The 57,671-nt window shown below is 46.9% G+C and carries 40 protein-coding genes and 1 pseudogene (1 of these 41 running past the window's edge); 23 read left to right on the forward strand and 18 right to left on the reverse strand.

From position 1 onward, the window contains the following. Positions 1-543 precede the first annotated feature (543 nt). From DWW90_RS11955 to DWW90_RS12000, 10 genes and pseudogenes are all read right to left on the reverse strand, one after another. The gene (locus DWW90_RS11955; RefSeq protein ID WP_122345128.1) at positions 544-1,611 is read right to left on the reverse strand and encodes a nitronate monooxygenase family protein; all 1,068 of its coding nucleotides are present in this window, start codon (positions 1,609-1,611) and stop codon (positions 544-546) included. A 177-nt stretch (positions 1,612-1,788) separates the two neighbouring features. After that, on the reverse strand, positions 1,789-2,607 hold the full coding sequence (locus DWW90_RS11960; RefSeq protein ID WP_115500401.1) for a phosphate ABC transporter substrate-binding protein: 819 nt from the start codon (positions 2,605-2,607) through the stop codon (positions 1,789-1,791). An 82-nt stretch (positions 2,608-2,689) separates the two neighbouring features. Further along, positions 2,690-3,985 (reverse strand): hypothetical protein, encoded by a 1,296-nt coding sequence (locus DWW90_RS11965; protein ID WP_122345129.1) that lies wholly within the window; start codon positions 3,983-3,985, stop codon positions 2,690-2,692. 435 nt (positions 3,986-4,420) lie between these two features. Beyond that, the gene (locus tag DWW90_RS11970; protein ID WP_122345130.1) at positions 4,421-6,328 is read right to left on the reverse strand and encodes a beta-N-acetylhexosaminidase; all 1,908 of its coding nucleotides are present in this window, start codon (positions 6,326-6,328) and stop codon (positions 4,421-4,423) included. Between the two features lie 41 nt (positions 6,329-6,369). After that, positions 6,370-6,933 (reverse strand): ORF6N domain-containing protein, encoded by a 564-nt coding sequence (locus tag DWW90_RS11975; RefSeq protein WP_122345131.1) that lies wholly within the window; start codon positions 6,931-6,933, stop codon positions 6,370-6,372. Between the two features lie 50 nt (positions 6,934-6,983). Continuing rightward, on the reverse strand, positions 6,984-7,556 hold the full coding sequence (locus DWW90_RS11980) for an ORF6N domain-containing protein (RefSeq protein WP_122345132.1): 573 nt from the start codon (positions 7,554-7,556) through the stop codon (positions 6,984-6,986). Positions 7,557-7,608: 52 nt separating this feature from the next. Next, positions 7,609-7,920, reverse strand: a pseudogene (locus tag DWW90_RS11985) (ORF6N domain-containing protein); the annotation flags it as partial. Between the two features lie 130 nt (positions 7,921-8,050). Continuing rightward, positions 8,051-11,740: a phosphoribosylformylglycinamidine synthase gene (gene purL / locus DWW90_RS11990; RefSeq protein ID WP_122345133.1), complete on the reverse strand. Its 3,690-nt coding sequence runs from the start codon at positions 11,738-11,740 to the stop codon at positions 8,051-8,053. Positions 11,741-11,845: 105 nt separating this feature from the next. Continuing rightward, complete coding sequence (locus DWW90_RS11995; protein WP_122331807.1) at positions 11,846-12,160, reverse strand: helix-turn-helix domain-containing protein; 315 nt, start codon at positions 12,158-12,160, stop codon at positions 11,846-11,848. Between the two features lie 13 nt (positions 12,161-12,173). Then, a complete protein-coding gene (locus DWW90_RS12000) occupies positions 12,174-12,512 on the reverse strand; it encodes a type II toxin-antitoxin system RelE/ParE family toxin (protein WP_122345190.1) in 339 nt (112 codons plus the stop codon). A 1,048-nt stretch (positions 12,513-13,560) separates the two neighbouring features. Between DWW90_RS12000 and DWW90_RS12010 the strand changes: the two genes are divergently transcribed. Together DWW90_RS12010 and DWW90_RS12015 are read left to right on the forward strand one after the other, a co-directional pair. After that, complete coding sequence (locus tag DWW90_RS12010; RefSeq protein WP_147382427.1) at positions 13,561-17,172, forward strand: DUF6383 domain-containing protein; 3,612 nt, start codon at positions 13,561-13,563, stop codon at positions 17,170-17,172. A 412-nt stretch (positions 17,173-17,584) separates the two neighbouring features. Then, entirely contained in the window at positions 17,585-18,910 is a 1,326-nt protein-coding gene (locus DWW90_RS12015) for an ATP-binding protein (protein WP_122345136.1), read from the forward strand. A gap of 10 nt (positions 18,911-18,920) precedes the next feature. On the opposite strand, the gene DWW90_RS12020 is transcribed toward DWW90_RS12015, so the two are convergent. Beyond that, positions 18,921-19,520, reverse strand: coding sequence for an RNA polymerase sigma-70 factor (locus tag DWW90_RS12020; protein ID WP_122345137.1), 600 nt, complete (start codon positions 19,518-19,520; stop codon positions 18,921-18,923). A 122-nt stretch (positions 19,521-19,642) separates the two neighbouring features. On the opposite strand from DWW90_RS12020, the gene DWW90_RS12025 reads away from it, so the two are divergent. The 6 genes from DWW90_RS12025 to DWW90_RS12050 all read left to right on the forward strand — a co-directional run bounded on the left by DWW90_RS12025 (position 19,643) and on the right by DWW90_RS12050 (position 28,803). Then, positions 19,643-20,635: a FecR family protein gene (locus DWW90_RS12025; protein WP_122345138.1), complete on the forward strand. Its 993-nt coding sequence runs from the start codon at positions 19,643-19,645 to the stop codon at positions 20,633-20,635. A gap of 218 nt (positions 20,636-20,853) precedes the next feature. Continuing rightward, the gene (locus DWW90_RS12030) at positions 20,854-24,165 is read left to right on the forward strand and encodes a TonB-dependent receptor (RefSeq protein WP_233547732.1); all 3,312 of its coding nucleotides are present in this window, start codon (positions 20,854-20,856) and stop codon (positions 24,163-24,165) included. A 5-nt stretch (positions 24,166-24,170) separates the two neighbouring features. Next, a complete protein-coding gene (locus tag DWW90_RS12035) occupies positions 24,171-25,796 on the forward strand; it encodes a RagB/SusD family nutrient uptake outer membrane protein (RefSeq protein WP_122345140.1) in 1,626 nt (541 codons plus the stop codon). 43 nt (positions 25,797-25,839) lie between these two features. Next, complete coding sequence (locus tag DWW90_RS12040; protein ID WP_122345141.1) at positions 25,840-27,375, forward strand: arylsulfatase; 1,536 nt, start codon at positions 25,840-25,842, stop codon at positions 27,373-27,375. A 125-nt stretch (positions 27,376-27,500) separates the two neighbouring features. Next, positions 27,501-28,160 carry a LysE family translocator gene (locus DWW90_RS12045; protein ID WP_115501210.1) on the forward strand — a complete coding sequence of 220 codons (660 nt, stop codon included), beginning with the start codon at positions 27,501-27,503 and terminating at the stop codon, positions 28,158-28,160. A 1-nt stretch (position 28,161) separates the two neighbouring features. Continuing rightward, a complete protein-coding gene (locus tag DWW90_RS12050; RefSeq protein ID WP_115501211.1) occupies positions 28,162-28,803 on the forward strand; it encodes a carbohydrate-binding family 9-like protein in 642 nt (213 codons plus the stop codon). Positions 28,804-29,027: 224 nt separating this feature from the next. On the opposite strand, the gene DWW90_RS12055 is transcribed toward DWW90_RS12050, so the two are convergent. From DWW90_RS12055 to DWW90_RS12065, 3 genes are read right to left on the reverse strand one after another with little or no spacing between them, the layout of a single operon-like run. After that, positions 29,028-31,880 (reverse strand): beta-glucosidase, encoded by a 2,853-nt coding sequence (locus DWW90_RS12055; RefSeq protein WP_122345142.1) that lies wholly within the window; start codon positions 31,878-31,880, stop codon positions 29,028-29,030. A gap of 3 nt (positions 31,881-31,883) precedes the next feature. Continuing rightward, positions 31,884-32,486 (reverse strand): response regulator transcription factor, encoded by a 603-nt coding sequence (locus DWW90_RS12060; RefSeq protein ID WP_122345143.1) that lies wholly within the window; start codon positions 32,484-32,486, stop codon positions 31,884-31,886. 4 nt (positions 32,487-32,490) lie between these two features. Continuing rightward, positions 32,491-33,183: a hemerythrin domain-containing protein gene (locus DWW90_RS12065; protein ID WP_187574952.1), complete on the reverse strand. Its 693-nt coding sequence runs from the start codon at positions 33,181-33,183 to the stop codon at positions 32,491-32,493. Between the two features lie 945 nt (positions 33,184-34,128). Here DWW90_RS12065 and DWW90_RS12070 point away from each other — a divergent pair. From DWW90_RS12070 to DWW90_RS12120, 10 genes are all read left to right on the forward strand, one after another. Next, a complete protein-coding gene (locus DWW90_RS12070) occupies positions 34,129-34,377 on the forward strand; it encodes a hypothetical protein (protein ID WP_122345144.1) in 249 nt (82 codons plus the stop codon). Between the two features lie 628 nt (positions 34,378-35,005). Beyond that, positions 35,006-36,337 (forward strand): hypothetical protein, encoded by a 1,332-nt coding sequence (locus DWW90_RS12080; protein ID WP_115499638.1) that lies wholly within the window; start codon positions 35,006-35,008, stop codon positions 36,335-36,337. A gap of 30 nt (positions 36,338-36,367) precedes the next feature. Beyond that, entirely contained in the window at positions 36,368-37,621 is a 1,254-nt protein-coding gene (locus DWW90_RS12085) for an imelysin family protein (protein ID WP_122345146.1), read from the forward strand. A gap of 15 nt (positions 37,622-37,636) precedes the next feature. Beyond that, positions 37,637-39,073 (forward strand): di-heme oxidoredictase family protein, encoded by a 1,437-nt coding sequence (locus DWW90_RS12090; RefSeq protein ID WP_122345147.1) that lies wholly within the window; start codon positions 37,637-37,639, stop codon positions 39,071-39,073. Positions 39,074-39,098: 25 nt separating this feature from the next. Further along, a complete protein-coding gene (locus tag DWW90_RS12095) occupies positions 39,099-40,340 on the forward strand; it encodes a porin (protein WP_115499635.1) in 1,242 nt (413 codons plus the stop codon). A gap of 4 nt (positions 40,341-40,344) precedes the next feature. Beyond that, positions 40,345-41,064, forward strand: a complete 720-nt coding sequence (locus DWW90_RS12100) for a hypothetical protein (RefSeq protein WP_122345148.1) — start codon at positions 40,345-40,347, stop codon at positions 41,062-41,064. A 12-nt stretch (positions 41,065-41,076) separates the two neighbouring features. After that, positions 41,077-42,231 carry a Rid family hydrolase gene (locus DWW90_RS12105; protein ID WP_122345149.1) on the forward strand — a complete coding sequence of 385 codons (1,155 nt, stop codon included), beginning with the start codon at positions 41,077-41,079 and terminating at the stop codon, positions 42,229-42,231. A gap of 9 nt (positions 42,232-42,240) precedes the next feature. After that, positions 42,241-42,945, forward strand: coding sequence for a hemerythrin domain-containing protein (locus tag DWW90_RS12110; RefSeq protein WP_122345150.1), 705 nt, complete (start codon positions 42,241-42,243; stop codon positions 42,943-42,945). A gap of 12 nt (positions 42,946-42,957) precedes the next feature. Then, complete coding sequence (locus DWW90_RS12115; RefSeq protein ID WP_122345151.1) at positions 42,958-43,566, forward strand: response regulator transcription factor; 609 nt, start codon at positions 42,958-42,960, stop codon at positions 43,564-43,566. A gap of 43 nt (positions 43,567-43,609) precedes the next feature. Next, positions 43,610-44,755 carry a Rid family hydrolase gene (locus DWW90_RS12120; protein ID WP_122345152.1) on the forward strand — a complete coding sequence of 382 codons (1,146 nt, stop codon included), beginning with the start codon at positions 43,610-43,612 and terminating at the stop codon, positions 44,753-44,755. Positions 44,756-44,767: 12 nt separating this feature from the next. On the opposite strand, the gene DWW90_RS12125 is transcribed toward DWW90_RS12120, so the two are convergent. The 3 genes from DWW90_RS12125 to DWW90_RS12135 form a co-directional block, all read right to left on the reverse strand. After that, positions 44,768-45,115, reverse strand: a complete 348-nt coding sequence (locus DWW90_RS12125) for a DUF86 domain-containing protein (protein WP_122331752.1) — start codon at positions 45,113-45,115, stop codon at positions 44,768-44,770. After that, on the reverse strand, positions 45,105-45,413 hold the full coding sequence (locus tag DWW90_RS12130) for a nucleotidyltransferase family protein (protein WP_122331828.1): 309 nt from the start codon (positions 45,411-45,413) through the stop codon (positions 45,105-45,107). The genes DWW90_RS12125 and DWW90_RS12130 overlap by 11 nt, the downstream gene beginning before the upstream one ends. Positions 45,414-45,664: 251 nt before the next feature. Beyond that, positions 45,665-48,979 carry a DUF6383 domain-containing protein gene (locus tag DWW90_RS12135; RefSeq protein WP_122345153.1) on the reverse strand — a complete coding sequence of 1,105 codons (3,315 nt, stop codon included), beginning with the start codon at positions 48,977-48,979 and terminating at the stop codon, positions 45,665-45,667. A gap of 208 nt (positions 48,980-49,187) precedes the next feature. Here DWW90_RS12135 and DWW90_RS20990 point away from each other — a divergent pair, with 208 nt between their 5' ends. Beyond that, the gene (locus DWW90_RS20990) at positions 49,188-52,511 is read left to right on the forward strand and encodes a DUF6383 domain-containing protein (protein WP_147382428.1); all 3,324 of its coding nucleotides are present in this window, start codon (positions 49,188-49,190) and stop codon (positions 52,509-52,511) included. Between the two features lie 274 nt (positions 52,512-52,785). Here DWW90_RS20990 and DWW90_RS20810 read toward each other — a convergent pair whose 3' ends face one another. Then, a complete protein-coding gene (locus DWW90_RS20810; protein ID WP_122333208.1) occupies positions 52,786-53,031 on the reverse strand; it encodes a hypothetical protein in 246 nt (81 codons plus the stop codon). A 321-nt stretch (positions 53,032-53,352) separates the two neighbouring features. Here DWW90_RS20810 and pflB point away from each other — a divergent pair, with 321 nt between their 5' ends. The 4 genes from pflB to ahpC form a co-directional block, all read left to right on the forward strand. Further along, positions 53,353-55,593, forward strand: a complete 2,241-nt coding sequence (gene pflB, locus DWW90_RS12150; protein ID WP_122345155.1) for a formate C-acetyltransferase — start codon at positions 53,353-53,355, stop codon at positions 55,591-55,593. Next, entirely contained in the window at positions 55,590-56,330 is a 741-nt protein-coding gene (pflA, locus tag DWW90_RS12155; protein ID WP_233547738.1) for a pyruvate formate-lyase-activating protein, read from the forward strand. The genes pflB and pflA overlap by 4 nt, the downstream gene beginning before the upstream one ends. A gap of 90 nt (positions 56,331-56,420) precedes the next feature. Next, entirely contained in the window at positions 56,421-57,326 is a 906-nt protein-coding gene (locus tag DWW90_RS12160; RefSeq protein ID WP_122345157.1) for a cation diffusion facilitator family transporter, read from the forward strand. A 221-nt stretch (positions 57,327-57,547) separates the two neighbouring features. Beyond that, positions 57,548-57,671 carry the beginning of an alkyl hydroperoxide reductase subunit C gene (gene ahpC, locus DWW90_RS12165; RefSeq protein WP_115499644.1) on the forward strand. 443 nt of this gene lie beyond the right edge of the window, so only the first 124 of its 567 coding nucleotides appear in the window; it begins with the start codon at positions 57,548-57,550; the stop codon falls past the right edge of the window.

Genomic DNA, 57,671 nt, shown 5'->3' on the forward strand with positions numbered 1-57,671 from the left:
TTTTGTTTGCTTTTTATCATAGTATCTGTAAGGGCGATACCTTGTGACACAGGCCGTTAACGGTGCCGCCCTTACAGGGCTAAGAAGGGGGGAGAGACGTCCCCTTAACCCAAGGCTCACGCCTTGGGCTGAGATCTGCCGGGCTTACAGCCCTAAGACAACGTCGCTATTTTGGCGGTTCGCGAACCGCCCCTACGAGGCCGTTACAAACACACCCATAAATCATCATTTATGATTCAGGATACGGCAGGCTATTTTGCGATCCCGCGTCGGAGCGCGGGAAGGGGATGACTCATTATTTCTTATGTTTTGAGCTATTTGCCAAGTTGTGTATCATCTCGCATAATGCGCTGAAGACAGCTTCCGAAACAGTTGAAACGAACAGTCTGAAACTGACTATTTATGACTACATCATGTTTAACAATATGAACTATAAGTATCAGTTGCACAAAGATTCGCCTGAGCGGTGGCGGCACCTATAGATAACGCAAAAAGGGCATCCATCACGGGACGCCCTTTTTACATTGTAAGGAATATCAGATATTACTCTTTTGCTTTCCAGTCATTGATCAGCTCGTTGATCGTTTCTTTTACCGACATGATCCGGGTCGTTCGCCAGGCGTTGCTGCCGGCAAACGCGTAACCGTTTTCGAAATTGCCTTTGAATGCGTTATACAAAGCGGCAATGATGCAATAGGGGCTTCTCGAAATATCGCAAGTCTTGATGCAGTTGAAAGGGCAGCTCTTCGGTTGTTTCAAGCCATCTTTCACCTTCTGCAAGAATGTGCTGTGTATCGCTCTTCCAGGCATGCCGACCGGACTTTTGATGATCTCGATGTCCTTTTCTTCCGCTTTTACATAGCTTTCCTTGAAAGCCTCGGAAGCGTCGCACTCGGTGGTGGGAACGAAACGGGTACCTAACTGAACGCCTGATGCTCCAAGGTCCATCACACGTTTGATATCTTCACCCGTATAAATGCCTCCTGCTGCAATTACCGGGATTCTCTTGTTATATTTTTCTTCGAAGTGGGATACTTCTTCTACTACTTGGGGCAGCAGTTCTTCCAACGAGAAGTGCTCGTCTTCCAACTGGTTTTCCTTATAGCCTAAGTGTCCGCCTGCTTTCGGGCCTTCCAGCACGATCGCATCGGGGAGATAGTCGTAGTTGTTTTTCCATTTCTCGCAGATGATGCGGGTGGCACGTGCGCTCGATACGATGGGTACCAGCTTCGTCACGCTGTCTTTCTTCAGGAATGAAGGTAAGTCCAGGGGCAAGCCTGCTCCACTGAAGATAATGTCTACCTTTTCTGCGATACTGGTTTTAACCAGTTCGGCAAAATCAGAGAGGGCAACCATCACGTTCACACCGATGATGCCTTTTGCTTTTTCGCGGGCTTTCCGTATTTCAGCTGCAAGACCGAGATTTCCGGCTTCTGTGTAGTTGGGAGAAAGCTTTTTATATAAGAGTCCGAGACCGGCGGCGGAGATAACGCCAATCCCACCTTCATTTGCAACGGCTGAGGCTAAGCCGGAAAGAGAGATTCCTACGCCCATTCCACCTTGGATGATTGGAATGCGGGCCTTAAGATCCCCAATTGTTAATGTCTTCATGTGACTAAAAAATATGTTTATAAAAGATATTGGGACAAAGGTAGCATATTTAACCAAAGAATGTGCAAAAAGCACCAATAATATTGCACAAATCTGTAAATTATGTGCACCAAGGCTTCGCGGGAATAAAAAAGGACAGAGTGTCGCTCTGTCCTGGGTTAACTTGCATTATTTAACTTATTTGACCGGGATGTAACCGACTTGTTTCACTGTTGCCTGCCCTTCTGAAGAAAGAATATAATCGATAAATGGCTTTACTTTTCCCTCGTTTTTTACTTCATAGTAGTAGAAAAGCGGACGGACGATCGGATAAGTTTTGTTCTTTGCGTTCTCGAAAGACGGTTCGGTAAATGATTTGCCTGCATCATACGATACATGGATCGGTTTTACCTCTTTATTTACGTAGGCCAGGCCGACATAGCCGATTGCTCCTTTTGTCTGGCTGACAGACTGGATGATAGCTCCGGTTGCGGGCATACTGAGGATGCCGTTCATATAGTTCTTGTTCTTCAGAACGCTTTCCTTGAAGAACTCGTAAGTTCCGGAAGAGGTTTCACGCGAATAGGCAACGATTTTCATGTCGGCGCCGCCCACTTCTTTCCAGTTTTTGATCTTTCCGGTGAAGATTCCTTCCAGTTGCTCGCGGGTCAGGTTGGACACTTTATTGGACGGGTGTACGACTACAGCCAACGCGTCGTAAGCGATAACCACTTCTTTCGTGTTCTTCTTTGCTTCCTGAAGTTTGACTTTCTCGTCGAACTTCATTTTACGGGAAGACATGGCAATATCGGTTGTCCCTTCCATTAATGCTGAAATACCGACACCGGAACCACCGCCGGTTACCGTTATTTTAGCTGATTTATTTTTGTTCATGAAGTTCTCTGCTTCTGTCTGACTGAGCGGCAGGCAGGTGTCACTTCCTTTGATTTTCTGTGCAAATACATTTGATGTAAACAAACAGGCGGCCATAGCTGCCAGGATAATCGTCTTTTTCATTTCGCTAAATATGAATTAAATTTCTGTATGCAAAGTAACTACAGAGGTGTTGCAAGGGTGTGAAACAGATGTTACGTTTGTATTAAAACTTATATTGCAGGCGAAGCGTGAAGACATTATCCTTCCGGTCTTTTTCATAGCCTTTTACGAAGTCGCTCTTTTCATTAAAGTTAAATTCGTAGTAAGCTTGTACGCGGATGTGTTTGTTGAAACGATAGAGAGCCCCGATACCCAGGGTACTTTGGGCAAGGTCTGTCTTTGAGGTGAAACTGTTTTCGACACCGATCTCGTTCCCTTTCAGTTTGGTGTTGGGATCATAAGTGTCATATTTCAATACGGCTGAGAAAGGAGATGCTCCGATGTCCTGTACCAGATAGAAGAAATAGCCGATGAAGGGACGTTTGAACAGCGAGTTTTCCGGCAGGTTTTCGGGGCGTGTCCCGGTGTTCGGACTTTTGCTGCTGCCGGCGATGCCGGGTTGTGTTCCTAATAATCCTTCACCCCGGAGGGTTGTGATACCCCAGGAACTATGGAAGGAGAATTGTGCATCCATGCCGATGTATTCACGTTTCATATAGGTACCGGTTTCGCCTTTGTCGATTTCGACGAATTGTTTACCTTGAAGCTCGTAAGCAGTCGTAGTCGGATTGTAGACACCGCCGTTGTAGTAGGAGAGGCCTAATCCCCATTTCGCCCAGTTGCCGATTTCTTTCTCTGCTCCGAGGCGGCCGATGAAGTCTTTCCGGCTGTCAGTCTCACGGTTAATACTGTTACCGGCGAAGAGACCTGCGTCCAGGCGGAGGAAGGCAAGAGGGCTTGTCTTATTTGCGCGGAGTGTCAGCATGGCACCTAAGTCGCGTTCGTCGGGGAAGAAATACTGGATGATTGTTGCACGTTCGGGCGATTCGAGGCCGCTGGTAGAGTAACCGATTTCATGACCGAAAGGGCGGTTGAACACACCGGCCATCAATTGGCTGCGTTTGGTCCAGGGATCTTTGATTCCGATATACAGATCGCGGAAGCTGACGCCTTTATCGTTAGCTTCGAGCTGCACGGCGCCGGTTCCGATACCGTCATTATATTCAAATTTCAATCGTCCGCGCCGGATGCCGAAGCGGTTGAAGCCTTTATCTGTATGCTCGTTTTTGTCGCCCACCTTCAAGGTTGCATCTTCCTGTCCATATTGGAATTGTCCTTGTATATACGCGGATACTTTGAATTTATTGAGTTTTTGGACCAGGTTGCCCAGTGTCGTTGTCTCTTCTGCCAATGAATCTACACGGGCATTTAGTTTTTCCATCTCCGGCGCTTCCTGTGCCAGCAGGGCAAACGGAAGCAGGGCCAACAGGCAGAATGCGATAATTGTTCTTAATTTCATTCCTGAGTTTTTAGGGATTAAATGATGATTTACGATGATACGATAACCGCCGTCGTAGGGGCGGTTCGCGAACCGCCCAAAGCCCTGTAAGGGCGACAGATCATAGCCCAAGGCGTGAGCCTTGGGTTTAAATAGGTCCATCTCCCGTCTTCGAGCCCTGTAAGGGCGATACCTTGTGACACAGGATGTTACCGGTGCCGCCCTTACAGGGCTAAGAGGGGGGAGAGAGACGTCCCCTTAACCCAAGGCTCACGCCTTGGGCTGAGATCTGCCGGGCTTACAGCCCTAAGACAACGTCGCTATTCGGGCGGTTTGCAAACCGCCCCTACGAGGTCGTTATCCGCTCACCCATAAATCATCATTTATCGTTATAATTTACACTGCAAAGGAATAGAAATATTGTTTCACATTTACGACATACATATTACATTTCTGTTACAGGTTGCCGATGACGCGGCGGGTATCTTCCGCCCGTTTCTCCAATTCCTTAATCGTTAATGTAATAACTTTGCCTATCGGGCGATTGTCCCGGTAGGTGACGACACGCAGCCAGGTTGCGTTCTTGGGAACGCGGAGCGGAGCTTCATACTTGGGTGTGAAGTTGTCTGGGTCTGTATTGTCGAATGTATAGTAGATGTCAAGATTGCCCGGTTCGCTGTCCAGTGCGATTTCCAATGAACCGTCCTCCGTATAGCGGGGTGTAACAATAGCGTTATACATGCTACGGGCATATTTAATTTGTGCTTTATCCGCACGCAGGAAATGCTGTTCGACACGTGGCCAGAACTGGTCCCAGTTTGCCTTCTCCGGTCCGGTCCAGAGCACTTCGGCAAGGGCCCATCCGCGTGGCCAGGTCATATATTCGGCATGGCGGAAAGTCGGGACCGATTCAGCCCAGAGGTTGCCTTGTCCGCCTAATATCATTTCTGCCGGTACGCCGTCGGGAACCGGATTGAAACTGTAGGAGTCTTTCAGGCGGCACATGGAGTAGGTGTCCGGCTCTACGGACGGTTCTCCCTGCCAAAGGTCGATGTAGCAATGTTCGGCCGGTGTCATAATCACATGATGGCCGGCTTTGGCCGATTTGATACCGCCTTCCATGCCACGCCAACTCATGACAGTGGCATCGGGAGCCAGTCCGCCTTCGATGATTTCATCCCAGCCGATCAGCTTTTTCCCTTTCTCTTTCAACAGGCTTTCCATGCGGTGGATAAAATAGCTCTGCAATTCGTTTTCGTCTTTCAGGTTCTCCGCTTTCATACGGGCCTGACAGCGCGGGCATTTGTGCCAGAAACCTTTGAAACATTCATCCCCGCCGATATGGACATATTCGTCCGGGAAGAGGGCGGCGACTTCCGTTAACACCTTGTCCATAAACTCGAAGGTCGTCTCTTTGCCGATGCAAAGCGTGTTCTCGTCTTCTCCGTAAAATTTATTTCCTACGCCGACAGTCTCAGGCGCTTTTATACAGGCCAGCTCGGGATAGGCGACAAGAGCCGCGAGGCTATGGCCCGGAACATCTATTTCAGGAATGACGCGCACATACCGCTCTGCCGCGTAGGCCAGCACTTCTTTCACGTCATCTTGCGTGTAGAAGCCTCCGTAAGTCGCCTCTTCGCCGGGCAGCTGCTTTTCGCGTTGCCACCATTGTCCGACACGGGGCGCACGCCAGGCGCCGACCTCCGTCAGGCGGGGCAGTGATTTTATTTCCAGGCGCCAGCCCTGGTCGTCGGTCAGATGCCAGTGGAAGACATTCATCTTGTATTCGGCCAGTTGGTCGATATATTTCTTCACTTCCTCTTTGGTGAACCAGTGCCGGCTGACGTCCAGCATTAGTCCGCGCCAGGCAAACTGCGGTTTGTCGGTGATGTCGGCGCATGGGATCGTCCAGTCGAAGCCTTCCTGTTTCCGGTCGCTCTTTATCTGTGGGGGAAGCATTTGCAACAAGGTTTGCACACCGTAGAAGATCCCGGCAGGCTGGTGTGCGGTAATGATGACGTCGCCGTGTTTGACCAACAGGTGATAGCCTTCTGCTCCGAGTGTTGTATCGTCTGCCAGCTCGAATTTGATGTTCCCGTGTTTCTCAACCGGTATTTCGAAACCGGTAGCGGGAGCTGTCTTGCTATTCAGGTAATGCACAATCTTCAGCAGTTCCGGATTGGATGAGTCGAGCGTGATTGCGGCACGGCGTGTAAGGCTGAAAAAATCATTCTTTACTGTAATCTCTTGCGGAGCGGGAATCAGAGCCGGTTTATCCTGATTTGTTATTCCTTGTTTGTCGGAACAGGAAATGAAGCCTGACAGCAGGCTTGCAACAGCAAGTATGAATAGCGACTTTTTCATTCTTATATGTGTTTTATGATTTGAGCGCGAAGATAGAGATTCTATTTCACAAAGCCAATTTTTGGTCTTGGTTTGTCATTCAAGCTCTTTTTACTTTGCAATTCAGCCAGTGTTTGGTTAATCAGTTCCAACTGCATACGGGTGTCGTCGTTGATGTCGTTGTAATCGGCAAAAGCTTCTTCGACATACGTTTTCAATTCTTTTATTTCTTGCTGGAGTTCCGTAACCTTGTCCGTTGGAGGATTTAATATTAATTCCCGAATAGCAACGAAAGCACGAGTTATTAAAATACTGGTCTGTACTGCTATATCACTTCTTAGCACACTTGCGAGCATTATAACTCCATGTTCCGTGAAAGCATATGGATTTCTTCGAACTCCCATCTTTATAGAATTGGAGGTCACAATTTGTGACTTCCAAATTTGGGTTTCATTATCGGTTAACTGAAACATAAAGTCTTCAGGAAAACGATCGGGGTTCCGTTTGACTGCTTGGTTCAATACTTTAGTCTGAACTCCATACATTTCAGCCAGATCACGATCCAGCATAACTTTATACCCTCTAATCTCATAAATCTTGTTCTGGATAACTTGTAATTCTTCCATTTGTCGTAAATTTAGTAAAGGTTTATATTTACGTTACTAAGATAGATATTCTATTTCACAAAGCCAATCTTTGGCCGGGGTTTATCAATTAAGTTCTTTTTACTTTGCAATTCAGCCAGCGTTTGGTTTATCAGTTCCAATTGCATACGGGTGTCGTCGTTGATATCGTTGTAATCGGCAAAGACTTCTTCGATATATTCTTTGAGTTCTTTTACTTCATTTTGGAGTAGGGTGAATTTATCTATGGGCGGACTAATCATAAGTTGTCGCATGGCAACAAAAGCACGAATGATACTCCGATTGGTTTCAATTGCTAATTTAGAATTAAGGACACCGCTCAGCATGGCAACTCCAAATTCGGTGAAAGCAAAAGGAGCATATTTGAAATTGTAGCCTCTTCCTTTGTTCAAGGTCGCAAATTGCGACCTTGAAAGTTCTATGACTTCCTCTTTACTGAGTTCAAACATAAAATCTTCTCCTTCAAAACGTTCCATGTTTCGCCTGACAGCTTCTTTCAATCGTTTAGTTTCTACTTGGTACATTTCAGCCAGATCAAAATCCAGCATAACTTTGTACCCTCTGATTTCATAAATCTTGCTTTGGATAACTTGTAATTCTTCCATCTATTGTGAATTTTAGTAAAGGTTTATATTTACGTTACTAAGATAGAGATTCGATTTCAATGGCAATATCGGATTTAAGAACACTACTAAGCATCGCTACACCTAATTCTGTAAAAGCAAAAGGCAAATACTTAATGTTAAAACCTCTTCCTTTGTTCAAGATGCCAAAATGGCATCTTGAAAGTTCCTCCCGAGTTAACTCAAACATAAAATCATCCCCTTCAAATCGTTTCATATTACGTCGAACAGAACGTTTTAATTGGGCTGTTTCAACTCCATAGAGCTCAGCCAGATCGAAATCTAACATGACTTTATATCCTCTGATCTCATAAATCTTGTTCTGGATAACTTGTAATTCTTCCATTTTTAGTAAAGGTTTATATTTACGTTGCGAAGATAGACATTAAAGTGAAGGGAACAAATTAATAGCCGGATATAATAAACAAGAGGTGCATCGGAAATCCGGTGCACCTCTCTTCATGTGATATGTCTGTTTATTTATGGCCTTCAATCCACTTCCGTGCATTCACGAAACCTTCGATCCAGGGAGTGACTTCGTCGTTGTTGCGGCGATCTTCCGGATAGTAACCGCACTGCCAGGGGAACATGGCGCGTTCCAAGTGAGGCATCATAGCCATGTGGCGACCGTCGTGCGAGCAAACACCGGCAACCGACCAGGGCGAACCGTTCGGGTTGGCGGGATAGCCTTCGTAGTTGTACTTCAGCGCAATGTGATATTCCTTTTCTTCGTACGGGAAAGAGAACTTGCCTTCTCCGTGCGTGATCCAGATACCCAACTTCAAACCGCTCATCGAGCCGAACATAACCGAATGGTTCTTCGGAATCTCGACCGTGATGAAGTTCGATTCGAGCTTGTGCGAATCGTTGTGCAACATCTTATGTTTCTTTTCATGCTCCGGATAAACCACGCCTAATTCGGCCATCAGCTGACAACCGTTACAGATACCCAAACTCAGCGTGTCGGGACGTGCATAGAAGTTATCCAATGCCTTCTTCGCTTTCTCGTTATATAAGAAACCGCCGGCCCATCCTTTGGCAGAGCCCAGGACATCGGAGTTGGAGAAACCGCCGCAGAAGACGATCATGTTTACATCTTCCAACGTCTCGCGTCCGGAAGCCAGGTCGGTCATGTGAACGTCTTTCACATCGAAACCGGCCAGATACAGGGCGTAAGAAGTCTCGCGTTCGCACTGGCAACCCTTTTCACGGATGACAGCGGCACGGATTCCGCTCTGGCCTTTGCGGTCGGCTGTCAGGCCGTAAGCAGACAGCTTGCCGGTGAAGCCTTTCGGATATTTGAATTCCAGCGGCTGCATCTTATAGTTTTCGAAGCGGTTGCCTGCACATACGCTGCCGCTCTGCTTGATATCCAGCTTGTAAGACGATTCGTACCAAACGTCACGCATATAGTCGATGCCGAAATGATACTGGATGCCTTCTTTGGAAATTAGGATATGACGTTCGCTGGTCGGCTTGGCGATAGCGGCAAAGCCTACGCCTGCTTCTTCCATCAGCTTCTCGAATGCTTTCTTGTCTTTCACCTGAACCAGGATACCTGGGTTTTCGGCAAACAGGATCTTGACGATATCCTGTTCGGACAGCTTGTCCAAATTTACTTCCAGACCGCCTTCCACGTTGGCGAAACACATCTCGAGCAATGTCGTGATCATACCGCCGGCCGAGATATCGTGTCCGGCCAGGATCAGGCCTTTTTCGATTGCATCCTGGACTGCGTTGAACGCGTCGGCGAAATATTCGCTGTCCTTTACGGTCGGCACTTCGTTGCCTAACTTGTTCAGCACCTGTGCAAGAGCCGAACCACCTAACTTCATCGTGTCGAACGAGAAGTCTATATAATATATGTAAGAATTCTTTTCATGCGCCAATACCGGAGAAACGATCTTGCGGATGTCGCTCACCTCAGCACCTGCCGAAATGATAACCGTACCCGGAGCGATCACCTTGTCGTCTCCATACTTCTGCGTCATCGACAAAGAGTCTTTACCTGTCGGGATATTGATGCCTAAGGCACAGGCAAAGTCAGATGCCGCCTGAACAGCCGTATAGAGGCGGGCGTCTTCACCTTCGTTGCGGCACGGCCACATCCAGTTGGCACTCAAGGAAACACCAGCCAGCTTGTCGGCCAGCGGAGCAAAGACGATGTTCGTCAATGATTCTGCGATCGCCATAACCGAACCGGCAGCCGGATCGACCATTGCCACCTGCGGAGCGTGACCGATAGAAGTGGCGATACCCGCTTTCCCGCGATAGTCCAACGCTACGGCACCTAAGTCGCTCAACGGCAACTGCAATTCACCCTGGCACTGCTGGCGGGCGATCTTGCCTGTCACGGAACGGTCCACCTTGTTGGTCAACCAGTCCTTACATGCCACAGCTTCTAATTGAAGCACGTTTTCCAGATAATGGTGCAGTTCGGATTCTTTATAAACCACCGGAGCGTAGGTCTCTTCAACCGTATGGTCCTTCATGATTGTTCTCGGCGGCTTGCCGAACATATATTCGAGTTTGATGTCGATCGGTTTCACGCCGTCGGCCTGTTCAAAGACAAACTTCATGTCGTTGGTCGTTTCACCTACGACATACATCGGAGAGCGTTCGCGGTCGGCAATGCGTCGTACGCGGGCAACATCCTCTTCCTTCATCAGCAAGCCCATACGTTCCTGGCTCTCGTTACCCACAATTTCCTTGGCGGAAAGTGTCGGGTCGCCAACAGGCAACTGGCTCATGTCGATATGTCCTCCGGTAGCTTCCACCAGCTCGGAGAGGCAGTTCAGGTGGCCGCCTGCGCCGTGGTCGTGGATAGAGATGACCGGATTGTTGTCCGACTCGGCAATGGCACGGATTACGTTGGAAACACGTTTCTGCATTTCCGGGTTGGCACGCTGTACGGCGTTCAGCTCGATACCGCTGGTGTACTGGCCTGTGTTCACCGATGAAACGGCGCCGCCGCCCATACCGATGCGGTAGTTGTCACCACCTAACAGCACGACCTTTTCGCCCGGTTCGGGATCGCCCTTCAGCGCGTCGCGCATATTGGCATAACCCACACCACCGGCAAGCATGATCACCTTGTCGTAAGCATATTTCTTGTTGTTCTCTTCATGTTCGAATGTCAGCACCGAACCGCAGATCAGCGGTTGTCCGAACTTGTTACCGAAATCGGAAGCACCGTTCGACGCCTTGATCAGAATCTGTTCCGGAGTCTGGTACAACCAGGGACGCGGGTCGAGGATCTTTTCCCATTCGCGTGCACCTTCGGTACGCGGGTAAGCAGTCATGTAGACAGCCGTTCCGGCAATCGGAAGCGAAGCCTTACCACCGCCCAGACGGTCGCGTATCTCACCGCCCGAACCCGTTGCAGCGCCGTTGAACGGCTCGACTGTTGTCGGGAAGTTGTGCGTTTCGGCTTTCAGTGAGATAACCGATTTGATTTCCTTCACTTCATAGAAATCAGGTTTGTCGCCGCTTGCCGGGGCAAACTGTTCGATCACCGGGCCTTCGTTGAACGCCACGTTATCTTTATAGGCGGAAACCAACTTGTTCGGGTTCTCCGCCGAAGTTTTCTTAATCAGGTTAAAGAGGGAGCTTTCTTTCTCTTCTCCGTCGATGATGAACGTACCGCCGAAGATCTTGTGGCGGCAGTGTTCCGAGTTTACCTGTGCAAAGCCGTACACTTCGCTGTCGGTCAGCCGGCGTTCCAGCTTCTGGCTTACTTCGTTGAGGTAAGCTACTTCTTCGTCGCTCAACGCCAGTCCTTCCTGCTTGTTGTAGGCGGCGATATCTTCGATATAGACAATCGGGTCCGGTTGTTTACTGATCGTGAAGATGTCCTGGTTCAGACCGTTGTAGATGCGTTGCAACATCGGGTCGTGTTCGGCTTCGCCCGATGAAACGGGGAAGTATTCCTCGATGCGTGCGATGCCTGTGAGCCCCATATTCTGGGTGATTTCCACAGCATTCGTACTCCAGGGGGTGATCATTTCCCGGCGCGGTCCCACGTACCAGCCTTCCAGCGTTTCAGCCTGGAGAGGTTTTGCCTCGCTAAACGCCCAAACTAATTTTTCTACATCTTCAGGAGAGAAAGCGTGTGCAGCCTCCACAGCCAGCACCGTCTTTGTAGGAGATTGAAAGAATAGAATCATATCGTCGATTTATTAATGGTATTCGTTCGTACAAGGGATAACAAAGGATATCCCTCGCTTACAGGGTGCAAAGATAGTAATTTACTATATTAACCATACGTTTTTTTAGCACAAAGCGATTTTATTTAAGTTGCTTATTTCCAACTGGGCACTTAATCCCATCGCTTTTAATAACTTTATTACAGTAGAAAATGTCAGATTCTTACCATTTTCTATCCTGGATATTTGAGCTTTTTGCACACCGACTAACCGCCCTAATTCTTCCTGGGTGAGTCTCTGTGCTTGCCTTGCTTGTTTGATAGCTTCACCTATCCGGAACATTTCCAAGTCTTCTTCATATTTATCACGTCTTGGAGTCCCTTTTTTCCCAATCAGCATATCCTCGACTTCTTCTTGTGTATAAAATTTCTTTTTATCCATTGTCCCTTATTTTTTATTCGAAATATTCTTTCATTATCTCATTTGCTTTTTCGATCTCTTTTAATGGAGTCTTTTGGGTTTTCTTTATAAAACCATGAGTTGCAATGACCAAAGTGTCCACATTCTGTGTTTTATCCCAAAATGCTAATAAGCGATATTGAGTTCCATTATATAAGGTCCTAAATTCCCAAATGTCTGTATTGTCTAATTTTTTAAATAACTTAGGATCTATAACATAGCTTGCTTTTCTAATATTGTAAACAATCTTTTCCTGTGCCCGGATTTCTATCTTTTGTAGAAATTCTATGGCGTTAGGCAAATATATCACTTTAAACTTCTCTCTTGCTTCCATGTGCTTATCATCCAACATGACAAAGATACAAAAGTTTCTATAAATAGAAACAATCCTGAAGGAAAAGACTTTTGTCGAAAAGTTTTGTCTCTTTCTCCCTGTCCGCGGTCTTCTTTTTGGCCATGAAGGAGTAAATAAGCATAGACCCTTATCCTAATTGGTATGGACTCCCATGCAATCCTTGTTCGACCCGGGTCGGACAGTTGTTTGACCTTCGTCGGACAGCTGTCCCACCCGGGTCGAACAGCTGTCTGACGAGGGTCGAACAAGAATTGCGTGGGAGTCGAATGGAATAAGGATGGGGCTGAAGGAAATTAGCTCCCTTGTGGCGCTTTTTATCCGGGAGGTGAATAGAGCTCTTGATTGGCGGCATTGGAGGAAAGACCAAGCGTGTTTCTGTTACAAAAGGTGGAAGTCTGTGAAGTATGCCTGCCGCTCTGAAAAAGTCAGGCTGCGCGTAAAAGGGCAACGGGTTCTTGAAGATTGTGTCTTAAAATAATTAAACCGAGATGCTTGCCGTTAACAAAAATAGACAAGGCTGCCCGTATTTCTCAAAAAACGCCCGGAAACGGCCTTAATCTTGAAGAATCTTTAAAAATATAAAGTATTGACAAACAAGCTGATAAAAGAAAGTCGAGGAGCGGAAGATTCGTCGGATTTTCGCGTGAAAAACGGGTGAAAATCAGTTGTAAATAATTGATGTATAGTGAATTATTGATGGCGGGGAGAATGACTAACGAAAACGTACGTTTAGATTCGTCATATTTCAGGTACAAAAATAGGCATAAGTTTTAAACCTGCAACTATATCCTCAAAGAAATTTCTTATTTCTATGTCCTTTCTTATCAACAGAATAGCTTAACGAGTACGAAAAACCGTGTTCTCAACACGAAGTGCAAAGATCGCAAAAATAAATGACTAAAAAAAACGTACGTTTTCTCTCGTCATTTTACAACGATTAAGAAAAGTCGTGATTGAACACGAAGTATAAGGACGATATAGAAATTCAATATACTATACATTATTATTAATTAAACATTTTAGAATTATGAACAAAAGATTTTCTACTCTTTTGGCTGCCGTAATGGTGGCAGGTGGATTGTCTTCGACTGCAATGGCAGCTGGTAAGATCTTGGATACTACCAAGTATTATCATGTGGCATTGTCGGGAGAAGCAAACAGCCGTGTAATTATTGGTCATAGTGAAGATGGCAAGAGAGATTCTGTTGCTATTGTTAAGGCTGATGATATTAAACTCTATGAAGATTTTAATGCAACATTGTGGAAACCGACTGTAGAACAGAAGGTCAATGCCGCCGGTGGAGTCTATTACGAAATCAAGTTGGTGAACAAAGAAGGACAGGAATTATCTGTTTCAAAGAAGGATGTTAAAGCTTCTCAAACTTCGTTCTACAAGGCTCAGTATGCCTATATCGCATCAGATGGCATTGGTGCTATGACTGTAAACAGCGATGTAGTTTCTATTGATGAAGACGGCGTTATTACTTTTGCAAAAGGCCCGGATGCTCGTACTAACTTCTATGATGCGACTGCAGGCAAAATGTATCAGTATGCATTAGTCGTAAAAGATGGCGCTGTTAAAGTGATGATGGCAGAAGGAACTCCTACGGATGTTCCGGAGGTAGAACCAAAAAGTGGTGATTGTGAAATCATGGGATTATGGTTGAAAGACGTGGAAGAAAATCCTTTTACATTGGCTACTGTAGACTTGAGTGCAGATGTAAATGATTCTTTCGAGCTGAAGTTTTCAAATGACGTAAAGAATAGCGAAATTGGTAACTTATTCTCGGAAAAGAAACTGCATGCGGTTCCCTTTAGTAGTATGTATTCAACTGCGGTTTATACAACTGAATATGCTGAAGCTTCTGCAAAAGCGAAAGAATCGTTAGCAAAGGCATTTGCTGCAATCAAACCGGCTTATGCTTCGTATAAAGCAGAACAGACAACTGCTATTTCTGCAGCAAAAGCTAATAAGGCTACTACTGATGGTAAATTGATAGATCTTGCTGCAAATAAACGCGATTTAGATGATGCATTAACTGATTTTTCAACAGAAGCATTGAAATATTTAAGATCATTGTCCAGTACAGAACATCCTGCTTTATGGAATAAATTAGATTCAGTTCGCCTTTCGTTTGAAGAAATTATGCTTACAAGTGGTCAGGCTTTAAAAGCTGATGACGAAAAGTTGAAAGAATATCAGGCTGTCGTAAAAAGAGCTGATAAGATGTTGAGTGATATTGAGGCTGATGCAAAATTGGCTTTCCAAGTAGTGGACTCTGTTATGAATGTGTTCACGAACAATCCATATCAGACAAATGCCAGTGCTACAGCAACATTTAAGACTGGTCGTGAGCAGACTAATTTGGATAAATTTGCTACTAGTGGATTGACATCTTTACAGAGAAACTTCTTGAGTACAGGGTTAGGTGTTTCTGGAGTTGATAAAGTGATGGTTGGTGATGATTTAATGGCTGTTGGAACAGCTGCCATTGCCGATTGTGTAGAAACAGAATCAAAAGATATTCTTACTGCAGATGCTAACGGCTATTATGCAATCGCAATCGTCGACTCTTTAATCGATGGAAAGCAAGCCTATCTGTGTGTTGATACAAACTATGTAGCAGAAAAAGAACAGTATTTCATGTTTAAAGCTGATACATTGAGCTCTACTGGCACTAAGAATGAGGTTGTGGCTGCATTTGGCAAATGTATTAATCTGTTTGCTTATCAGCTGACTGTTAATCCTGAAAAGCTTGCTGGTGACGAAGTAACAATCAATACATTTATGCCGACAGCAACAACTGCTGGCGAATGGTATTCAAAAGGTATTACTCCGACAAAGGCCGTTGTTGTAATCCGTTCTTTGGCAAACAACTCTCATCGTGAAGTATCTGTGGCTGCTGATGTTAATGATCCTTCTTATAAAAATACGACTATCACTTTCAAATCCTTGGAAGGTCCTAAACCCGCCTTTGAAGTAGGTGATGTTTATTTCATCAAGAGCCTGAAGAAAGCTGATGCAAGAAAACCGTATCAGGTAATGACTTCTACAACGGGTGATAATATTGTTGGTGCAACTGCCGTATATAATAATGTTCCGGCAACTCAGTGGATCGTAACAACGGCTAACAAGTTGGAAGGAACTTATCAATTGGCAAACCGTGATGCTAATAAGAACTACTTTACTGGTGCTGCAACTAAGATCATCGTTAAGGATGCAGAAAACAACATTTATGTAACTGCAGGCAAAGACACTTTGGAAATCACTGCTGTTCCTGACATGAAAGATGAATACTTAGGTTACAAACACATCAATGATGCAGACAAAGATCATCTGACATTCAAACTGACTGCTACTAATTTCGTAAATCCGGAAGCTAAATATTATCTGACAATGGGCAAAGACTCTTCTGTAGTGGCTACTGCAGATGCAGATAAGGCATTGGAACTGAAAGCTAAGAATGACGGAACTTTGGTAGAACTGAACGATGCTAACTTGAGCGCTGCTTCTTATGGCTTCGAAATGTACCTGGGTGAAGATACTTTGTATTTCAGAAATGTCACAGCTGATGGCAACGATTTAATGTTGACAAAACTTGAAACAAAAGATGTTATGAAGCTGCGTCGTGTAAACGATAATGCAAGCCAGTATGAATTATTGTGGAATGTTGAGGATAATGGCAATTTGGAATCTGAAAAGATTGCAGTAGATCAGAATGGCAATGTTGTCGTTGTTGCTCCGACAGAAATCACTAACTGGGCATTCAACCTGGAATCATCTGTAACAGAATCTTATCTGAACGTAACAGACGCTCCGAAGAATGTTACTATCTCCCTGATGGGTGACGAGGCTTCTAAGGTAACAGCAGTTAAGCCGTTCGCCGTAATCAAACGTACAGGTCTGGAACTGAAAGCCGCTGCAACGGATAACGACTTCGTTCTTGGTTTGGATACTGCTTATGTAAACCGTCCGAATAACTACCGTTATGCATATTATATCACTAAACCGGTTGATACTGCAAAGGTTGGTTCATTCGATACAAAGGCTTATATGGTAAGCTATGCGGATTCTACTTCTAATGAGACTGTTAAATATACTCAGGATGGTCTGACTCGTATCGGTTTCGTTCACGCTAACCGCGTAGAATTTGGTAACAACGATTCTCTGGCAATTGCTAAACCGAAGGCTGTTGCTAAAGATACGATCAATATTGCAGATAAGGAGGGTATTACTAATGCAACATGGGCATTTGCAATCGACGAAGATAACGAAGGTTATTACAGAATCGAATCCATTCCTGCAGCCAATACAACAGCTAAGACTTATGTAAGTTATCTGAACGGTGTATTGGTATTGGGTAACAAAGGACAAGCACAACTGTTCGCAATCAACGATACTGATATGAAACCGACAGGCAATGAAGTTATCTCAACTTCAGATGTAACAGTTATCGCTGCCGAAGGTAGTGTTCAGATCATCGGTGCTGCCGGCAAGAAAGTTGTTATCACTAACATCTTAGGCCAGACAGTAGCTAACACAGTTCTTTCTTCTGACAATGCAACCATTGCTGCTCCTGCCGGTGTAGTAGTTGTAGCTATCGAAGGCGAAGAAGCTGTAAAAGCCATCGTAAAATAAGAATGAATTTATAATCAAATAATTCGATCGCGCGGGATTGTGCGGGATGCGCGTAGAGACGGACGGCCGTCCGTCTCTACATTACGGATGAATATCCGTTTATCCCAATCAACACCAATTATCCTGTGACAGGTGAACAAGCGGTCAGATTTAATATTAATAATACTAAAGTAATGAAATTAAAAGTTCATCTGCTTTTCCCTCTGTGAAGACCGAATGCAGACAAAAAACAAGCCCCGACAGTTAGATGCTGCCGGGGCTTCGTTTTGTTATAGAAGTGAGTTCGGTTTGGATTTTCTGTGAAAACGGGCCAAATTTGGTTTGGATTTTCTATAGTTTTGCCGTTTTTTCGGTTTGGATTTTCTTGGGGAAGTCGTATATTTGTACTGTCAAACAATTAAATAGCGATGTGATGAAGAAATATTTCAAAAGACATATTGACCTGTATCTGGAAGAGTGGAAAGATGGTCCTAACAGAAAACCCTTATTGGTAAGGGGAGCCAGACAAGTGGGTAAATCATCGGCTGTGCGTCATCTGGGTGAGGGCTTTAAATATTTTGTTGAAATCAATCTGGAGCGTCAAAGGAATGTAAAGGAATTGTTTGGCGAGAACCTTGATGTAAAGAAATTGTGCAGCCAGTTGGGGGCTATCTATAATACTCCGATTATTCCCGGAGAAACGTTGCTTTTTATTGATGAGATACAAGAATCCCAGCGAGCCATATCGTCTTTGCGTTATTTTTATGAGGACTATCCCGAACTTCATGTAGTAGCTGCCGGCTCTTTGTTAGAGTTTGCATTGAACGAATTGCCCTCGTTTGGTGTCGGAAGAATCCGTTCTATGTATATGTATCCATTTTCTTTCGATGAGTTTCTTGAAGCACAAGGCCTTAGTATGCAGGTCGACTATAAACGGGATGAAGCGGATTGCGAACATCCCCTTCCGCTATCTTTGCATGAAGAGATGATTTCGCAGCTACGTTCTTTTTATTTGGTAGGAGGGATGCCGGAAGCGGTAAGGGTTTGGGTAGAAACATCTGATTACAGAGAATGTGCCACCGTGCATAATGATATACTGGATACCTACCAGGATGATTTTAAGAAGTATAAATCACGGATATCCCCTTTGATTCTTTCACAGACATTGAAATCGGTCGCCCTGCAAGCCGGAGAAAAGTTTGTTTATGCGCAAGTGGGTGAAAATCTGGGAGGAACAGTTGTGAAAGAGGCCTTGTCCCTGCTCGCACTGGCAGGTTTGGTGATTCCTGTTACGCACACTGCTGCAAACGGTATTCCGTTAGGAGCCGAAATCAATCCGAAATACCGTAAGTATCTCTTTCTTGATATCGGGCTGATGCAATCCTTGCTGGGCGTACAACCGGCGGATATTCTTATTGCCGGTGAAGCGGATTTTGTGAACAAAGGCGGATTATCGGAAATGTTTGCCGGGCTTGAATTGGTCAAGTATGCCGATTATTTGAAAAAGGCGGAATTGTATTACTGGCAACGTATGGAACGGAATGCACAGGCGGAAGTCGATTATGTAATCAGCCGGAAAGGCAAAATCTACCCGATAGAGGTGAAAGCCAATAATTCAGGTTCCATGCAGAGTATGTATAAATTCATAGAGTTGAAAGGATGTGAATATGGAATACGTACCAGCCTTGAACCATTTTCCTCTTATGAAAAAGTGAAAGTCGTGCCCTTGTATGCTCTTTCTAATAAGCTGGTCGAATAATTATTAAGTATTACATCGATTTCCCAATCAAGCAGACAAGCATTGACAGAATATCGAGGCGCACCAAGTGGTTGCGTATCTCGCTGAGGGCTTTGGAAATGTGCTTTTCTACCGCTTTTTCGCTTATTTCCAGGCGGGCGGCTATTTCTTTGTTTCGCAGGTTTTCTTCGCGGCTCATTTTGTAGACTTTCCGGCATTGGGGCGGGAGGGTTTCGACGAAGGAGTCGATTTCGTTTGTGATCTCTTTCAAGAGAAGCGTGTCGTGCTGGTTGTAACTGAGGATTTCGTGGTTGATCAGTTCGTCGATCGTGTCCGCTCCTTCGATGCGTTTTTGCATCAGGGCGGAGTTGAGATAATTGATCGAACGGTTGTAGACAGCGCGGTAGAGATAAGGCTTGATCGGTTCGTCGAAATCAATTTCTTCCTTTTTTACCCAGAGTGCCATAAAGACATCCTGCGTGATGTCTTCCGCAGCCTGCCAGTCGTTGACAAAGCGATAGGCGTAAGTGGTCAGTGCCTGAAAATAGGTATTAAACAGCTGTCCGAACAGAGACATATCGACGACTCTGCTGCGCGGCGTTTTCAGGCTGTTTTCTTCCCGTCCCTTCATAACTTTCTGCTTCTCTCTGAATATTATTTAGCAAAAATAGAATTTTTTTTCAATTCGGGGTAGGGATATTCCCTTTTGTTTTGTGATAGGTATAAAGGATGTAATAAAAGATGTAATAAAAGATGAACGATATAGTACTGAAATATTTGCGCGGTGATGCTTCGGAAGAAGAAAAGGAACAGCTTCTCGACTGGCTCCGGGAGAGTGAGGCGAACAAGCAGGCTTTTTCCGAAATCAGGGACCGTTGGTTGGAAACGGAGGAGACTCCGGTGTCCGACCGGGATTATGTGAAGCAGGCGTTCGCCCGTTTCGCGGCCGAAGTGGAGAAGAAAGAAAAGAAACGGAAGCAGCTCCGTCTGTCTTTCTTTATGAAGGTAGCCGCTTCCGTCGCCCTGTTGCTGGTTTGTTCGTTAGGCAGTTATTTTGCCGGACAAAAGCGGTTCTTCAACCTCTCTCCGGAAGAGCAATTGGTGATGAATCGTGTCATTATGGGAAAAGACAGCAAAGGCTCCGTGACTTTGCCGGACGGAACAACCGCCTGGCTGAATGCTAACAGCGTACTGGTCTATCCGGAGCATTTCCAAGCCGGTAAACGCCAGGTGAAGCTGGAAGGTGAAGGCTACTTTGAGGTCGTACGAGATGAACAGGCGCCTTTCTTCGTCGAAACGGACGGGATGACGGTAAATGTGTTGGGAACTCACTTCAATGTGCGTAACTATAAAAACCGGGAAACAGTCGAGACCGCTTTGCTTTCGGGGAAAGTGGAAGTCTTTTTGCCGGGATTGGATAAGGGAATCATCTTGAAGCCAAACCAGAAGATATCTTGTAACAAACAGAACGGCACTTATAATCTGGCTGAAGTGGACGCCTCCGATTATATTATCTGGATAGGTGACAAACTGGTTTGTACGAACGAAAAGCTGTCGGTTGTCCTGCACCGGATGAAGCATTGGTATAACCTGGATATAGAATGCCGGAAAGGTGTTCCGCTCGATCAGCGCCTGTCGCTGACGATCCGGAAGGAATCGCCGGAAGAAATACTGAAATTGTTAACCCTGATCAGTCCGATCCGTTATACGATCGATGGAGATAAAATAATTATAAGTCCTAAATAATAACGATAAAGAAAATTGCCTATGATCTAAGATTCGGAGAAACATTAAAAAAAATCAGGCAGATGTTACCAGCATCCGCCTGATGTAAACTAAACAAACTGCTCTCAAAGGTGAAAGCGTGAGAGCAAAATGTAAAACTTTAAACATTCAAATGTATGAAAAAAAAGTCCACGTATGGGATTGCCATACCTATTCTTAACATTAATTTATTCAGGAAAATGAAGCTAATACTTTTATTTGTCGCCATTTCCTTCCTCCAACTGTCTGCAGTTGAAAGCTATGCCCAGAATGCAAAGATCAATCTGAGCTTGTCTGATGTGACGCTTGAAGAAGCGATCAAGACCATTGAAGCGAATACGCAGTTTGTATTCTTTTTCAATAACTCGGCTGTCGATATGACGAAACATGTTAACCTCGATGTCAAAAACGGGAATATTAAGGAAGTATTGAACCAGATTCTATCTTCTTATAAATATCGTATAGAAGATAATAAGATCGTCCTTTTGGGCGCTGTACAGCAGGACGGTAAGATTACCGGTGTCGTTTCGGATGCTTTCGGTCCGATTGCCGGTGCCAATGTTGTCGTGAAAGGGACGACGAACGGGACGATTACCGATATGAACGGTAATTTCTCGCTCGATGCTCCGAAAGGCGCCAAACTGCAGGTGTCTTATATCGGCTATATCACAAAAGAACTGACTGTAGGCGACCAGACGAACTATACGATCCAGCTCGCAGAAGATTCACAGGCGTTGGAAGAAGTGGTCGTTGTCGGCTACGGTACGGAAAAGAAAGTGAACGTAATCGGTTCGATTGCTCAGATCGGTAGCGAGAAACTGGAAAACCGTTCGACTCCGCAGCTGTCGAATGCCTTGACAGGACAGATGGCGGGTGTGACCGTTATCCAGCGTTCGGGACGTCCGGGTAATAGCGGCGGCGAAATCCGCGTGCGTGGTGTCGGCACGTTTACCAATGCGGACGACGATAAGGCGGCAACCAAGTCGGATGCATTGGTTCTGATCGATGGTATTCCGGGTAAGCTGAATGATGTCAGCTCGGAAGATGTCGAATCGATCTCCGTGTTGAAGGATGCTTCTACGGCTGCTATCTACGGATCGCGTGCTGCAAACGGGGTTATCCTGGTGACGACGAAGACCGGTCGGGAAGGTAAAGTTTCCGTTGGTTATAACGGATATGTCGGTTTCAATACGCCGACCGCACTGCCTGAGTTTGCGGATACCTGGCAATATGCCACTCTTTATAATGAAGCCGTAGGACGCGAAGCCTATACGCAGGAAGAAATCCAGAAGTTCAGGGACGGAAGCGATCCGGACCATTATGCAAACGCACGCTATCTGGATGAAGTATTCTCACGCAAGGGGTTACAGACCGGGCATGACGTGACGGTGAACGGCGGTAATGCGCAGAACCGCTACATGGTGTCGTTCGGCTACCTGAAACAGAACGGTATCGTGGAAAAGAACGACTACCAGCGCTATAACGCCCGCGTCAACCTGATCAACGAACTCCTGCCGGGATTGAAGCTGACCACCCGTCTCTCGGGTATGTACGGCAACCGGAAGGAACCGATGGCTCCGGGCGGTGACGATGCCGACAATATGTTGGTGCTTATTCAGAAGGCATTGCGTTTCCCCGGCCTGACTCCGACTATTCTGTCAGATGGGACTTTCGGTGCCGGACGTGAATTGCACGGGACGCCTGCCGGATGGATCAAGAGCGATTCTTTCTATGAAAACCCGGAATTTTCGATGAACGCGAATGTCCGTTTGGATTATAACCCGATAAAAGATTTACAATTGTCTGCAATCGGTGCTTATACCTATACGAACTCAGAAGAACGCACATACCGTTCGACCATGAAACTGTCCGGTGACCGTGTGTTAGGTCCTTCCGAGTTGAAACACAAAATGGGAAAGACGATCTATAAGACTTTCCAGGCTACGGCTGAATATAATAAGAAGTTCGGTGGACATTCTTTCGGAATCCTGGCCGGTTATTCCTGGGAGCAGGAAGACTACCGCTATGTGCAGGGCTCACGCGATAAGTTTCCCGGCAACGACCTGCCATATCTGAATGCCGGTTCTCCGGACAACCAGAAGTCTGTCGGTACGGGTAATGCCTGGGCGATCCAGTCTGGTTTCGGCCGTCTCCGCTATAACTTCAACGAACGCTATTTGTTCGAATCGACAGTCCGTTACGACGGTTCTTCCCGCTTCCCGAAAAGCAAGAAGTTCGGTTTCTTCCCCTCTTTAGCTGCCGGTTGGAGACTTTCGGAAGAAAACTTCTTCAAGGAAAACGAATCGTTGGGCTTTATCTCCAACCTGAAGCTGAAAGCATCATGGGGACGCTTAGGTAACCAGAATATCGGTAATTATCCGTATCAGTCGGTATATGAATTAGGCCAGAACTATCCGTTTGGCGATACATATACGCAAGGTGCGGCTGTTACGACAGCTGTCGACCCGACTATCAAATGGGAGGAAACGGAAACGATCGACGGTGGTCTGGAAGCAATTCTGTGGAACGGCCTGTTGAGCGTGAACGCTTCTTACTTCACCCGCCGTACATACGACATTCTGTATAAACCGAGCGGAAGCGTTTCCTCTGTCCTGGGGCAGAAGATTTCGGAAATGAACACCGGAGAGTTGAAGAACTTCGGTTGGGAATTTGAAGTCGGACATCGTAATAAGATCGGTGATGTTTCATATAATGTAAACGCCAACTTGTCTATCATCAAGAATAAGCTGACCACTTTAGGTGTCGGTAACGTAGAGCAGCTCAATGGTTTGGTCGGTAACGGCAGTGACCTGTTTGTCGGTTATCCGATTAATATGTACTACGGCTACCTGTCGGACGGCGTGTTCCTGGATGAGAACGATATTAAAGGTTGGCACGACCAGAGTAAAGTGACACCTAATCCGCAGCCCGGAGACATCCGTTATAAGGATATCAGCGGTCCGGACGGTGTGCCCGACGGTAAGATCGATCCGAACTACGACCGTGTTTACTTGGGTTCACGCATTCCGAAGTTCACGTTCGGTCTGAACCTGGGTGTGGAATATAAAGGTGTCGACCTGTCTGTCCTGTTGCAAGGCGTAGCCGGTGTGACCGGTATGCTTGACGGCTTTGCAGGCTGGGCGTTCAGAGGTGACGGTAATATCCAGAAATGGCAGGCGGAAGGACGTTTCGATCCGGCTAATCCGACCCGCTACCCGGCTTATCCGAGACTGGAGGACTTGAGTAACTCTGTGACTCCGAACATTGTTTCTTCTGATTTCTGGGTACAGGATGCTTCTTATATCCGTTTGAAGAATATCCAGTTGGGTTATTCTTTCCCGAAAAAGATGTTACAGGCGGCCAAGATCACGAATTTGCGCGTGTATGTACAGGCCGAGAATCCTCTTTGCTGGAATAAGTATAAACCAGGATGGGACCCGGAAATCAATACATCCGGAAACTATTATCCGATTTTGGCAACTTATACAATTGGTGTAAACTTTAAATTCTAAAAGTCATGAAACGAATCAAATATTTTATTTTTACCTTGCTGGCAGCAACGACAACTTTCGTATCGTGTGACCTGGACCGGAGTCCGCTGGATAAGTTCGCAGAAGATGTGTTCTGGACCAGCGAAGATAATGCCGAACTGGCTCTGACCGGGGTCTATAAAGGGGAAATCCTGTTTAACTCTCCTGAATATACGCCGACCGACTGGTGGTCGTACGGTGGTTTGATCTTTATGGAGTTTCCGACGGATAATGCTTACGATCGTCGCGGGACGAACTCTAATTTCCATAAGATCTCAAACGGAGCTTTATTGTCGAATAATGCTTATACGGAAGCATATTGGAAGAACTCATATTCCAAAATTGCCCGTTGCAACCGTTTTCTGGAAGGTATCGTCAATTTGAGCGATCCGGCTGTCGTAGCCCGTTTCACGGCTGAAGCCCGTTTTATCCGCGCCGCCCAGTACTTCTATCTGTCCCAGTTCTTCCAGGATGTGCCTTTGGTAACGAAGGTGCTGACGAAGGATGAGGCAAATACGGTGACAAAAACATCGAAAGCGGATATTACCGAGTTTATTATTAAAGAGTTCACAGAAGCTGCCGCCGACCTGCCCCGTTTCAAGGATCTGAAAGGATCTGAAACCGGACGCGCCAACAAACAGGCTTCCCTGGCTTTCCTGGGACGTACTCTGTTGGCAGCCAAGAAATATAGCGAAGCTGCCGCCGCCTTTAAGCAGATTATAGACCTGGGCGACAACGCGATCGATCCGGATTACGCCTCCCTTTTCTTACCGTCAAACGAGAACAGTAGCGAGAATATCTTTTCAACGCAGTATTTGCAGGACCAGGCCGGTAACGCCCTGCCGCAGCATGCTTTCCCCGTAAAAGACGGCGGTTGGTGTCTGATTAACGTGGCAGCCGGTTTGTTTGAAGCCTATCAGTTCAGAGACGGTACGCCGTTTAGCTACGACAGTCCGCAGTACGATCCGGTAAACTTGGGCAAAAACCGGGACCCGCGTCTGGATTATACGATCTATTATAACGGATCGACCTTTAAAGGCGCTGTCTATGACTGCCATCCGGATTCTCAAAGCCCGGATAAGGTGATGGGCGGACAGACCACACAGACCGGTCTGATGATGCGTAAGTATTTCGACGAAACATTCTCCGGCAACCTGAACAGCTACGGTGGAAATGTTCCTGTTATCCGTTACGCAGAAGTCCTGCTGAGCTATCTGGAAGCTAAATTGGAGGCAGGCGAAGGCATTACGCAGGCTTTATTGGATGAAACCATCAATAAGGTAAGAGGTCGTGCATCTGTACAGATGCCGGCAATCACGGAAGTGAATGCCGCAAAGTTGCGTCCTATCCTCCGGAACGAACGCCGTGTCGAACTGGCCATGGAAGGTATCCGCTATTGGGACTTGCTCCGTTGGGGTGTTGCACATGAAGCATTAAATGGCGATATTTACGGCGCTCCTTTCCCCGGCTCGAAACGCGTAAGCGCCAAACCGGACGGAGAAGTGGATAAATACGGCAGATGGTGGGTGAACAGCCGCGCTTTCCGTCAGGATCAGGACTACAAATGGCCGATCCCGCAGTCTGAACAGGATATCAATCCGAACTTGCGGTAAGACATACAAATGATACTTGATACGAGACAAATAAATTATTATCATGAAATCAACAATCATGTTAGGAATAGGGGCCACTTTGCTGGCCTCCTGTTCCGGTAACAAACAAAAAGCAGAAGAGAAAACAACGCCGCAGAAGCCCAACGTTATTTTCCTGATAGCCGATGATATCGGTTATGGCGACCTGAGTTGTAACGGATCGAAGACGATTCACACGCCGAATGTGGAGAAACTGGCGGCGCAGGGTGTTCGTTTTACGGATGCACATGCTGTGGCTGCAACCAGTACGCCCTCGCGTTACTCGTTATTCACCGGGCATTATGCCTGGCGACGGAATGATACGGGGATTGCCGCCGGAGATGCCGGTATGGTGATCCGCCCCGAACAGCCGACAGTTGCCGATATGTTCCGCGAATGCGGTTACACGACCGGTGCGATCGGAAAGTGGCACTTAGGATTGGGTGACAAAACCGGTACACAGGATTGGAACGGCTTTATCACGCCCGGACCGACGGATATCGGTTTCGACTATTCTTATCTGATGGCTGCTACTGCCGACCGTGTTCCCTGCGTCTTTGTGGAGAACCAGCGGATTGTCAATCTCGATCCGAACGATCCGATTGCTGTCAGCTATAAAGAACCGTTCCCCGGCGAGCCGTTGGGAAAGGATCATCCGGAAATGTTGACGAAGCTCAAACCAAGTCCGAACCATGGACATGATATGGCAATCGTGAACGGTATTTCCCGTATCGGTTATATGAAGGGTGGCAAACAGGCTTTGTGGGAAGATGAAAACATTGCAGATAGCATTACGGTTAAGGCAGTCCAGTTCATCGAAAACCATAAGGACGAACCGTTCTTCCTGTATGTCGGAACCAACGATGCACACGTTCCCCGCTGGCCGCATCCGCGTTTCGTGGGCAAGAGCGGCATGGGGCCCCGTGGCGACGCTTTGTTGCAATTCGACTGGACAGTCGGACAGATTATGGATGCTTTGGATAAGGCTGGTTTGACGGAAAACACGTTGATCGTCTTGAGTAGTGACAATGGTCCTGTCGTGGACGATGGTTATGCAGATCGCGCTGTCGAACTTCTCGGCGATCATAAGCCCTGGGGACCTTTCCGGGGTGGCAAATACAGTATTTTCGAAGCCGGGACACGTATCCCGATGGTCGTAAGCTGGCCGGCACAGGTGAAACCGGGTGTTTCGAATGCTTTGGTTTCCCAAGTGGACTTGTATGCTTCTATGGCGAGCCTGATGGGTAAGACATTGGAGCCGGGAGCCGGTCCCGACAGCCAGGACTATTTAGATGCATTCCTGGGTAAAGACCTGAAAGGACGCGATTATGTGGTTGAAGTTGCAGGTGCGCTTTCCGTTTCCGACGGCGAGTGGAAATATATCGCTCCGAGCAATGGTGCTGCTTATCAAAAACTGACCAATATCGAATTGGGAAACAGCAAAGAAGAACAGCTTTACAATCTGAAACAGGATATCGGCGAAAAGAAGAATCTGGCAGCCGAACATCCGGAAATAGTAGCAAAACTGAAAGCTATTTTAGAGAAAGAGAAGGCAAAATAATCTTTTTTGACAAAGTGTGAAAACGCCTGTAGGTAATCTAAAAAACATTCCTACAGGCGTTTTTTCTTTTTTTATCAGGAATAGAGGTTATCTTTGCAAATCATTAGGCAGAAAAAAGAAGGATAATGCTGGGATTGATAAGTAAAGGAATTGTGATAGGTATATTGGTTTCCGCCCCGATGGGTCCGATCGGTATGCTGTGTATACAACGAACGCTGAACAAAGGACGTTGGCACGGGTTTGTCACCGGGTTGGGCGCTGCCCTGTCGGATGTGATCTATGCCGCGCTGACCTGCTTAGGAATGGGAGTGGTCGTGAACTTTGTCGAAGCGAATCAGGCCCCGCTCCAGTTAATTGGTAGCATCGTATTAGGCGTTTTCGGCTATTACATTTTCCAGTCTAATCCCGTACGGAACCTAAAAAAGCGACGGGAAAAAAAGTTATCGTTTACACAGGATTTTATTACAGCTTTTCTTCTTACCTTTAGCAACGTCTTAATTGTGCTGTTATATATCGGTCTGTTTGCCCGCTTCGGTTTTGTCTTGCCGGAACATTCGGTCTGGATGCTGTTAGGAGGCATTGGTTTTATAGGAGTGGGAGCTGTACTCTGGTGGTTCGGGATCACGTATGTAATAGCGAAATTGAAGAAATGGTTTAACGTGCGAGGTATATGGCTATTGAATCGGATTGTGGGATCGGTGATTATTGTGCTGGCTGTTATCGGGGCTGTGTCTGTGTTGCTGACTTCTTATTTCCATTTGCCATTACTCCAAATCTATAATTGAAATGAAGAAACTGAAAGTCCCTTATTTGGCAACGCTGGATGTTCTGGACCTGTCGTCCGTCGGCTTTTTAATGGAGAGCAAGGCCCAGCGAGAGTATATTGACGTGATTAACTGGGAAGAATATCCCTATAAGCCTATCGTGGCATTCGATATAGCAAGGTCGGATGTCAATTTGTATATCCGCTATTTTGTAAAAGGGAACTCCCTGAAAGCGCTCCATGAGGTAGACGGTTCGCCTGTATATACGGACAGCTGTGTCGAGTTCTTTATGAAACGGGTGGATGACCACAACTATTACAACTTCGAGTTTAACTGTATCGGTACGTGCGACGCATCACATCGCGAATCCCGTGATGTCAAACAATCTCTGTCGCCGGAAGAATACGCTTCTATCCGCCGTTATTCCACTATGGAACATACTGCGTTTCCGGAGAAATTAGGTGTGCATGCTTGGGAGCTGGTCGTCTCAATCCCTTTCCGTGTGATGGGACTCGATCCGGAAAACCTGCCGGAAAAGATTATGGGCAACTTCTATAAATGTGCGGATGATACCGAATTTCCGCATTTCGTCAGCTGGAGCCCGATCGATCTGCCGTCGCCCAATTTCCATTGTCCGGGATTCTTCGGGGAAATCTATTTATAGTGTCTGTGTCCTGGCGGGCTTGACCCGCCATCTCATCTTAATCATTGTCAGTTTAGTATGAGGTTGCGGGTCAAGCCCGCAATGACACGCTAAAGCGTTAGAACTTACTTTTGATACATTATCATTTTCGATACTTAAAACAGATAATGCAGATCAACATTATGGGATTTCGATACTGAAATGCGATAATGTTGATCTGCATTATTATTTTGCACCGGTACGGTTTAGAGCTTTACTTCCGAGATACTGGCATTGCCCTCAGTCATCACGATGCGGATATCGCTGGCGGTGGTGCCTTTGAACCGGTATGTCTTCAATTCGTTAGTCGCATCGACTGTTCCTTCGTAAACAGTCAGGAACTGGCCTCCGCCACCGGATAGCTGGATTTCGAATTTGGCATCTTTGCTTTTTTCTTTCCAGGCAATCGCTATGCTGTTGGGTGAAGCGTTGTTTTCGAGTGCGAAGGTGATGTATTCCCCTTCATTGGCTTTCCAGGCTGTGGACAGGTTTCCGTCCAGGACTAATGCCGCTGTCTCCTGTGATGAACTGGCAATTACTGATTTCTGCTGATGGGATGAGGCGGGTGAGGCAGCCTGTTCTTTCCCGTATTCTACCACCGTGAAACGGTCGTTCAGGCGGATGTCTTCGGAAGAGGCTCCGACCATTACTTTGAAATCTCCCGGTTCGACAACCCAGTGGTTATCGCTGTTCAACAGTTGCAGGTCGCGCGGCTCGATGGTGAAGGTCACCTCTTTTGTCTCACCCGGATTCAGATGGATGCGGTCGAAGCCACAAAGGTTTTTTTCGTAAGTCGTGACGGAGCTGATGACGTCACGTACATATAACTGTACGACTTCATCGCCGGCGCGTTTACCCGTATTGGTCACTTTGCAGCGTACGGTGACCGGTTGGATCTGCGTAACGACAGACGGCTGGATGGATATGTCCGAATATTCGAATGTCGTGTAGCTCAACCCGTAGCCGAACGGATATAGCGGGCCGTTTACGCGGGACATATTGCCGTTCAGCCCCTTGTTTCCTCCTCCGTCGATCTGTGCGTTCGGCTTGGTCGGGAAATTGAAAGGAATTTGTCCGACTGTTTTCGGGAAGGTCACGGTCAATTTACCGCCCGGATTGTAGTCCCCGAACAGGGCGTCTGCAATAGCCGTACCGCCTTGCGAGCCCGGATACCAGGCTTCGAGGATAGCCGGAACATATTTGTCCGCCCAGTTGATCGAGAGCGGGCGTCCGTTAATCAATATCAGCACGACCGGTTTGCCAGTCGCGGCAACCGCCTGAAGCAAGTCGAGCTGTCGGCCCGGCAGTTCCAGGCTGGAACGCGATTTGTTTTCTCCGCAAGTACGGCTGCTACCGCCGAGCACAACGACTGCGACGTCGCTCTTCCGGGCGTTTTCGACCGCTTTGTCTATTTCACTCTGCTCTTCGCTTGTCAACGGGTAGCGGTATAATTCCGATTCCGGCCAATTGGCGTCTACCAGGTCGCAGCCTTTGGTGAAAAGCACTTCCGTTCCCGGTTTCACTTTCTTTTGGATGCCTTCTAATACGGTTGTCACCTCTACGGCCAACGGGCCATAGTGCGTCAAGGCATAAGCTCCTTCGTCGGCGTTCGGGCCGCATACGGATATCTTGGAAACGCTGTTTATATCCAATGGAAGGACAGCATTTTCGTTCTTCAGCAAAACAAGCGATTCTTTGGATGCCTGCAAGGCTACCTGCTGGTTCTCGGCGCTGTTCACCTCCTTGTCCGCCTCTTTCAAGTCGATCTGGTAAGGCTGGTCGAACAGTCCGACGAGGAATTTCACGCGCAGGATGTCGCGTACACGGTCGTCGATTGTCGACATCGGGATGGCTCCTTCTGCGATCAGCTCACGCAACGGCAGCACGTAGGAATCCGGCGAGCGGAACGTGCAACGTATGTTCAACCCCGCCAATACGCTTTGCAGGACGGATTCTTTCATATCGGCCGCCGTCCCGTGCTTCGAGAAAAGGTATTCGACCGCGTCGCTGTCCGAGACGACATATCCCCGGAAGCCGAACTCGCCGCGCAAGCGTGTCGTCAGCCAGTAATAGCTGCTCTGGATCGGGAAACCGTCGTAATCGTTATAAGCGCTCATCACGCCCAGGATGCCGGCTTCCCTGATTACCCGCTTCCAGGGGTAGACATGGATCATCTCCACCTCGCGCGGTGACATCTGCGGATCTACGCGCGCCATTCCTTCGCGTCCGCCTTTATTATTGCTGTAGGCAATGTAATGCTTGGATGTGGCAGCCACCTGGTAGTCGGTCTGCATTCCCTTTGCCATCTGTATGCCTAATTCGGCAACGAGATAGGGGCTTTCGCCGTAGACCTCTTCATAGCGTCCCCAACGCTGGTCGCGGCCGACGTCGAGGATCGGAGCGTAGACATTCGTATATCCTAACAGACGGCCTTCGCGTCCGGTGATATAGCCGACTTTGTGGATCAGGTCGCGGTTCCAGGTGTGTCCTAATCCCAATTGTGTGGGGAAGTTGGTCGCGATATAGCTTTCCACACCCCGGATTCCTTCGTTGGTGAAATCCGTCGGGATGCCGAGCCGCGTCTCTTCGATGAAGAAACGTTGTACTTCGTTGAGTGCCCACGCATGGCGCGATGCCGGCCAGATGTATGGATTGTCGGAAGGCGGAAGTCCCCATTGTTGGAAACCGTTCAGGTGTTCGTCGATTGCGCCCATGCCGTCTTTCCAGAGCTGGTTCTTCCATTCCGGCGTCGGCAGGTCGTCTTTCAGCACCCGCTTGTAGCCGTAGAGCGTCACCATCTGGCAGGTCTTTTCTTCGACGTTCATTTGTGACAGAAGGTCCTCGATACGTGCATCGATCGGTGCCGTGGGGTCTTCATATACATCCTTTTTCCCGTTTTTGTTGAAGTCGATCCAACCGTTCCGGTAAATGGATTTGTTCGTTAATTTGTAGGTGTCCGGTATCCGGATTTCCTGTTGTGTTTTGTTTTGTGCCAGTGTGCAGAATGCCCCCGACAGGACAATGCACGACGCAATGGCGGCAAGTCTGTTTTTCTTCATGGATTATAATTTGATGTCGTTCAGTTCTACTAATTTGTTAACAATGGCGTACACGGTCAGACCGCTGGCACTATGGATTTGCAGCTTCCGGGCAATGTTTCGGCGGTGTGTGACGACAGTATGCGTGGAAAGGAACAGGCGGTCGGCGATCTCGCGGTTCGTCATTCCCTTGACAACACAGACAACGATTTCCTTTTCGCGTGTGCTGAGTGTTTGTTGTTCTTCGTTCTCGGTCTCTTCAGCCGGTGGCGTGTGGAGAAGTTCCAGTTTATGGCGCAGCTCGTCCGGACTGTCGTATATGCTGATCTGTTCGTCGTAAGGGCGGAGCAGCGTGTGATCGGCGACGGCATACAGCAGGGCGATGCATTTCATCTCCGTACAGCCCGCCTCTTCCTTGATCTGTTGCAGGGAGAAACAGCCCGGAATCGCCGGGTTGATGACCAGCATGTCGGGCCTGTGCGAGCGAAGCGTTTCCTGCAGAAGCTCCATGGTGGCAATTTCAACGACCTGGATGCGGAAGCCGGGAAGCCGTTTCAACACCGTTTCCAATCCGCTTCGGATGATAGCGGACGGATCGGCAATAGCTATCGTTAATAAGGTACTCATCGGATCACTTGATTGTTTTTTCCAATGCCAGGATCGCCGGCACGAAAAGATAGTCCTCGACGTGATTATGGGAAGCCAGATCCTGTTCGGTCGCAAAGATATCGAACAAGACGCTGTTCAACAGGTTGCTGCCTGGCCCCGGATAATATTTGATCAGGATATTTTTGAGTTCGATAATCTTCATCTCGATCTGGTCGTGATGTTTACGGAAGATCGTGATATTGTATTTCGGGTCCTTTACGCCCTTCAACAGCCCCTTTACATACGGGAACACCGTTTTCTCTTCGTAGGACATATGTTTGTTGACCTCTGCGGCATAGTCGTCAAAGAATTTGGTAATGACGAAAGCCACGTCTGACGGACAATCCATAATGGCATCCGTCAGTTTGCGGCGTATATGCGGCAACCGGAAATCCAGAAAATAGGCATGCGCGTTATGCAGATAAGTGATCAAAGCCTCGATAGACAGGCATTTGTCAATATTAGTCATCGGTGCCGAAACATCTTCCGTCAGAAAGTTCACGACGGCGAGGAACGTGCAGGGATCGACGCCGTTCTGCCGGCATACCTCTCCGATGTTCTTTTCTCCGAATCCGAGTGCGATGCCGAAGCGGCTCATGACAAGCACCATCGGATAGTTCTCGCAGATCAGATCGCTCATTTTGTCGGTTTCCCGATATTTACCATTCTTATACATAGGCTTTTTTCTCTCTTGTCTTGGTGTTTGAATAGCCCAAAGATACATAAAAAATAGATTCCGCAGGCAGCGCTTACGAAATTAGTAAATTCGGAATACCAAGTAGTTTCAGCCGGAAAAATATTTGAAACTAAAGTTTCAGAAAGATTCTTGCTTTGAAACTAAAGTTTCATGCCGATGGAACTAAAGTTTCCTCGGACGAAAATTTAGTTTCCTGCCGTGAAACTTTAGTTTCGACCGCAGACACTTTAGTTTCGCGTCGGGAAGCAAATGATCAGCCTGTTTTTGGAAAAATATCCGTCTTGAATAGGGGCTAAAAAGGGCCTTTTTAGGCGGTTATCCGCGAAAAAGCGTTTTTTTACATTTTGGCGGTTTTCGTAATTGGTTGATTAATAGCAATGTAATACATTATATAATGTACGCGTAGAAGGGCTGTTTTAGGGGGTAAAATGGGGTGTGAAATTGAATGTAAGACGTTGAATTATAAAAAGATAGGAAGCCGTTTGGAAATGACTAATGAAAACGTACGTTTTCGTTAGTCATTCTACTCATCCCACATAATCTACTATACTTCAATTATTTACAGCTGCTTTTCACCCGGTTTTCACATGAAAATTTAACGATTCTTTCGTCGTCCTGTTTTTATTTATCCCTCTGTTTGTCAATGTTTTATATTTTTTGGTTTTCTTTGATGTAATGGTCATTTCCAGGAGTTTTCCGGGAAACGCAAACGCAAGTGTCCTTTTTTGTTAATTACCAGCGCATCTATTTAGCTTTTTTAGATTCCAAATCTCCAATAGCAGATTCCATGCCCATGAAAATCTGATTGCATGAGCATGGAATTTCGGATGGATGGGCATGGAAACTATTTTTGATTTCCAGAGAGGGAAGGCTTATTGTATAAAACGCTTTTTTCACCTTCGGAAGAGGTCCGAAATCAAATAAATGTTAATCCACTTTTCAGCCGCCAAAAAGGGGCTTTTTCCTCTTTTCCGGGAGTTTTTTGCCGGGAAGTCAACCTTTATTTCATTTTCCCGGAACTTTATCGCCCTGAAGACGGTCGCCATACCCTATGAAGACGGTCATCATTCAAATGAAGACGGTCGCGAGGGCGATAAAGACGGTCGTCGTGGCGACAAGCCCCCAAAACTTCTTTTGGATATTTGGAGCGCGGTCCGTTTTATTTTGAAATAATCGATTCTCCGGGAGTTAAGGTTTATCACATTGTCAGCGTTTCCGATTTCCGGTAATCAAATTGCACGTTTTCCGGAATGGGCTGCGCACCTCATTCTATCTGTTGTCATCCGTAAAGGCCAAAAGCGCGAAAAGAGTCAATTCAAAATCGATCAAGATTTCGGATGAAATAGAAAAATGGCCAAAAAGGGGGTTATTGTATTTTGCGTTTAATATATAAAGAAAAATAAACACGTGAAAAAAGGCGGAAGCCTTATAACAAAAAAGAAGCCTTTCTTCACAGAGAGGCCTCTTTTTTATACTGGAAATAACCAATAAAAACTTTCCAATACGTTTAATCATCTTATATGCTTACATAATTAGCAAAAGGTTTTGATACAGCGATTATACTAATAGTGTTACTTTCTTAATGACATTGCAAAGATACGGCCACTTTACAGCCTCCACAATACCTATATATGAGTAAAAAAACGCCATTGTCTACCTACTCGAGGTGATATTCAAACAAAATGAAGACTAAAAACCGGATAATACCTACAAATAGGTAACAAGAAACCCTTTTTACCTACTAATTGCGATTGCGCACCGTCCGTAACCCCTCTAATTTTGCCCAAAATTTTAAAACGCAATGAAAAGATTAGCAAATTTTCTAACTTTAGCAATCTGCGCCTGCGGCCCGTTGATGGCACAGGAAAGCGATATGAGCTCTACCGTTAAAGCAAAAGAACTTTACAACGATTACCAGAAATTCCGTTTCGGCGGCTACGGGGAAATGGCGGCAAGTTATATGGATTATGACTTCAACCGTTTCAAGAACCCGGACGGTTCGCAGCGTTATAACAGGGGAAGCATCTCGATCCCCCGCTTTATTCTTGCTTTCGATTACAAGTTTTCGCCCAAATGGGTGTTGAGTTCCGAAATAGAATTTGAATACGGAGGGACAGGAACAGCCCGCGAGATCGAATGGTATGAAGAAAACGGGGAATATGAAACTGAAATAGAAAAAGGCGGGGAAGTGGCGTTGGAACAGTTCCACATTTCTTACCTGATGGACAAGCATTTCAATATGCGGTTCGGCCACATGATCGTGCCGGTCGGGCTGACCAATACGCACCACGAACCGCTTAACTTCTTCGGCGTTTACCGCCCGGAAGGAGAAACGACAATCCTGCCCTCCACCTGGCATGAAACGGGTATCGCTTTCTTCGGCGACTTGTGGAATTTCGACTACGAACTGCAAATGGTTTCGGGCCTCGACCCGCAGGGATTCCGCAGCGAGGACTGGATCAGCAACGGCAAACAGGGCGCATTCGAAGTCAGCAACTTCACCAGCCCGGCATTCGTGGCACGCCTCAACTACAACGGGACAAAGAAGATACGCGGCCTGCGCGTAGGCGCATCCGTCTACTACAACCAGACGGCCAAGAACGGTTCGAAACCGACACGAAATATCAACTCGGCAACAGGCAAACACTACAAATTTCCGGTAACGATCGTGACGGCGGATGCCGAATACAAGAGCCCGAACCAGAACCTGATTGCACGGGCAAACTTCGTGTGGGGGCATCTGGGTGAAAGTGCGATCCTGTCGGAAATCAACCGCAAATCGTCATCCGCATCCGGCTACCCGACCAAACCGGTTGCCGAAAAGGCAGTAAGCTATGCAGGCGAAGTCGGCTACAATATCGGCTCTTTCTTCGGAGGCAAGGCGCCGCGCATCTATCCGTTCGTGCGGTATGAATATTACAACCCGATGGAAGATGTCGAACCGAACAAAGGACAATTGGCAGACAAACGTTTCCAGTCGTCCGTGATCACAGCCGGCCTCAATTATTATCCGCTGCCGAACCTGGTCGTCAAAGCGGACTATTCCAACCGCAACATCGGATGGGGCGACTACAATGCAGAAAATACAGTCTCCATAGGAATCGCCTATATCGGTTGGTTCATTAAGAAATAAAGCGTGTTAAATCATTTAATTACAGACAAAATGAAAAAAAGTAACTTTTTTACCTTAATGCTGATGGGATGCAGTTTGTGTTTCCTGCCCGCATGCAGCGACAACGATGATCCTGATAACGGAAAAACAGAACCTCCCGTAGGAGGTTGGACAATCAAAACGATAGACCAGTGTCCGGATTCCGGCGAAAAGCTGACGGATGCACAGATGGATGCGGTTGTGGAAACCTTCGTAGACGAAGTGGCACTTCCTACCTATAAGACAATGGTCGACAATATGAACAAGTTGCAACAGGCCGTAGACGCTTTCGCCGCCAGCCCGAACGACAATGCGCTGGAAGAGGCTTGCACCGAATGGCGTAATGCCCGTATCTATTGGGAGCAAAGCGAAGCCTTCCTTTTCGGTCCGGCAGACCTGGAATCGTTCGACCCCAGTATGGACAGCTGGCCGTTGGACAAGAACGGTATCGACCAGATCATCAAAAACGGGAACTGGGATGCGATCGAAGGAAGTGTCGATGAATCCGAAACGGCAGAAAACCCAGCCCAGAACCTGCGCGGTTTCCACACCGTCGAATATCTGCTGTTCAAAGACGGAAATGCCAAAAAGGCTGCCGACCTGTCTGCAAACGAAATCATCTATCTGCAAAAAGCGGTAAAGCACCTGGTGAATGACGGTACAAACCTCTACAAAGCATGGAAAGACGGTCTGGGAGACGAAGATGTTCCGACCTCTTATGCCGAAGCGATGAAGAAGCATGACGGGACTTACACGTTGTCGAGTGCAAATGCCGCACTGGAATTGATGCTGAACGGAGGCAACGGCATGGCAGCCATTGCCAACGAAGTCGGTGAATCGAAAATCGGCGTTCCGGCAGACGATTATGCCAAAGATGCGGCAGCCGGAAAGTTCGGCGAAGACAACAGCGGCGTGCTGGGCGTCGAATCGTGGTACAGCTGGAACTCATTGGATGACTATGAAGACAATATCCAGAGCATCCGCAACTGCTATTACGGCGGACACATGACAACTTCATTCGGAGAAGACGACCACTACACTTACGACGAAGAGAACCCGGGCGGCATCTCGAAACTGGTCAAGGTGATCAACCCGGCACTGGATTCACTCGTTATGGTCCAAATCGACAAGACAATCGAGGCGATCCGTGCGATCCCGGCTCCGTTCCGTAACAACCTGGATGCTCCGGAAGTAACGCCAGCCCGCGAAGAATGTGCAAATCTGAAAACATTATTAGACAAAGTTAAAGCTAAGTTCCAGGATTAAGAGCTGATAATCAATATGACAAGATATCAATTTCTTTCGGGTAAATTGACTATCATCCTTGTATTCGCTTTCTGTTGTTTCGGGTTGTGCCAGAGCTGTACGACCGAAGACGACGTCAGCGAATACAGCGGGATAATCAAACCGAACGGGAAAGCGGCCTTGGAAAAAGAACTTTCGGCAGGCCGCTCCACGATTTTCTCCAATGCGGCGGATGCCTACGACACCGATTCCTACTGGGTCAGCGAAAACCAGGAACTGTCGAGGCGTTTCAACAAAGGAGATGACTTGTATGACAGCGCTTACGGCATAGACGACGGTTTAGGCCCTCTCTACGGAGGATATTCATGCGGCAGTTGCCACAAAGGGACGGGACGCACACGGCCGGCTATTGCCGACGGCGGTTCCGGCTCGGGTTTCTCTTCCATGCTGATTTATATCAGCCGGAAAACAGGCGGGTATATACAGGAATACGGACGTGTCCTGCATGACCAGAGCATCTACGGGACGAAAGCCGAAGGGAAGCTCAAGATAACGACAACAGCGCAGAAGTACAGCTTTCCCGACGGGGAAGAGTACGAGCTGGTAACCCCTCACTACCGGATAACCGAATGGTCGGCAGACAGCATCGCGCCGGAAGACCTGCGCATCTCTGTCCGTATGCCTCTGCGGCATGTCGGGATGGGACAGATGATGGCATTGGACCTCGACCAGTTGCAGGAACTCGCCAAGCAAAGCAACTATCCGGAATATGGCATCAGCGGACGGCTTAATTACGTCACGGAAAAAGGGCGGTACGGCATCGGACTGTCCGGCAACAAGGCCAACCACCAGGATTTGACAGTCGAGTTAGGCTTCTCGTCCGACATGGGTGTCACCAACGACCGCTTTCCGCACGAAGTGGGCGAAGGACAGCCGCAGATGATGGGGAATGCCTACTCCGGCGTAGAAGTATCGACGGAAGATATGGCAAACGTAGACCTCTATATGCACTGCGTCGGAGTACCGGCACGGCGTAACGTGACCGACCCGGTTGTCATCAAAGGCGAACAGCTGTTTTACCAGGCCAAATGCCATTTATGCCATGCCGTGACTTTACATACACGGCCCAGAGGCGTATCTCTGCTGGACGGCTGGACGGAACTGACGCAACTCGGCAACCAGGTCATCCACCCCTATTCGGACTACCTGCTGCACGACATGGGTGTCGAACTCGGTGACGACTATCCGGCCGGACTGGCAAGCGGCAACGAGTGGCGCACGACTCCGCTCTGGGGGCTGGGATTGCAGGAGGTTGTCAACGGGCATACCTATTACCTGCACGACGGACGCGCCCGCAACCTGACGGAAGCAATCATGTGGCACGGAGGTGAAGGAGCCGCTTCGCGCACACTGTTCTCACGTATGTCGAAAGACGAACGCGCAGCCCTGCTCCAATTTCTAAAAAGTTTATAAATACAGACGCACACATACAAAGACGATGAAACAAAAAAAGATACTTACATTGGCGACAGCCGCACTATGCAGCCTCCTTGCCCTTCCGGCTATCGCCCAGGAAACAGAAAAGAAGATAGACGACAAATATGTAGAAAACGACGTCGTATCGTTAGCCGGGAAAAAAGGGTTCTCCTTCACGACCAAGGCGGGCGACTTCTTGCTGAAACCATACGTTTTGGTACAGACTTGCGCCACACTGAACGAATATGACGACCAGGGGCTGGAAAGCTATTATGCCAAAAACATCGCAAACACGGGCTTTGCCGTTCCCAATGCCATTTTAGGATTTACAGGAAAGGCGTTTGACAAGGTGACGTTCAACCTATCCATCAATGCGGCTAAAAGCGGCGGCGCACTGCTGCAACAAGCCTGGTTCGACATCGCTCTGAAAGACGAATTCCGCATCCGGGCCGGGAAATTCAAAACGCCGTTCATGCACGCTTACCTGAGCACGCTGGGCGAAACGCTTTTCCCCGTACTGCCCTTCTCCGCATCGGCCTCCATCCTGTTGCCGTATGACATCAACTATGCCGTGCCGGGCTTTGCCACCGGTTTCGATCTCGGCGTACAGCTGCACGGGACGCTCGACAACAGATGGAACTACCAGGTCGGCGTCTTCAACGGAACAGGCATCAACGTCAACACGGCCACCAAGACGAACACCGACGACCATAGCTGGCTGCTCTCCTTGCTCTATGCCGGACGCCTCGCCTATATGCCGATGGGACAGATGCCAGCTTCGCAGGGAGATCCGGAAAACCTGAACGACAACAAGATGCAGATCGCCGTCTCGGCCTCCTACAACGCAGAAGCCGAATATCTCAGCAGCAGCGACACACGTGTCGGACTGGAATTTGCCTGGATGATCAACCGCTTCTATTTCGCTGCCGAAGGATATTTCATGAATATGCATTTTACCAAGATCATGAACAAGGCCGACGAGAACTTCTGGGCGGCATACGTACAGGGCGGATACTTCATCACCCCCAAACTGCAAGGCGCATTGCGTTATGACTTCATGGACCGTAACGGGACGAAGAAGGGCGGTTTGCTGAACATGCCGGCCGTCGGCGTAAACTACTACTTCTTCAACAATAACCTGAAGTTGCAACTTATGTACCAGTATCTCGGACGTTCCGGACACGACACGCAAGCCGACCGCGACGCCTCTGCTATCGGACTTGCCCGCAACAGTGCTACCGCCATGTTACAATTTACATTCTGACAAGATGAGACGAATGATATCCCTAAAAAACGGAGTCCTGCTTTTCCTTGCCGCCCTCTTGCTGGCAGCTTGCGACGAAGGGAAAATATATCCGGAGGAAACGCCGGTCGACCTGGGCCGGACGGCAACCGTAAACGTCCGGTTCAAAGGACTGGGGGCATGGCCAAAAAAGAATTACCTGTCGCTCGTCGCCCTCGGAGACAATTCGGATACGCCGACGCAGAACAAGCGTTTCTCCAAACCGGTCAACGCAGACAAGACAATCTCCGTCACACTGAACAACCTGAAGGACGACACGCGGAAAATCTGCATTGCCGTCGTCAGTAACGGGTTGGACATCGTCTATACATATTATACGTACGAAGTAGACAAGTCCGGCGATAATATCGTCATCGACGTGGACGCGTTGGAGTTGGCCAGCTACGACAGAATCCAAGAGCAGGTGTTCGACGCGAACTGCATAGCCTGCCACGGAGGAAGCACGCAGGTCGCCGGAAAGCTGAACCTGACACGCGATAAATCCTATGCGGCACTGGTGGATGTGGAAGCGCCCCTTTCGCCGGACAAGAAGAAATATGTAGACCCGGGCAATCCGAACAACAGCTATCTGCCGGAAATACTGGAAGACAACGACTATCATAAGGACATGTTCAACAGTACCGGCAAACAGGAAGTATTAGCGCTTATCAAAACCTGGATACAGGAGGATGCCCCTAATAATTAAACGTACCGACACATGACATTGACAACAAAAACATACGAACACGACACCATACACGTTCAAATTTGTTCTTTCACAGGAAAAGGAGGAGTGGCGGAATATCAGTTACTGATGTCCGTCACCGATCCTTGCCTGTCTTTCTGCAGCCAGTTGGAAAACCTGCAAAAAGCATACGCCAAAGCAGTGACGGAAGAATTGCCGACCCACGCAATGGCCGTATTCCGCCGCTACTTCCTGAGCGATGCAGCCAACCAGGCCGACCTGGTCACGGAATGGGAATGCGAGAACTCGTGCTGCCCGCTCTCGATCGTGCAGCAGGCTCCCCTGAACGGCAGCAAGATCGCGCTCTGGGCTTATCTGCAGACGGAGATGAACGTGCAGAACTGCAATAACGGACTGGCGGAAGTCTCGCACAACGGCTACCGTCACTTCTGGGAAGGCGGAGCGGCCAACAAGGCTTCCAACTCCGAATATCAGACGCGTCTGCTACTCAACAATTACATCCTGCTACTGACGGAAGAACGTTGTACGCTCGCTGCCAACTGCATCCGCACCTGGTTTTTCGTCCAGAACGTGGACGTCAACTATTCCGGCGTAGTAAAAGCGCGCAAAGAGGTCTTCATCACCCAGGGATTGACGGAGAAAACACACTATATCTCCAGTACAGGAATAGAAGGACGCCATGCCGACCCGAACGTATTGGTTCAAATGGACAGCTACGCCGTCGACGGCCTGCAACCGGAGCAAATCCGTTTCCTCTACGCCCCTACCCATCTCAACCCGACCTACGAATATGGGGTGACTTTCGAGCGGGGGACAGCCGTAACCTACGGTGACCGGAAGCAGATATTCATCTCAGGAACGGCCAGCATCGACAACAAAGGCGAGATCGTCTATCCCGGCGACATCGTAAAGCAGACGCAACGGATGCTGGAGAACATCGAAGCCCTGTTGCAGGAGGCCGGAGCCGGAATGGATGATATCACGCAGGCAATCGTTTACCTGCGCGACCCGGCGGACTACCAGGTGGTCAGCCAATACATAGAAAACCACTATCCGTCACTCCCCCACCTGATCGTACACGCACCTGTCTGTCGCCCGGGCTGGCTGATCGAGACGGAATGTATGGCGGTCATACCGGCAGATGCCCCGCAATTTGCATGCTTATAAAAACCTAAAATGATAAAAGATATGGGAAACATGAAGAACGGAAAATACAGGGAAGCGGACAAGATGAGCGACCTGATATGCGAGAATTATCCGATGGTTCTTGTGATGAGCCGCTTCGGGATCGACCTGGGGTTCGGAGAGAAAAACATCGGGGAAGTATGCCGGCAGAACGAAATCGACACGCTTACTTTCCTGACTGTCGTCAACTTCCTGACGGATGCGGAAGCGGTTCCGGTTGCCGGCTACAACAAGGATATATCCATCTCCTCGCTTATCACCTACCTGCACAATGCGCACGACTACTTCCTGAACTTCCGACTGCCCCATATCCGCCATAAACTGACAGAAGCGATCGCGAGCTGCCCGAAAGACGTGGCCTACGTGATCCGCCGCTTCTTCGACGAATATGCAGAAGAAGTGCACAAGCATATGTCGTACGAGGAAAAGACCGTTTTCCCCTACGTCCGCAACCTGCTGAAAGGGGAAAAAGACCCGAAATATAACATCTCCATCTTCCGCAAGCGGCACGACCAGATCGAGGGAAAGATTACGGAACTGAAAAACCTGCTTCTCAAATACTATCCGGGGCCGGACAGTAACCTGCTCAACAGTGTCTTGTTCGATATTTTTGCTACCGAACAGGATCTGGCTTCTCACAACCGTGTAGAAGACTATATCTTCGTACCCGCTATCTTGTCTTTGGAAAAACAATAAAAACAACCGATCATGTCCACAAATATAAAAATAGCGATAGCCGAACCCTCCGCCATCATCCGGTGCGGACTGGAAACGCTGCTGAAACGATTACCCGGATTCCGCATCCAGATATCGGAAATAACAGCGGCAGACTGTCTGACGGAAGGCTTACGCATCTATAAGCCGGACATTCTGATTATCAATCCTTGCTTGCCGGGAAGCACGAACTTCCAACATCTGAAAGAGGAATGCGGATGCCCGGATATGAAATGTATTGCCCTTATATATAACGTATGCGATCCGGTTCAACTCCATGCCTACGACGACCAGATATCGGTCTACGACAGCACCGACGAATTGAGACATAAGCTGGAACGGCTCAACGCCGAAGAGATTCCGGAGACAGAAGGGGAAAGCGACGACCAGCAGACGCTCAGCGGACGCGAAAAGGAAATCGTGGTCTGCGTGGTGAAAGGCATGACAAACCGGGAAATAGCCGACAGGCTTTATCTCTCCACGCATACCGTCATCACCCACCGCCGGAACATCGCCCGTAAACTGCAGGTACACAGTGCAAGCGGTCTGACCGTTTACGCGATCGTCAACAAATTGATCGCGCTAAAGGATTTGAACAACTGATATTTTCCTTATCTTTACGATCAACTGCAAAAACACAACATTTATGGACCTGATAAGGAAAACATACGACACTACGGAGGTGCAGATCACCTCTTTTCAATCAACCAAAGGTATCACGGAATACCATCTTCTCTTCCGGCAGACGGATTGCATGGAGGATTTCCACGCTCAATTACAACAGATACAAGAAGCCTACGCGCGTTGTGTAACCGAACTGCCGGGTAATCCGGTTGCCGTTTTCCGGCGTTATTTCCTGAGCGACGTGACCAACCAGACGGACGAGCTGATGGAACGGGAACGCCTTTCCCCCTATTGTGCACTTTCCATTGTGCAGCAGGCGCCGATGAACGGGACAAAGATAGCTTTGTGGGCCTGGCTGCAAACGGGTGTGCAGACACAGGTCTTGCCAAGCGGGTTGTTCGAAGCGCGCCACAGCGCATACAGCCAGCTTTTAGGCGCCAACCAATGCAACAGAGCCGCCAATTCGGAATATCAGACGCGCCTGATTTTCCGCGATTACATCATGCAACTGACGGATGCCGGATGCACACTGGCAGCCAACTGCCTGCGGACCTGGATATTCGTTCAGAATGTAGACGTAAACTATCCGGGCGTAGTCAAAGCCCGCAAAGAGGTGTTTGCCACGCAAAACCTGACGGAAGAGACACATTTCATTGCCAGCACGGGAATCGAAGGGCGCTACGTCGACCCGATGGTATTCGTCACGATGGACACATATGCTGTTTCGGGTATCTGTCCGGAGCAAATCCAATATCTGTACGCTCCCGATCACCTGAACCGCACGTATGAATACGGCGTCACCTTCGAGCGAGGAACCGCCGTCACGTATGGCGACCGCCGCCATATCTTCATCTCCGGTACGGCCAGCATCGACCGCTACGGCGAAATCGTCCACCCCGGCGACGTCATGCAACAGGCTTCCCGCATGATCGAGAATATCACCGCCCTCCTGCAAGAAGCCGGCGCCACCCTCGACGACATCATGCAAGCCGTCATCTACATCCGCGACACAGCGGACTATGCACGAGTCAAGCAATATCTGGATAAAAACCATCCGAATCTCCCTCATATCATCGTCCGCGCCCCTGTCTGCCGCACCGGTTGGCTGGTAGAAATGGAATGTACGGCGGTAACGGACAAAGGGGATGAAAGGTTTGCGGCGTTATAAGTAGTATTAATGTCAAAGGATCGTCTGCTGGTTTAGCAAGGTATTTACTTGCTTTTCCAGCTTTGGCAAATCTTTACTGATAACACCCCAAATAATGACATTATCAACCTTGTCATAACCATGTATCACAAAGTTTCTCAGATCTACAATCTTCCGGGCATTATCTATAGCAATATCAGGATCCAAATCAAGAAGATGGTTGGCTGCTTCTCCGATGATCTCTAACTCACGCTCCACAGCACGTCGTAAAAGTTTATTCTGTTCATAGGCAAGAAAGTCCCTTTTCTCTCCCAGATACTCATAAATCGACAGAATAGACTGCTGCATATCGTACAGATACTTTTGAATATTACGCCCCATATATCAATTTCTTACTTTGTTCTATATCTGCAATAAAAAAGGGATTGGAAAGAGAGCGCTGGGTGACCAAATCTATTTTTCTCTTAAACAGTTCAACAAGTTTCTCCCTCAAAGAGAAATAATTATCTGTATATTCTTCAATTGAAATATCAGGCTCAAACTCTATCAGTAAATCAATATCACTATGTTCCGTAAATTTATGAGTATTGACAGACCCAAAGGAATACAAACTCTTCACTTTGTATCGCCGGCATAAATCTTTTATGGCTTCTATTCGATTTTGTAAGATAGCATTCATATTTCCTTCTGTCTTTAAACGCATTAGCAAAGATATAAATAGTTTTTCAATATTCCTATTACGAGATAAAAAACGAAGCCCTGGCGGAATATTCCGTCAGGGCTTGTTCTTTATCTGCTCTCTTTCTTCACAGAAGTACGGGCAGCATACTTATTTTTTTACTTTAGTATTAATGTACCACTTGTTCGCCCTCACGGGTTAATTGAACGGTCGAAAGGACCGGACGCATGGTCATTATTGATTATATTTTCTTATTTAACGATAGCTTTAACAGCTTCTTCACCTTCAACAGCTACAACAACTACACCGGCAGGAGCAGCGATTACAGCGTCGCTTGAAGTGATTACCGTGTTAGCTACTGTCTGGCCTAAGATATTAGTGATAACCACTTTCTTACCTTCGGCATTAGCAATTCTTACAGCGCCATTCTGAGCAATTACTGTTACTTCAGATGTAGCGATTGTTTCATTGTCTGTAGCCAGCTCATCGTTTTCTTTGTTTTCAACATTGAATACCAATGCACCGTCACCGCCAGTCTTAGCGTTAGAGAACAAAGAAGGATCTTTTGTCAGAACAACGCAACCATTCTGGATCTTCAACCATGCTGCATTTTCAGGAGCGATATTTTCGCCGTCATAGTTGTTAGATTCGAACAGGAATGAGTTTTCTTTACCTTCTGCTGTAACGTTAGCTGCGTTTTCAGGATGTACATAACGGAATGACCAAGTATAGTTCTTGTGATTGTCCTGAGACAACAGGTTCTTAATATGTACGCCTTCATCTGCGAACAGTGTAGAATCAGCTTTTTCCAAAGCCTTGAAGTCGATCTTGTCATTAGCTACGCTTCTATATTCAGCCGGTAAAATCCACAATGTATCAGCAACACGGATACCTTCTACGAAACCTACGCGAGTGTAACCACCTGCGATATCGGCATAAGGTTTATCCTGACCGTAAACATCAACAGAATCCTGGAAGCTTACCAGATATTTAGCTCTTTCGAAGCCCGGGATTGCCGGATGAGCATGTTTACACAACATAGGATCGTCAGTGATCTGTCCGTCAGGAGTGATGTGCGGACCATCTTCTGTACAAGGAGTACCTTCTACACCTTCGAAATCATTATGATTTACAGAGATCAGGTACTGCGGTTTGATATAACCACGGCCACGACCAACCCAAGCTGTATCGATCTGGAATGCCAAGCCTGTTGCTTTATCGGCAGTCCACATACCTGCATAACTTACATTAGCATCCATCAAACCACCTTCGCGGTTGTTTTCGTCCATCAGATATTCTTTACGAACATTTTCGAAGAATCTCAGGCTATCACGACCATCAGTTGCGCTTTCGCCAAGATTTACGTTGTTGAAGCGACGATACAAAGGAGTGTTATCCGGGTTGATAGCAAATGCAGAAGTTCTTGTTTCGCCCAGCGGCTGAACCTTAACGGTTGCATCCAGGATATCATCTGTTACACCGGCTTTGTAATCACCGATAGTCTCATCATCAGCCTTTACGATTGCATAGAAGCATTCGCCTTCATAATGGTTGTTTTCTTTGAAGAAGAAGCTGTCAGCAGGAGCACCGAAGTATTTAGACATTGCATATTTAGCTTCAGCAGCTTCACCCATAAAGGCATCTTTCAACTGGATAGAATAAGAAACTCTATACAGTTTCTTGATACCGGCTCTCTTCAATTCAGCAGCAGTACCGGCATAACCATAATTAGCCCACTTCTTTTCAACCAGACGGAATGCATCCTTACCGTTCAATACATTCAACAGAGAATCTTTACCAGCACCCTTAGCCAAATATTTGCTATTTTCGCCAGTTGCATACGGGTGCAGATATTTGAATGTGTATTCATCCAAGAAGAACTTAGCATCTTTGATGTTCTTGTAACCTAACAATGTATCCTGATATGCTTCAGCGATCAGCGCTGCATTATCCTTAACACCTTCAGCATCTTTTACCTGTACGAATACCAAAGAGTCTACTCCCTGATAAAGAGCGTCAGAAGCAGTCATATATTTTGCACCTTCAGCCTGCATCAACTGAGACAGAGTTGTCTGAGTCGGATATTCACGGTTCGTTACGTTTACAGGAGAATAAGCTTTCACCTTATCGCCAGTGTTCTTTTTCAATACAACCCACTGGTAAGCCGGCATATGAGCAGGAAGCTGTTCGTCAGCTTTAACAGTAACCCATTCCAAAGATGTACCATTCTTATGGATCGGAGAAGCCAAGTACTGGCCTTTCTGGTTCATGATGAAATACAAACCGTCAGCAATAGAAGTACGACCATTGTAACCAGCTTCGCAACCTTTAAAACCTAAAGTGATATCGGTTTCTTTCTTGTCATAGATTGTTACAATACGAACTTTGTCCTGAATTAAGTCCTGAACGGTTACAAAGTTGTTTTCACCTTTTACACCAGCTGCGGTCGGAAGTACTGTTGCAGCAGCGTCAGCTACCCAATTAGAACCATTTGTAGCGGTTGCCGGATCATAATCCATTGCAGACTTAACCTGGATTACTAAGCTATCTTTTGAAGGATAGTAAGAGAAAGCGAACTTATACTGATCAGCAAGACCTGTTACTTTGCGAATAGAGTCGGCAGCAGAAGTCGGTTTTGTAGCGGCCGTACTTGCCTGACGTTTAGCATAGCTCAGATCAGACCATTTGAAAGCACGGAATCTTTCACCACTTGCATTAACGATAGAAGTATCGACACGCAGATAAGAACTGTCTGTAGTCAATACAAATACATAATCATTTTCAGAAGGAACACCTTCAGCCAAGAACTTGCCAGCATTCTTTCCATTGAACGGGTTAGCAACAGCAACCTTTTCGCCCTGTTCGTCCGGAGAGAATTTCAGTGCAACACCTTTATCGGCAGCCTGCATTCCCAGATAAGTGTTAATTTCGTTTGCACCCAAACGAATTACATCTGCTTCAACCAATGTAAACTTAGTCAAAGCTGTACCGGCAGCATCTTCAGCATCGGCATAAGCTTCAGATGCACCCATTTTCTTAACCAAAATCTTATCACCTGCAGCATCTTTCACTAAACCGATAACAGAGTCTGCTTTAAAATAAGAATAAAGTGTTCTTTTAGCCTGTAGATTTGCAGTGTACTGAGTAGAAAATGCCCAACCGGAAACTTCGCCACCTACACGAGTTGAATCGGCATCAGGAGAAGTTGTTGCAGCTGCACCAACAGCCAAACCTTCCAAAAGAGTACCAGCAAACTGAATATCCAAACGCTGGCCAGTAGCTTTGTTCGTAAAATCAAAGATAGGAGCTTTACCAAAACCTTCCTCTGTAACTTCAACACACCATAAGGATTTCGCCAGGTTATCTGCTTTAACAGTACCTTCCAAATACAAGGCACCACTTTCAGACATAGACAAATAACTTTTTGTACCACCAGCAGCTTCAAACTCTAACTGATACAAGCCGTCATTTGTTTTCTGCAAAGAGGTGACCGGAGTGGTCGCGTTGGCATTCATCGCACCTAACAATGCAACTCCTGCCAAAAGAGTAGAAAACTTTTTGTTCATAATTCTAAATTTAATATTAATACTAATGTTTATAAAAAGTTCAGTTCATACCGTACGTTTGTTAACTTTTGTATTTTGTATGTGAATACGTACGTTTTCTCTCGTCATTTTACAACGATTAAGAAATTCAATGTTTGAACACGAAGTGTAAGGACGATATAGAAATTCAATATACTATACATTATTATTAATTAAACATTTTAGAATTATGAACAAAAGATTTTCTACTCTTTTGGCTGCTGTAATGGTGGCAGGTGGATTGTCTTCGACAGCATCAGCTTCTGCATATGCTGATGATGCGGTGACAAACGGTTCTTGGGTACATCTGAAGACAGTAAATGGCTCTACAGAAGTCTTGACAATTGATGCAGATGGCACATTGGGCAGCTTAGCTGTTCCGACAGCTTCAAACTGGAACACTGACACACAGAATAAGCTTGCCTCTTTGTGGCGTGTGAACAAGACAGCTAAGCAAGGCACTACTGGTGCATATTTCACTTATACCTTTACAAGCAAGACTGGACAGTTGTTGTCTATCAAGTTGGTTTCTGATCAGAAAGATGGTGGAAGAAAAGCTGCTATAACCGCTAATGAGAAAGGTGGTAACACTGAATGGCTGTGGGATGATACATTAGGTTTGTATGCTTACAATACAAAGGGTGACTCTGTCTTTACATTAGATTACAATCGTGGTATTGTTTTGCATGCAGAGGAAGCTATACAAGGTGTACTACCTACAACTCCTACAACTCAGGCTTTAGTAAAGGTTGATGTTGACGGTGCTGACGTTGTCTTGAACGCTGCCGCTTTCAATGCTTTCGCAAAAGATAGTAAAGTTTATTTCCCTGGTGCAAACGTTTCTACAGGACAGAAGAATATTCTGACAGATAAGGAATGGGAAGCTGTAGATGGTAAGATTTCTACTGGTGCGTTTGCTGATCCTTCTTCTTCTCCTACTCACATCTTCCTGACTGTAAAAGGTGAAACTCATAAGGGTTCAAACTTGGATATGACAGATGTAGATGCTGATAAAGCTACTTATCTGGTTGTAGATTATAAGAACTACTACGATGCAAACAGTAAAGTTTATCCTTATCTGTTGGTAGATTCTATTCCTGTAGAACCGACTGCTGCTGCAACAGCAGACCAGATCGCTGCTCGTACAGCATTCAGTGCAGCTACCGGTAAAGGTACTCCTCGCCATCCGTTTACAGCTGCATTCACTGCTAAGTATGATATCCAGAAAGACTCTATCTCTTTGGTTGCTGCTTATGTAGAAGATAAGATTGCGGTGACTTCTATGTTGGATGGTAGAATTAAGGCTTTCACTGCTTTGGAAAGTGCATTAAGTACAGCTTCTACAACTCAATGTGCTACTTTGAAAGCTGAAGTAGATAAACTGAAAAAGGCTGTTGGTGCTTATTATGCGGCAAATAATCAGGATAAATATACGAATGCAACAGCTTTTGCAGCTGCAATGTTTGAATCAGATGGTAGTAAAGATAATGGATTAACCGGAGGAGATGAGCTTATCGGACAAGATTTTATTGATGCCATAGAAATTATTGATGTTACTTATACCACAGGAACTACTGATGCAGATAAGGAAAAGATCGCCGCGGAGAAAGCTTATGTTGCCGCTGTTGATGCATTTGTATCTGCAATTAAAGAATTGAAGATTGTTACAGATGCAGATAATTCTAAACCTGCCGTTGTAACAACAAAGAACCTTACCACTGCTTATTCCGATGGTGCTTACGCTGGTCTGGAAGTTGTAGCTCCAGCTAACGGTCAGGTTATTATCCGTGACAATGCAGGTACTAAGACTTTGACAATTGGTGCTGCTGCAACGGAAATCGTTCCTGCTATCCGTTTTGCTAAATCTTCTTCTCTGGGTGGTGACGCTGAGATCGAAGCTGGTTTATATTATGTTGTTGATATGATGAAGGGTGCTTCTAACGATAGTAAGACTTATGGTTTGTATATCGTAGACAATGCTGATATGGGCATTGAATATGTAGCGAACGCACAACCGTTTAATCCGTATGCAATCTATAACGTAGAAAATGCTGCCGGGACTACTAAGGGCAACTTCTATATCACAGCCCTGACAAACACAACTTCCAAATATTCAGGTATCACGAATGTTGTCGATGCAGAAAACGCTGTTTATGCTATCGGTGCAGATACAATCCAGTTGGTAAAAGCTGACGTAACGGTTGACAAACACATGGGCTATAAGTTTATGACAGCTCCTGAATTGGTTAACAACACATACACGATCACTTCTGCTATCGATGTATTGGAAGGTTATGGTTTCGCTATGAAGGCTGCTGCTGACTCCGCTATCTATGCTATCGATGGTGATGAAACTGCTTATACATTGGTTGCAGCTGGTGCTGCCACTAAATATGGTATGGACGATGCTTTGGAAAAACAGGCTTATAATATCAAGGATGCTGACGGTAACTTCGTAATCTTCGAAAACAACGCATATCGTTTCGCTAACGAAACCGGTGATATCGCTTCTAAGAAAGCTGCTTTCTATCTGATGGCTGTAGGTTCTGAATCTACTTATGTATTGTTTGATACAAACAATAGCGGTTATGAAAAGTTGATCGTTGAATCCAGAACAAAACAGATTATGTCTGAAGCTTTGGACGGTGCTAAGAACAATACGTTCTTCGTAGCAGCTGTTCCCGCTCCTGCATCTTACAAATCTTTGCCGAAGCATGTAAGCATCAAGGCTCTGAATGGTGATAATGTAGCTGTTAACGCTGCTAATCAAGGTGTCGTAGCCCGTGAAGGTGACCTGAAAGCTTCTTACACTGCTGAAGACTTTACTTTCTGGTTGGATACAGCACATTATGAAAATGCAGAAACATTTACATATTATGTGACTAAGGGTACTGAAGACAGCCGTTTGTTTATGTATAATTCTGTTGACTCTTCTGAGGTACAGGATGCAGACAAGAAATTCCCGTACATCTATGGTGCAGACGCAAGCTGCGTAATTTTCCTGCCGGCTGCTGTTTTGGGTCAGGATACATTGATAGTGAATGCTACAGATACAGTTTCTATAGCTAAGGGTACTTCTAAAGATGGTTTGAAACATGCTGTTAAGGCAGGTGTTAAGAACTTCCAGTTCAGCTTCGAGTTTGCAAGCAAGGACGCTGAAGGTGAATACAACATCGTATGCCAGAATAAAGATGGTAAGAACTATGTTCATAACATCAATGGTGTTTTGGCTATGGGTGCAAAGGCTAATGCTCTTGTTGTTGATGTTAAGGATGCTGAAGCTCCTACTGCCAACGAATCTGCTCCTTCTGTATCAGAAGTGAAAGTTATCGCTACTAACGGTGGTGTTCAGATCATCGGAGCTGCCGGCAAGAAAGTTGTTATCACTAACATCTTAGGCCAGACAGTTGCTAACACAGTTCTTTCTTCAGACAACGCAACAATCGCTGCTCCTGCCGGTGTAGTCGTAGTTGCTATCGAAGGCGAAGAAGCTGTAAAAGCAATCGTAAAATAAGAATGAATTTATAATCAAATAATTCGACCGCGCGGGGTTGTGCGGATGCGCGTAGAGACGGACGGCCGTCCGTCTCTACATTACGGATGAATATCCGTTTATCCCAATCAACACCAATTACCCTGCGACAGGTGACCAAGCGGTCAGATTTAATATTAATAATACTAAATTAATGAAATTAAAAGTTCATCTGCTTTGCCCTCTGTGAAGACCGAATGCAGACAAAAAACAAGCCCCGACAGTTAGATGCTGCCGGGGCTTCGTTGATTTTTTATTATAACTTACCAACTGTGGCTTGATTGATAATCCAGTTTGCATCTTGGAATTGTGTCAGATAATGCTCATTGATTAGATTGCGTAGCATAATCTCAAACATACTCATGATTCCATAAAATCGTTGGCATAATTTTATATTATACTGATAGAGTTGTATGGTTTTGGCTTTATCTCCACCACAAGCGCTTTTATATTTGTTTATTCGTGACGCGGATAATAACCGGACACTTTCGTTGTATTTCATTTGTTTAATAAAATTGCATCTAAATACTTGCAAATATGCTAACTTATATCTACATTTGCAATGTAATACCCTGTCGTCCCTGTCGCAAGACAAACTTCAGGGTTTTTGTTTTATATATTAGTCCTTGTCACTAACAAAAGACTTTCTCGTTTTACTTCTTTGAAAGTCAATGCGACAAAGATAGTTATTCTTTTATTCCCTCTTATCCCCATTTATAGGTATTTTCCCCCTTTTAACACTGATCCGCTTGGAGAGTGTTTCCCTGATAGCAGGAAAAAGCGTATCTTTGCACGCCTAAACCGAATTAGACAAGATAAGCTTATGAAGTTTGAAAACGAGAACTGGGCGCAGTTCAAAGGAGAAACCTGGAAAAAGGAGATCAATGTAAGAGACTTTATCCAGAACAATTACAAGCCTTACGACGGAGATGACAGTTTCCTTGTACCCTCTTCGGAGAAGACGAAGAAAGTGTGGAACAAACTGACCGAAATGTTTAAGGTTGAGAGGGAAAAAGGAGTATATGACGCCGAAACGAAACTTCCTCAGGGGATCGATACCTATGGCCCCGGTTATATCGATAAGGAAAACGAGGTGATTGTAGGCCTACAGACGGATGCTCCGCTGAAACGCGGAATCTTTCCGAAAGGCGGTATCCGCATGGTTGAAAACAGCTTGGAAGCCTATGGGTATCATCTGGACCCGATGACAAAAGAAATCTTCACCAAATATAGAAAGACGCACAACGAAGGTGTTTTCTCCGCTTATACGGACGAAATGGTTGCTGCACGCCGCTCGGCTATCATCACAGGTTTGCCTGATGCCTACGGACGCGGACGTATTATCGGCGACTACCGCCGTGTGCCTCTCTACGGAACCCGAATCCTGATCGAAGAAAAGAAACGTTTCCAGAAACGTCTCGACATTCAGGAACTGACTGAAGAAATCATACAGAGCCGTGAGGAGATAACCGAACAGATCAATGCGCTGAAAGCGTTCGAACGGATGTGTGCCGCCTATGGTTTCGATGTGACACGTCCGGCACAGGATGCCCGCGAAGCCGTGCAGTTCCTGTATTTAGCTTACCTGGCTGCGGTGAAAGATCAGGACGGGGCTGCCATGTCTTTAGGACGTACATCGACTTTCCTCGATATCTATATCGAAAAAGATATACGTGAAGGCAAGCTGACGGAAGAAGAAGCACAGGAACTGATCGACCAGTTTATTATCAAACTGCGTATTGTCCGTTTCCTGCGTACACCGGAATACAACGACCTGTTCTCGGGCGACCCTGTCTGGGTGACTGAATCGCTGGGCGGACAGGGCGTCGACGGCCGTTCGTTAGTGACAAAGACCTCTTACCGCTACCTGCATACCTTATACAACTTAGGTCCGGCACCCGAACCTAATCTGACAGTGCTTTGGTTCAATAATGCGCCGGAGAACTGGAAACAGTTCTGTGCGAAAGTGTCGATCGACACCTCGGCTATCCAGTATGAGAACGACGACCTGATGCGTCCGGATTACGGTGACGACTACGGCATTGCCTGTTGTGTCTCTCCGATGAAGATCGGCAAGCAGATGCAGTATTTCGGCGCACGTGCGAATCTGGCCAAGTGCCTGCTGTATGCCATCAATGGCGGGCGTGACGAGAAATCGGGCGTGCAGGTGGCTCCCCGCTTCGAGCCGATTACCGGTGAATACCTGGACTATGACGAAGTGATGGAGAAATATGAGCAGATGATGCGCTGGCTTGCCAAAGTGTATGTCAATGCGTTGAAGATAATCCACTATATGCACGACAAATATGCGTATGAAGCGTTCGAGATGGGCCTCCATGACGGGGATGTGCAGCGTATCCGTGCAACCGGTATCGCCGGCCTTTCCATTGTTGCCGACTCGCTGGCCGCTATCCGCGACACGAAAGTGAAAGTGATCCGTGATGAACGCGGTCTGGCTGTCGATTTTGAACGTGAAGGCGAATATGTGCCTTTCGGAAACAATGACGATCGTACCGACAGTATCGCTGTCGAGATCACCGAGAAGTTCATGGAATACCTGCGCCAACATCAGACCTACCGTAAGGCTACGCCGACACAGTCTATCCTGACAATTACCTCGAACGTGGTTTACGGAAAGAAAACCGGTGCGACTCCCGACGGCCGTCCGGGTGGTACGCCGTTCGCTCCGGGTGCAAACCCGATGAACGGACGCGACAGGAAAGGGGCGATTGCTGCTTTGGCCTCCGTAGCCAAACTGCCTTTCCAACATGCGCACGACGGTATCTCCTATACGTTCGCCGTTTCCCCTGCAACCTTAGGGAAGGAACGTGCCGTACAGGTGAACAATCTGGTGAGTCTGCTGGACGGTTATTTCACACCCGACGGCGGACAACATCTGAACGTGAACGTCTTCGACAAAGACCTGCTGCTGGATGCCATGGAACACCCGGAGAAATATCCGCAACTCACGATCCGCGTCTCCGGTTATGCCGTAAACTTCGTGAAACTGACCCGCGAACAGCAGCTCGATGTCATCTCACGAACAATCAACAGCGCCTTATAGTGTTAGGAAGAATACATTCAATAGAGAGTTTCGGGACCGTCGACGGTCCCGGAATTCGCTTTGTCGTCTTTATGCAGGGCTGTCCGCTTCGCTGCTTGTATTGCCATAATCCGGACACGTGGGAAATAAAACGGGACGGGAGCGAAAAAAATCGGGACACGTCCCATTTTCGTGAACCTGGTGACCTGTTTGCTGAGGTGTTGCGTTATAAGAATTTCATAGCCAAAGGCGGTGTGACCGTAACCGGTGGCGAACCTCTGTTGCAGCCGGCTTTCCTGAAAGAGTTTTTCCGTCTTTGCCGTGAGAACAGCATTCATACGGCGTTGGACACGTCCGGCTATATCTGTTCAGCGAAAGCGTTGGAGGTACTCGAATCTGTGGACCTGGTTTTACTGGATATCAAAACGATAGATGCCGAATTGCATCCCCGCCTGACTGGAGTCGGAGGGGAGAACACCCTGCATTTCCTGGATGAACTTGAACGCCGGCAGATTCCGGTCTGGATTCGCCATGTCGTTGTTCCCGGCCTGACTGACGATGACGCTTCGCTCGAGGCGCTTGCCCACTATATCAGCCGTTATAAGATGGTACAGAAAGCGGAACTCCTTCCTTACCATACGATGGGCGTTTATAAATATGAGGCGCAGGGTATGGATTATCCCTTAAAAGGCGTCGAGCCTCTTTCTGCCGAACGTTTGGCTAATGCCAAGGCGATCTTCAAGAAATATGGCCTTTAGATTGCGAAATACCTATAAATGGGTATAACAACGTGACTTGAAAAAACATAGCTTTGTACCGTATTGTTATCAATTAAAAAGCATACGAATATGGGACATCAACACGAACATCATCATGATCATCATCACGAAATAACTTCTTTGAATAAAGCCTTTATCATTGGTATTTCTTTGAATTTAGTATTTGTCGTAGCCGAGTTTCTGGCCGGGTTCTGGTATAATTCGCTTGGTTTGCTGTCTGATGCCGGACATAATTTGGGCGATGTGGCGAGCCTGGTGCTTGCGATGCTGGCTTTCCGGCTGGCGAAGGTACAACCCACTTCCCGCTATACATACGGATATAAGAAGAGCACGGTGTTGGTCTCTTTGCTCAATGCGGTGATCCTGTTGGTCGCTGTCGGGATTATTATCGGCGAGAGTGTCGGCAAGTTGTTTCATCCGCAGCCGGTGGAAGGCGATGCGATCGCGTGGGTTGCCGGAATCGGGGTGGTGATCAATGCCGTAACCGCCTGGCTGTTTATGAAGGATAAAGACAAAGACCTGAATGTGAAAGGAGCTTACCTGCACATGGCTGCCGATGCGCTGGTGTCGGTGGGCGTTGTTGTGTCGGGATTGGTGATTGCCCGAACGGGTTGGTATGTGATCGACCCGATTATCGGGCTGTTGATCGCTCTGATTATCATCTATTCGACTTGGGGACTGTTGCGGGACAGTCTGCGTCTTTCCTTAGATGGCGTCCCGATGGGGACGGATATCGGGAAGGTGGAAAATGCGATTCGGGAAGTTCCCGGTGTACAGGATGTCCACCACCTGCACATTTGGGCGATCAGTACGACCGAGACAGCCCTTACGGCTCATATCGTCATCAAGGACACAAACCAAATGGAGACGGTCAAACATGAAATCAAACACGAACTCGAACACGTCGGGGTGCAACATGCTACGTTAGAGTTTGAAACAACAGGCGCCTGCTGCACAGAGCCTTGTTGCGAATAGGAACCGGACGCAGATTACGCAGATAGCGCAGAGGGACACAGACGATATGAAAAATAATAAGTCTGCGTCCTTCTGCGTGTTTTGCGCTGTCTGTGTCCGGTTTGTTCATCTATCAATGGATAAAAATTATCAATTTGAAAAATTCTTTCAATCAGGGGCTTACGATTTACCTTTGTGCTGTAATCAAAAAATAGTAGTAACAAATTTAAATAGTAAAAATCATGGAACCGATTATTAATTCACAAGCACCCGAGTTTAAAGTACAGGCATTTCAGAATGGTAATTTCAAGACTGTAAGCAGCGAAGATATCAAAGGCAAATGGGCCATATTCTTCTTCTATCCTG

It is taken from the genome of Parabacteroides sp. AF17-28 (assembly GCF_003479205.1).
Lineage (GTDB): Bacteria > Bacteroidota > Bacteroidia > Bacteroidales > Tannerellaceae > Parabacteroides > Parabacteroides acidifaciens.

What these genes read in the sequence shown, in the direction of transcription:
- DWW90_RS12085 (WP_122345146.1), top strand. Translation starts at nt 36,368, where the DNA reads ATGAAAAAAAGTAACTTTTTTACCTTAATGCTGATGGGATGCAGTTTG.
- DWW90_RS12050 (WP_115501211.1), top strand. Translation starts at nt 28,162, where the DNA reads ATGAAGAAACTGAAAGTCCCTTATTTGGCAACGCTGGATGTTCTGGAC.
- DWW90_RS12070 (WP_122345144.1), top strand. Translation starts at nt 34,129, where the DNA reads ATGTTAATCCACTTTTCAGCCGCCAAAAAGGGGCTTTTTCCTCTTTTC.
- DWW90_RS12130 (WP_122331828.1), bottom strand. Translation starts at nt 45,413, where the DNA reads ATGAATGCTATCTTACAAAATCGAATAGAAGCCATAAAAGATTTATGC.
- DWW90_RS12110 (WP_122345150.1), top strand. Translation starts at nt 42,241, where the DNA reads ATGATAAAAGATATGGGAAACATGAAGAACGGAAAATACAGGGAAGCG.
- DWW90_RS12060 (WP_122345143.1), bottom strand. Translation starts at nt 32,486, where the DNA reads ATGAGTACCTTATTAACGATAGCTATTGCCGATCCGTCCGCTATCATC.
- DWW90_RS11965 (WP_122345129.1), bottom strand. Translation starts at nt 3,985, where the DNA reads ATGAAATTAAGAACAATTATCGCATTCTGCCTGTTGGCCCTGCTTCCG.
- DWW90_RS11970 (WP_122345130.1), bottom strand. Translation starts at nt 6,328, where the DNA reads ATGAAAAAGTCGCTATTCATACTTGCTGTTGCAAGCCTGCTGTCAGGC.
- DWW90_RS12080 (WP_115499638.1), top strand. Translation starts at nt 35,006, where the DNA reads ATGAAAAGATTAGCAAATTTTCTAACTTTAGCAATCTGCGCCTGCGGC.
- DWW90_RS12020 (WP_122345137.1), bottom strand. Translation starts at nt 19,520, where the DNA reads ATGAAGGGACGGGAAGAAAACAGCCTGAAAACGCCGCGCAGCAGAGTC.
- DWW90_RS12115 (WP_122345151.1), top strand. Translation starts at nt 42,958, where the DNA reads ATGTCCACAAATATAAAAATAGCGATAGCCGAACCCTCCGCCATCATC.
- DWW90_RS11955 (WP_122345128.1), bottom strand. Translation starts at nt 1,611, where the DNA reads ATGAAGACATTAACAATTGGGGATCTTAAGGCCCGCATTCCAATCATC.
- DWW90_RS12065 (WP_187574952.1), bottom strand. Translation starts at nt 33,183, where the DNA reads ATGTATAAGAATGGTAAATATCGGGAAACCGACAAAATGAGCGATCTG.
- DWW90_RS12160 (WP_122345157.1), top strand. Translation starts at nt 56,421, where the DNA reads ATGGGACATCAACACGAACATCATCATGATCATCATCACGAAATAACT.
- DWW90_RS11960 (WP_115500401.1), bottom strand. Translation starts at nt 2,607, where the DNA reads ATGAAAAAGACGATTATCCTGGCAGCTATGGCCGCCTGTTTGTTTACA.
- pflB (WP_122345155.1), top strand. Translation starts at nt 53,353, where the DNA reads ATGAAGTTTGAAAACGAGAACTGGGCGCAGTTCAAAGGAGAAACCTGG.
- DWW90_RS12030 (WP_233547732.1), top strand. Translation starts at nt 20,854, where the DNA reads ATGAAGCTAATACTTTTATTTGTCGCCATTTCCTTCCTCCAACTGTCT.
- DWW90_RS12015 (WP_122345136.1), top strand. Translation starts at nt 17,585, where the DNA reads ATGAAGAAATATTTCAAAAGACATATTGACCTGTATCTGGAAGAGTGG.
- DWW90_RS12000 (WP_122345190.1), bottom strand. Translation starts at nt 12,512, where the DNA reads ATGGAAGCAAGAGAGAAGTTTAAAGTGATATATTTGCCTAACGCCATA.
- DWW90_RS12055 (WP_122345142.1), bottom strand. Translation starts at nt 31,880, where the DNA reads ATGAAGAAAAACAGACTTGCCGCCATTGCGTCGTGCATTGTCCTGTCG.
- DWW90_RS12120 (WP_122345152.1), top strand. Translation starts at nt 43,610, where the DNA reads ATGGACCTGATAAGGAAAACATACGACACTACGGAGGTGCAGATCACC.
- DWW90_RS12025 (WP_122345138.1), top strand. Translation starts at nt 19,643, where the DNA reads ATGAACGATATAGTACTGAAATATTTGCGCGGTGATGCTTCGGAAGAA.
- DWW90_RS12040 (WP_122345141.1), top strand. Translation starts at nt 25,840, where the DNA reads ATGAAATCAACAATCATGTTAGGAATAGGGGCCACTTTGCTGGCCTCC.
- DWW90_RS12135 (WP_122345153.1), bottom strand. Translation starts at nt 48,979, where the DNA reads ATGAACAAAAAGTTTTCTACTCTTTTGGCAGGAGTTGCATTGTTAGGT.
- DWW90_RS12125 (WP_122331752.1), bottom strand. Translation starts at nt 45,115, where the DNA reads ATGGGGCGTAATATTCAAAAGTATCTGTACGATATGCAGCAGTCTATT.
- DWW90_RS12035 (WP_122345140.1), top strand. Translation starts at nt 24,171, where the DNA reads ATGAAACGAATCAAATATTTTATTTTTACCTTGCTGGCAGCAACGACA.
- DWW90_RS11995 (WP_122331807.1), bottom strand. Translation starts at nt 12,160, where the DNA reads ATGGATAAAAAGAAATTTTATACACAAGAAGAAGTCGAGGATATGCTG.
- purL (WP_122345133.1), bottom strand. Translation starts at nt 11,740, where the DNA reads ATGATTCTATTCTTTCAATCTCCTACAAAGACGGTGCTGGCTGTGGAG.
- DWW90_RS12095 (WP_115499635.1), top strand. Translation starts at nt 39,099, where the DNA reads ATGAAACAAAAAAAGATACTTACATTGGCGACAGCCGCACTATGCAGC.
- DWW90_RS12105 (WP_122345149.1), top strand. Translation starts at nt 41,077, where the DNA reads ATGACATTGACAACAAAAACATACGAACACGACACCATACACGTTCAA.
- DWW90_RS11975 (WP_122345131.1), bottom strand. Translation starts at nt 6,933, where the DNA reads ATGGAAGAATTACAAGTTATCCAGAACAAGATTTATGAGATTAGAGGG.
- DWW90_RS12100 (WP_122345148.1), top strand. Translation starts at nt 40,345, where the DNA reads ATGAGACGAATGATATCCCTAAAAAACGGAGTCCTGCTTTTCCTTGCC.
- DWW90_RS12090 (WP_122345147.1), top strand. Translation starts at nt 37,637, where the DNA reads ATGACAAGATATCAATTTCTTTCGGGTAAATTGACTATCATCCTTGTA.
- DWW90_RS12010 (WP_147382427.1), top strand. Translation starts at nt 13,561, where the DNA reads ATGAACAAAAGATTTTCTACTCTTTTGGCTGCCGTAATGGTGGCAGGT.
- DWW90_RS20810 (WP_122333208.1), bottom strand. Translation starts at nt 53,031, where the DNA reads ATGAAATACAACGAAAGTGTCCGGTTATTATCCGCGTCACGAATAAAC.
- DWW90_RS12045 (WP_115501210.1), top strand. Translation starts at nt 27,501, where the DNA reads ATGCTGGGATTGATAAGTAAAGGAATTGTGATAGGTATATTGGTTTCC.
- DWW90_RS20990 (WP_147382428.1), top strand. Translation starts at nt 49,188, where the DNA reads ATGAACAAAAGATTTTCTACTCTTTTGGCTGCTGTAATGGTGGCAGGT.
- DWW90_RS11980 (WP_122345132.1), bottom strand. Translation starts at nt 7,556, where the DNA reads ATGGAAGAATTACAAGTTATCCAAAGCAAGATTTATGAAATCAGAGGG.